We start from the raw sequence: 56,425 nt of genomic DNA, 5'->3' as shown, positions 1-56,425 counted from the left end.
CCTCCCGGCCGCCGCATGGGTCATGCCGGCGCGATCATCTCGGGCGGCAAGGGCGACGCCGCCTCGAAGACCGCGGCGATGGAAGCCGCCGGCATCGTGGTGTCACCGTCGCCGGCGCGGCTCGGCAAGACGCTTGCCGAAAAGTTGAAGTCGTAATTCAGTCCTAGCGTTTTTCGTCGCTTACATTTCCCTTTTTTGGGGGTAAAGGTGCACTATGTTGCTGATCCGGGCCCCCGGGTCAGCGTTCGCACTTTGATGTGCGACGAGAAATTCAGGACGGAATCATGTCTCGCCAGGACGCGAATGCTGCTTTTGCCCTTTCTTCATTTCTCGATGGCGCCAATGCCGGTTACATCGACGAGCTTTATGCCCGCTATCAGGCCGATCCGTCCTCGGTCGACGCCGAATGGCAGGAATTCTTCAAGAGCCTGAAAGACCGCCCGGCGGACATTCAGCGCAACGCCGAAGGCCCGTCCTGGGCCAGAACCGACTGGCCGATCAGCCCGCGTGACGACCTGACCTCGGCGCTCGACGGCAACTGGGTCGAAGTCGAGAAGGCGATCGGCACCAAGCTGCAGGCCAAGGAACAGGCGAAGGCGCAGAGCAAGGGCGCCCCGACGGTGCCGGCCGACGTCAACCAGGCCACCCGGGATTCGGTCCGCGCCTTGATGCTGATCCGCGCCTACCGGATGCGCGGGCATTTCCACGCCAAGCTCGACCCGCTGGGTCTCGAGCCCGCCAAGGACCACGAAGAACTCGACATCCGCACCTACGGCTTCACCGAGGCCGACGTCGATCGCAGGATCTTCCTCGATCACGTGCTCGGGCTGGAATACGGCACCCTGCGCGAGATCGTCGCGATCTGCGAGCGCACCTATTGCCAGACGCTCGGCGTCGAATTTCTGCACATCTCCAACGGCGCGCAGAAGGCCTGGATCCAGGAACGCATCGAAGGCCCGGACAAGGAAATCAGCTTCACCCGCGAAGGCCGCCGCGCCATCCTGATGAAGCTGGTCGAGTCCGAAGGCTTCGAAAAGTTCTGCGACCTGAAATTCACCGGCACCAAGCGGTTCGGTCTCGACGGCGGCGAGGCGCTGATCCCGGCGCTGGAGCAGATCATCAAGCGCGGCGGCAATCTCGGCGTCCGCGAGATCGTGCTCGGCATGCCGCATCGCGGCCGCCTCAACGTGCTGACCCAGGTGATGGGCAAGCCGCATCGCGCGCTGTTCCACGAATTCAAGGGCGGCTCCGCCAACCCCGACGAGGTCGAGGGCTCCGGCGACGTCAAATATCATCTCGGCGCCTCGTCGGACCGCGAGTTCGACCACAACAAGGTGCATCTGTCGCTGACCGCCAACCCGTCGCATCTGGAGATCGTCGATCCCGTCGTGCTCGGCAAGGTCCGCGCCAAGCAGGACCAGCATGGCGACGCCCCGGAAGAGCGCGTCTCGGTGCTGCCGCTGTTGATGCACGGCGACGCGGCGTTCGCCGGGCAAGGCGTGGTCGCCGAATGCTTCGGATTGAGCGACCTGAAGGGCTACCGCACCGGCGGTTCGATCCACTTCATCGTCAACAACCAGATCGGCTTCACCACCTATCCGCGCTATTCGCGCTCCTCGCCGTATCCGTCAGACGTCGCCAAGATGATCGATGCGCCGATCTTCCATGTGAACGGCGACGATCCGGAAGCGGTGGTGTTCGCCGCCAAGATCGCGGTCGAGTTCCGGCAGAAATTCCACAAGCCCGTGGTGATCGACATGTTCTGCTACCGCAGGCATGGCCACAACGAAGGCGACGAGCCGGCGTTCACCCAGCCGGCGATGTACCGCAAGATCGCCGCGCACCCGACCACGCTGGAGATCTATTCGAAGCGGCTGGTCGCCGACGGCGTGATCACCGAAGGCGAGATCGAAAAGGCCAAGGCGGACTGGCGCGCGAGGCTCGACGCCGAGCTCGAGGCCGGCACCGGCTATCGGCCGAACAAGGCCGACTGGCTCGACGGCAAATGGGCGGGCTTCAAGACCGCCGACCAGGAAGAGGATCCGCGCCGCGGCATCACCGGCGTCGACGTCGCTCTCCTCAAGGACATCGGCCGCAAGATCACCAAGGTGCCGGACGGCTTCCGGCTGCACCGCACCGTGCAGCGCTATCTGGAAAACCGCGCCCGCGCCATCGACACCGGCGTCGGCATCGATTGGGCGACCGGCGAAGCCTTGGCGTTCTGCACCCTGCTGCAGGAAGGCCACCGGGTCCGGCTGTCCGGGCAGGACAGCGAGCGCGGCACCTTCTCGCAGCGCCATTCGGTGCTGTTCGATCAGGAAGACGAGAACCGCTACACGCCGTTCAATCATCTCGGACCCGATCAGGGCCACTACGAGGTGATCAACTCGCTGCTGTCGGAAGAAGCCGTGCTCGGCTTCGAGTACGGCTATTCGCTGACCGAGCCGAACGCGCTGACGGTCTGGGAAGCCCAGTTCGGCGACTTCGCCAACGGCGCGCAGGTGTTGTTCGACCAGTTCATCTCCTCGGGCGAGCGCAAATGGCTGCGCATGTCGGGCCTGGTCTGCATGCTGCCGCACGGCTATGAGGGCCAGGGCCCGGAGCATTCCTCGGCCCGCCTCGAGCGCTTCCTGCAGATGTGCGCGGAAGACAACATGCAGGTGGTGCACGCCACCACACCGGCGAATTTCTTCCACGTGCTGCGCCGCCAGCTGAAGCGCGAGATCAGGAAGCCCTTGATCCTGATGACGCCGAAGTCGCTGCTGCGCCACAAGCGCGCGGTGTCGTCGCTCGACGAGCTCGGCGCCGATACCACGTTCCACCGCATCCTCTACGACAGCGCCGAAGTGCTGCCGGAGGAAAAGATCAAGCTGAAGCCGGACGGCAAGATCCGCCGCGTCGTGCTGTGCTCCGGCAAGGTCTATTACGACCTCTATGAGGAGCGCGAGAAGCGCGGCGTCGACGACGTCTATCTGATGCGCATCGAGCAGCTCTATCCGGTGCCGCTGAAGGCGCTGGTGCAGGAGCTGACCCGGTTCAAGGGCGCGGAGTTCGTCTGGTGCCAGGAAGAGCCGCGCAACATGGGCGCCTGGCACTTCATCGAGCCCTATATCGAATGGGTGCTGAACCAGATCGGCGCCGTGCATCGCCGGCCGCGTTACGCCGGCCGCGCCGCCTCCGCCGCGACCGCCACCGGGCTGATGTCGAAACATCTGGCCCAGCTCAAGGCTCTGTTGGACGAGGCGCTGCACTGACGTCCGCGTCGGTGCCGCCCCGTCCGCCAAGATTTTCATGACTCCAAGGGATTGGCGAGGCGCCGGAGCTGAACCGGCGATCTCGCAAGAGGAAAGAAGCAATGACTGAAATTCGCGTTCCCACGCTCGGCGAATCGGTGACCGAGGCCACCATCGGCCGCTGGTTCAAGAAGGCCGGCGACGCCGTTGCGGTCGATGAGCCGTTGGTCGAACTGGAAACCGACAAGGTCACCATCGAGGTGCCGGCGCCCTCCGCCGGAACGCTCGGCGAGATCGTCGCCAAGGATGGCGAGACCGTCGCGGTCGGCGCGCTGCTCGGCCAGATCACCGACGGCGCCGCGAAAGCCGCGCCGAAGGAAGCCGCCAAGGCTTCCGGCGTCGCGCCGGAAACCACCACCGGCCGCCCGGATCTGAAGACCGACGGCACCAAGCCGATCAATGCCGGCCCGGAAGAGGTCAAGCCGAAGCCGCAGACCGCCGAGGCCAAGCCGCTGCCGGCCGACACCCCGCAGGCGCCGTCGGTGCGCCGGCTCTCGGCCGAGAACGGCATCGACGCCGCCACCGTGCCGGGCTCCGGCAAGGACGGCCGCGTCACCAAGGGCGACATGCTGGCGGCGATCGAGAAGGCGGCCTCGGCGCCGACCCCGGTCGATCAGCCGGCCGCAGCCGTGCAGGTCCGCAGCCCCTCGCCGGCCGACGACGCCGCCCGCGAAGAGCGCGTCAAGATGACCAGGCTGCGCCAGACCATCGCGCGACGGCTGAAGGACGTGCAGAACACCGCGGCGATGCTGACGACCTTCAACGAGGTCGACATGAGCCACATCATGGCGCTGCGCGCGCAGTACAAGGAGGTGTTCGAGAAGCGCCATCACTCCAAGCTGGGCTTCATGGGCTTCTTCGTCCGCGCCTGCGTGCAGGCGCTGAAGGACATTCCGGCGGCCAATGCCGAGATCGACGGCACCGACCTGATCTACAAGAATTACTACCACATCGGCGTCGCGGTCGGCACCGACAAGGGCCTGGTGGTGCCGGTGGTGCGCGACTGCGACCACAAGTCGATCGCGCAGATCGAAAAGAGCATCGCCGATTTCGGCAAGCGCGCCCGCGACGGCCAGCTCAAGATCGACGAGATGCAGGGCGGCACCTTCACCATCACCAATGGCGGCATCTACGGCTCGTTGATGTCGACGCCGATCCTGAACGCGCCGCAGTCCGGCATCCTCGGCATGCACAAGATCCAGGAACGCCCGGTGGCGATCGGCGGCAAGGTCGAGATCCGCCCGATGATGTATCTGGCGCTCAGCTACGACCACCGCGTGATCGACGGCAAGGACGCCGTGACCTTCCTGGTGCGGGTCAAGGAAAGCCTGGAGGATCCGACAAGGCTGGTGCTGGATCTGTAAGGATTCGCAAGCGATGCCGACGATTGCTATTATCGCCGGCGTTCGCATTGTCATCTATCCGAAGGATCACCTGCCGCCGCATCTGCATGCCCGTTTCGCCGAGTTCGAGGTTCTGATCTCGATTCTGACGGGGGATGTCTTGGAAGGGTCGCTTCCAGCGGCGAAATTACGGGAGGTGCAGTCCTGGCTCGCGGCGAACCGCGAGCAGGTCGCCTATGTTTGGCAGGAAGTCCGCGCGCTGCGCTACAGCGGGGGGAGGATCGATCAGTGAATTACCGCATCGCCGACGTCTCCGTCGTGCGCTACCCCGTTCTGCGGATCACTTTCACCGACGGTCTTTCCGGCGAATACGACCTCTCGGACATGATCGCGAATGGCCCTGCCTTCGCAGCTTTGCGCGATGAAGCGTTGTTCGCCCGCGTCGCAGTCGATCCGCATGGCCGCACGTTCGGATGGAATCTGGACGATCCCGGCCACGAGATCGACTTCTGTCCGGATGCGACGCGCATCCATATCGAAGAGCAAAAAGTCGCCGAACTCGCGGATCGCTATCGCGTGAGTCGTTCTGCCGCCGAGTAAACGGCCGTAAGGAATCCCAATGCCGCCTCTGCCGACTGAAATCTTCGTGCTCGGCCTGAGCGTCGTGTTGCTGATCGTGCAGCTGTTTCTGGCTTCGGTGCCGACCACGCTGGAACTCGGCGGCGCCTATCAGGCCGGGCCGCGCGACCAGCCGCGCGCTGCCAAAGGCGTGTTCGCCGGTCGCGCCGCGCGCGCCTTCCGCAACCTGCTGGAGACCTACCCCGTCTTCGTGGCGCTGGCGCTCGCGCTCGTCGTCACCGGCCGCAGCGGCGGCTGGGGCGCGCTCGGCGCCGAGATCTGGCTGGTGATGCGCATTCTCTACGTGCCCGCCTATCTGATCCATTTTCCGTTCGCCCGCAGCGTGCTGTGGTTTGCGTCGCTGTTGGCCCTGCTGGCGATGCTGGCGCGGCTGTTGTTGTCTTGAGATTTGCCGCACCTACCACCTGATCACGTTGATCAGGCTTCAACCCGTCGATCGGAGCCCACCGTGCAGGATCGCGTCGTCATCGTCACCGGAGGCAGCCGCGGCATCGGCCGCGCCACCGCGCTTGCCGCCGCGGCGCGCGGCTACCGGGTGTGCATCGGCTACGCCAGCAACCAGGCCGCGGCCGACGAGGTGGTGGCGAAAATCGCGGACAGCGGCGGCCGAGCGATGGCGGTGCAATGCGACGTCGGCTTCGAAACCGACATCGTCGGTCTGTTCGAAGCCGCCGACGGCTTCGGCCGGCTCGGCGCGCTGGTCAACAATGCCGGCATCGTCGGGCCGACCGCGCGGGTCGATGAGATGTCGGCGGAGCGGATCCAGCGGATGATGGCGGTCAACGTCACCGGCAGCATGCTGTGCGCCCGCGAGGCGGTGAAGCGGATGTCGACCCGCCATGGCGGCGAGGGCGGGGTGATCGTCAATCTGTCGTCGGTGGCGGCCAAGCTCGGCTCGCCCAATACCTATGTGGACTATGCGGCGTCGAAGGGCGCGATCGATTCCTTCACCATCGGGCTCGGCCACGAGGTCGCCGGCGAAGGCATCCGGGTGGCGGCGATCCGGCCCGGGCTGATCGATACCGAGATCCACGCCTCCGGCGGCGAGCCCGACCGCGCCCACCGGCTCGCCCACAACGTGCCGATGCAACGGGTCGGCACCGCGGAGGAAATCGCCAACGCCGTGGTCTGGCTGATCTCCGACGAGGCGTCCTACGTCACCTCGGCGATTCTCGACGTGTCAGGCGGACGGTAGGGTTATAGACTGCGGCAACAGATGACCGGAGGGGCGCATGGCCGACGAGATCGACTTGAGGTTTCTGGGCGAACAGATCAAACGGCTGCAGGGCGATGTCCGGCAGGTCAAGTCCGGGATGGCCGAGGTGCGGGCCGATAGCGTTGCGGTCAAGAGCGACGTCGGGGCGCTGGGCACAGCGCTGAGCCGCATGGAGCGACAGCTCGAAGCCTTCCGCGAATCGGTCGATGATCGGTTCGATCAGCAGATTGAACTCTTGAAATCCAGCTTCCGCTCCCTTTCCGAAGAAATCCAAACCATGAAGAAGTCCTGATATGGCGTCTTACGATCTCGTTGTTATCGGCACCGGTCCCGGCGGATATGTCTGCGCGATTCGCGCCGCCCAACTCGGCCTCAAGGTCGCGGTGGTGGAGAAGCGCGACACTTTCGGCGGCACCTGCCTCAACATCGGCTGCATGCCGTCGAAGGCGCTGCTGTACGCCTCGGAGATGTTCGAGGAGGCCGGGCATTCCTTCGCCAAGATGGGCGTCGTGGTGCCGAAGCCGTCGCTCGATCTGCCGGCGATGATGACCTTCAAGCAGCAGGGCATCGACGGCAACGTCAAGGGCGTCGAGTTCCTGCTCAAGAAGAATAAGATCGACGCGCTGCGCGGCTCCGGCCGCGTGCTCGGCACCGGCAAGGTCGAGGTGACAAGTGCGGACGGCAAGACGCAGACCGTCGAGGCGAAATCGATCGTGATCGCCTCGGGCTCGACCTACACGCCGCTGAAGGGCGTGGCGGTTGACGAGAAACGCATCGTGTCGTCGACCGGCGCGCTGTCGCTGGGCAAAGTGCCGGGCAAGCTGCTGGTGATCGGCGCCGGGGTGATCGGGCTCGAGCTCGGCTCGGTGTGGCGGCGGCTCGGCGCCGAAGTCACCGTGGTGGAATTCCTCGATCGCATCCTGCCCGGCATGGACGGCGAGGTGGTGAAGCAATTCCAGCGCATCCTCGAAAAGCAGGGCTTCAACTTCAAGCTCGGCAGCAAGGTGACGGCGGTGGATTCGTCGGGGGCAATGCTGAAGGCGACCATCGAGCCGGCCGCCGGCGGCAAGCCGGAAACGCTGGAAGCCGACGTGGTGCTGGTGGCGATCGGACGGATTCCCTACACCAAGGGGCTCGGCCTCGAGGACGCGGGAATCAAGCTCGACGAGCGCGGCCGGATCGCGATCGACGCGCATTTCCTCACCAGCGTGAAGGGCGTCTATGCGATCGGCGACGTCGTCGCGGGTCCGATGCTGGCGCACAAGGCCGAGGACGAGGGCGTCGCGGTTGCCGAAATCATCGCCGGCAAGGCCGGCCATGTGAACTACGACGTGATCCCGGGCGTGGTCTACACCACGCCGGAAGTGTCCTCGGTCGGCAAGACCGAGGAAGAGCTGAAGCAGGCCGGCGTGGCCTACACGGCGGGCAAGTTTCCGTTCACCGCCAACGGCCGCTCCAAGGTCAACCAGACCACCGACGGCTTCGTGAAGATTCTCGCCGACGCCAAGACCGACCGCGTGCTCGGCGTGCATATCGTCGGCCGCGAGGCCGGCGAGATCATCCACGAGGCCGCGGTGCTGATGGAGTTCGGCGGCTCGGCGGAAGATCTGGCGCGCACCTGCCACGCCCATCCGACGCGCTCGGAGGCGGTCAAGGAAGCCGCGCTTGCGGTCGGCAAACGCGCCATCCATATGTGAACGATATGCGCGCCACCGGCCGTCTCGATGTATTCTACCGACTCATCTGCTGATTTGAGCGGAGAGGACATGACAGCGACCATTCAACTTCGTGAGGGCAACATGTTTGCCCAACCGAGCGATCTGATTATAATTCCATGCTCAACGGGAGGGAGTATCACCAGCCATGTGGCCCAAGAGCTGGAAAATTTCGATATTAGCCCCCCGCCGGAGGCCATGCAGCTTGGAGAGGTGAAATTCGAGATATTTAGGGGCGCCGCTAACATAGCTACCTATGTTGGGTACGCTGCCTCAGTACTCGGTATGAGAAGTAATAAAGCGGCCATCTCGTCAATCTCCGAGAAAACCGCGCTCTTCGCTCAAAACAAGCCAGAAATTCGCAATATAACCCTTCCGCTGTTAGGTAGCGGAGCAGGAGGTTTGAGTCAGACGGAGTCTGCAGAAGCGCTTATCCAAGGAATTGAACGGGTCGATGCTGCTGATAAAGTGTACAATATATTCGTGTACAGAAAAGATGATTTCGAGGCCCTAAGCCGACATCTATCAAGAGAGACGAGTTCCCTACCGAGAACAGGTCGTCATCGATCAGGCGATCACGTTAGCCGGACGAAGCGGCGCGAGGCGGTTCGAGTATTCATAAGCTATACCAAGACCGACGTTGAACACGAGGCACGCGTCCGGGATCTAGCAACTTTTCTTCGCGCGAACGGCGTGGATGCGCGATTAGATATTTGGCTTCTCAGGCCAGGCATGGATCTCCCTCAATGGATGTCGAATGAGTTGGATCTTGCCGATCGAGTTCTCATCATATGCAACGAAGATTACGCAAAACGCGCCGACGGTAGAGTCGGCGGCGTTGGTTGGGAAATTCGGATAGTGCAAGGCGATCTGCTGCAATCTCAGCAATCCAATCCAAAGAAATATATACCTATTGTGTTTGACACAGTTCGGCCTGCCGATCTGCCGCGCTTTCTTCAGGGTGTATATGCCGTGACGTGGAAGACGGATGGAGCGAATAATGAAAGTCAGGGGCGGCTGTTAAGAGAATTGTACAGTGCTTATGAAGAGGCGCCGCCGTTGGGAGAGCCGCCTCGGTTTGTGCTTCGGTAACTCGGCAATCCCGCGCGCACCTGCCACGCCCATCCGACGCGCTCGGAGGCGGTCAAGGAAGCCGCGCTTGCGGTCGGCAAACGCGCCATCCATATGTGAACGAGTTCCGGCGCGGTCCGGATTGGACCAGCCATGATGCGCCGGATTTCTCAGTCGCTGTGGTTTCTGCTCGCGGTCGCGTTCCTGATCGAGGCGTGGTGCTGGGATCACCTCGAGCCGATCGTGGCGCGGATCGTCGCGCTGATTCCACTGCGCCAGTTCAAGGCGTGGTTGGCGCAGCGCATCAGCACGCTGTCGCCGGCGATGACGCTGCCGGTGTTCCTGGTGCCGGTGGCGCCGCTCTATCCGCTGAAGCTGTTGGCGCTGGCGCTGATCGCGCAGGGCCAGATCGTCGCCGGCGTTGCGATGTTCGCATTCCTGCAGGTGGTCGGGCTCGGCGTGGTCGCCTTCATCTTCGACGTCACCAAACCGAAGCTGTTGCAGATGCGCTGGTTCGCCGCGGCGTATCGCTGGCTGATCGAGCTGCGCGACAAGGCCCGCGCGCTGGTCGCCCCGACCATCGCGGCGATCAAGGCGAAGATTGCCGCCGCACTCGGCGGCGAGGGCCGCGGCTTCGGCGCGCGAACGCTGCGGATGATCGGGCGGTTGCGGCGTCGGGTGCGCGCGACGCGATAGAAGACTGTCATTCCGGGGCTGGAGAGACTCTTCGAGTTGGATTGGCGCGTTTCAAGACTCACCACCTGTCATTCCGGGGCGCGAGCAGCGTGAGCTGCGAGCGAGCCCGGAATCTCGCGGCGGGGTGATGAGTCAGTGCGCGCTGCGAGATTCCGGGCTCGCTCGAGCTTCGCTCTCGCGCTCCGGAATGACGCCATCTCTGTTGTCAGCGACCGCGCTACATCAAATGCACGGCGTGCGGGGCGAACAGGCCGATCGCCGTGAAGGCGAGGCCGGTCAGCGCCAGCGCGCCGGACAGCCAGGCCAGGATGATCATCCCGGTGATGATGGTCGCCGACGCCAGCACGATGCCGATCTGGAACGCAGCCGAAGCGACTTCGTAGTGGTGATAGCGCGCCATCGCCAGGTCGCGGTCGTGCTCGGCGTGTTTGGCGCGTTCGGCGAGCTGTTCGCTTCCCTCGCCGGTCTCCGGCTCGGAGCGGTAGCGCTGCGCGGTCTTCTGCCATTCGTCGATCTGCTTCTGCAGCGCCGCCTTGGCGGTCTCGTCGGCGATCGGGCCGAGCCCGAGCTTGGCGTTTTCAGAGACCGCCTGCACCACGGTGCGGCGGATGCTCTTGGCCTGGAAGAACGCCCACAGGTTGGAGGCCTCGACGTTTTTCGAAATCGATTCGGTCTGCGCGCCCTTGCCGAGCGTTTCCGACAGCGCCAGAAACAGCGCGATCACCGAGATCAGCAAGGCGATTTTCTTGTTCGAGCCCGACGCATGCTCGGCATGCTCGGCGTGCTCCATGCTCTCGTGCGCGCCCATTGATTCGTCTCCATGCTAACGGGCGTCGACGATTGACCGATCAGCCCAAAGCGCGCAAGGGCGCAGATCGCTGTGACGAGGATGTGTCGGCGAGTAATCTTTTGGATAGTCCATTCGTCATTCCGGGGCGCGAGGCCGTAGGCCGAGCGAACCCGGAATCTCGCAGCGGGCGAAGCAGCGCATGCAAGTGGCAAGATTCCGGGTTCGCTCACAGCTGACGCTGTTCGCGCCCCGGAATGACGGCTTATTGGTTGCCGCGAATTGGCCGCGCGGGCCTACGCCCTCGGATGCGCGGTCTTGTAGACCTCGAACAGGCGCTCGGAATCGATCCCGGTATAGATCTGCGTGGTGGAGAGCGAGGCGTGGCCGAGCAATTCCTGGATCGCGCGCAATTCGCCGCCGCGGCTCAAGAGATGCGTCGCAAAGGAATGCCGCAGCGCGTGCGGCGTGGCGCTGTCGGGCAAGCCCAGCGCGCCGCGCAGCCGCTCCATGGTGAGTTGGATGATTCGCGGGCTGAGCGGGCCGCCGCGGGCGCCGACGAAGATCGGGCCTTGTGGCGGCAAGGGATGCGGGCAGACCGCGACGTAATCCTGAATGAGACTAAGAACGTTTTGCAGCACCGGCACCATCCGGGTCTTGTTGCCTTTGCCGGTGACGATCAAGGTGTCGCCCTTGCCCGGCAACGGCACATCGCGGCGCTTGAGCCCGAGCGCTTCGGAGATACGCAGGCCCGAGCCATAAAGAAGTGCCATCACCGCGGCGTCGCGCGCCCAGATCCACGGCTCGCGGTTTTCCCCGGCGCGTTCGCTGGCATCCGCAAGCCGCTTGGCGCCGGCGATCTGGATCGGCTTCGGCAGGCTCTTGCCGACCTTCGGCGCGCGGATCGCGGATAGCGCGCCGACCTTGCCCTTGCCCTCGCGCTCCAGAAACCGGCCGAACGAGCGCAGCCCCGCCAACGCCCGCATCAAAGAGCGGCCGCCGATCTCGTCGGCGCGACGGCACGCCATGAAGGCGCGGATGTCGCCGGCTTCGAGCGCTGCGAAGCGCTTGATCGACACTTGCGCATCCCAATGCTCGTTGAGGAACGCCAGGCACTGCCGCAGGTCGCGGGTGTAGGCCTCCAGCGTCTTCGGCGACAACCGCCGCTCGCTGCGCAGGTAGGCGAGCCAGCGCGTCGCCTCCGCCACCAGATCGGCAGCGGCGCCGGGCAATTCCAGCGGCGCGGGGGCGGAGATGGGAGTTTTGGCCATGAGGGTGCTCGACAAGGCGCGATGCGCCGTTGCGTGAGATTATCACATCCGCAGGGTTACCCGGAGGTGAAGCACGGGCCCCGGTTGCCGCTGGTGACACCGCCGGCAAGTCCTTAAGTTGGAGCGACATTGCTCCCGCTAGAGTCTCCGATGGACCATTCCACGCGCTCCTCCAGTTCCTCGGCGACCCGCGTGGTCGACGTGCTGCTGCCGGTTGCGCTCGATCAGGCTTATTCCTACCGGGTGCCGCGCGGGGTGGAGCTCGCGCCCGGCGACGTGGTCTGCGTGCCGCTCGGTGCCCGCGAGGTGATCGGCGTGGTCTGGGCCGACAACCCCAACCCCGATCCCCGGCTGCATAACCGGCTGAAGGACGTCGACTCCAAGCTCGAGGTGCCGCGGTTTCGCGAGGAATTGCGCCGGCTGGTCGACTGGGTCGCCAATTACACGCTGTCGCCGCGCGGCCAGGTGCTGCGGATGACGCTGCGGATGGGCGAGCATCTCGGCCCGGAACGAGTCCGTCTCGGCGTGCGGCTGGTCGGGCCAAAGCCGCAACGGATGACGCCGGCGCGGGCGCGGCTGATCGAGATTCTCTCCGACGGGCTGCTGCACGGCAAATCCGACGCCATCAAAGAGGCCGGCTGCTCGGCCGGCGTGGTCGACGGGCTGGTCGACGAGGGCACCTTGGCGGTCGAGCCGATGGCCCGCGCGCTGGCTGCGCCGGAGCCTGATCCCGATTTCGCGCAGCCGGATTTTTCGCCGGAGCAAACCACGGCGGCCGACAGCCTGCGGGCGCTCGCCGCCGGCGGCGCGTTCAAGGTCGCGCTGCTCGACGGCGTCACCGGCTCCGGCAAGACCGAGGTGTATTTCGAGGCGGTCGCCGAGATCGTCCGCCGCGGCGAACAGACCCTCATCCTGATGCCGGAAATCGCGCTGACCGGGCAGTTTCTCGACCGTTTCGCGCAACGCTTCGGGGTGCGGCCTTTGGAATGGCATTCCGAACTGACGCCGCGCACGCGTGCCCGCAACTGGGCGGCGATCGCCGCGGGCGAAGCGCAAGTCGTGGTCGGCGCCCGCTCGGCGCTGTTTCTGCCTTACGCCAAGCTCGGGCTGATCATCGTCGATGAGGAGCACGACCAGGCCTATAAGCAGGACGAGGGCGCGCATTACCACGCCCGCGACATGGCGGTGGTGCGGGCGAGTATCGCGAAAATCCCGATCATTCTCGCCTCGGCGACGCCGTCGGTGGAGAGCGAGGTCAACGCCCGCAAAGGCCGCTACCAGCGCGTCGCGCTGCCGTCGCGGTTCGGCGGCCAGCACATGCCGCAGATCGAGGCCATCGATCTGCGCCGCGAAGGGCCAATGCGCGGCCGTTACATAGCGCCGCGGCTGGCCGAGCAGATCGGCATCGCGATCGAGCGCCGCGAACAGGCGCTGCTGTTTCTCAACCGCCGCGGCTATGCGCCGCTGACGCTGTGCCGGGCCTGCGGCCATCGCTTCGCCTGCACGATCTGCGACGCTTGGCTGGTCGACCACCGCTTCCGGCAGCGGCTGGTGTGCCACCATTGCGGCTTCTCGATGCCGCGGCCAAGACTCTGCCCGCATTGCAACGCCGAGGAATCGCTGGTCGCGGTCGGCCCCGGCGTGGAGCGGCTGCAGGAAGAGGCGCAGGCGCTGTTTCCCGACGCCCGGACGATGGTGCTGTCGAGCGACCTCGTCACCTCGATCGAATCGATGCGCTCGGAATTGACCGAGATCGCCGAGGGGCGCGTCGACATTATTATCGGCACCCAGCTGGTGGCGAAGGGGCACAATTTTCCGCGGCTCAATCTGGTCGGCGTGGTCGACGCCGATCTCGGGCTCGGCAACGGCGATCCGCGCGCCGCCGAGCGCACCTATCAATTGCTCAACCAGGTCATCGGCCGCGCCGGCCGCGACCAGGGCTATGGCATAGGCTATCTGCAGACCCATCAGCCGGAGCACCCGGTGATGAAGGCGCTGGTCGCCTGCGACCGCGAGGCGTTTTATGAAAGCGAAATCGACGCCCGTGAGCGCACCGGCTATCCGCCGTTCGGCCGGCTCGCCAGCCTGATCGTCTCGGCCGGAGACCGCCCGACCGCCGAAGGCTTTGCGCGCAAATTGGTGGCGATGTCGCCGCCCGACGAGCGGATCAAGGTGCTGGGACCGGCGGAGGCGCCGCTGGCGGTGATCAAGGGGCGCTATCGATTCCGCATCCTGGTGAAGTCGGCGCGGGGCGTCGATCTGTCGACGTATTTGCGGCAGTGGCTGGCGTCGGGGCCGAAGACCACCGGCAATCTCAACCTCGAGGTCGACGTCGATCCGCAGAGTTTTTTGTAGCTCTTTGTAGGGTGGGCAAAGCGAAGCGTGCCCACCGCAATTCGTCGAACGGGATGGTGGTGGGCACGGCGCAAGAGCGCCTTTGCCCACCCTACCGGCTCGGTGTCCCGGACGCCGAGCAGCGCGCTTGCGCTGTGCGGCGAGCCGGGACCGTTTCAAGCACCGCGTTCCGTAACGGCCCCGGATCTGCAGCGCAGCACGCCGCAAGTGCGGCGCGCTGCACTGCGTCCGGGGCACGTGCGTCGGGGCAAGAAAACCCCGTCATTCCGGGGCGCGAGAGCGACTGCTCGAGCGAACCCGGAATCTTGCCGCGCGGTAGGACTCTTGCCTGCAGCAAGATTCCGGGTTCGCTCGCCGCTGAGGCGGCTCGCGCCTCGGAATGACACCGTTGCAAAGAAAAAGCCTGCCGTCATTGGCGACGGCAGGCTTGTTTTCGGCGACGAAACGTCCTCGCCGTACGCAACGTAACGCAACGCTTACGCAAACTATTGAGAGGCGCGACCGCCTCTGGTCGAGCGGGGCCGCGCCTTGGGAAGTTACATGACTTCCGCGACCACCCGGCCGACGCCGCGGCTTGTCAGTCCGATCGCGCGGGCCGCGCCCGTCGACAGATCGAGCACCCGGCCGCGGATGAACGGGCCGCGGTCGTTGATGGTGACGACGACGCTGCGCTCGCCATGGGTGACGCGCAGCTTGGTGCCGAACGGCAGCGAGCGGTGCGCCGCGGTCATTGCGCTGGCATTCATGCGCTGGCCGGAGGCGGTGCGGCTGCCGGATTCGTTGCCGTAGTACGACGCCATGCCGGCGAAGCTGCGGCCGCCGGAGCCCTCGACAAACGACGCATTGGCGGCGCGCCAGGAATTCTGGCCGGCATGATGGCTGTGGCTGTGGTGGTGTCGATGGTGCCTGGACTTAGCCGAGGCTTCGGTGATCGCCCCTCCCAGAAAGACAGAGGCGACGATCATGGCCATGGCCGTCTTGGGCCGGGTCGTGATCCGCAGCGCCGGTGTTTTCAATGCAACCATATTAATTCCTCAGTAGTTGAGTATTGCCACATTTATGGCAAGTGGAACCCCCGTCCCGGTTTCGTTGGCGAACGGGTGGCGTTGTAATGAGGCCGAAGATTGGCGGTCAATCCCCCCTTCGGGGCGACGCAACGCGCGGTTGATCTGGATCAAATAATACGAAATCTATTTGTTCACAGATAATTTACTTACGAATTACTTTAGGATGCACGCCAATACTGATGTTTGAAGTTTTCATGACGCCGTCAGCGGGCACGGCAAGTAATCGGGTGATTCGCCAAAACCGACCCTGTGAGGCCGTCAAGCCGGGTAAACCGCAAGGGAGACATGCGCCAGGCGCAGGAACCAACTGGGTCGGGGTTTGCTGGGCGCGTCGCCTTGCGCCCGCCCGTGCCGGTGCGCGGACCGCGCCGCGGTCAAATCGCGTGCGACGAGAAGGCCGCGGCCAAGACGTCGCAAGCCGGCGGCGTCGTGTTGCACCTGCGCGCGCGCTATGTTAGCAAAGCCGCGATTTTTACGCAGCCGGTTCACTCGTATCGGCTTGAAATCGAAGTCCCGCTTGAATTTCAAGGGCTTGAATCGCTCGGCGCCGCATGTGGCGACGGTTTTTCCCTTGCGAATTTGACAGCAAAAAAGAGCGTGCCGTGGCAGCCGAAAATCCATCCGTTTCAGGAGTCTCAGGGCGTTACGCGACGGCTCTGTTTGAGCTCGCGCGTGACGAAAAAGCCGTCGATGCGGTGAAGGCCGATCTCGACCGCTTCAAGGTCATGCTGGCGGGCAGCGCCGATCTGACCCGGCTGGTGCGCAGCCCGGTGTTCTCGTCTGAGACGCAGTCGAGGGCGCTGGCCGCGGTGCTCGACAAGGCCGGCTTCACCGGCATTACCGCCAATTTCCTGAAAGTGCTCACCGCCAACCGCCGGCTGTTCGCCGTCACCGACGTGATTCGCGGATTCGGCGCGCTGGTGGCCAAGTTCAAGGGCGAGGCCACGGCGGACGTCACCGTCGCCGAGCCGCTCAGCGAAAGAAATCTCGACGCCCTCAAGACCGCGCTGAAATCAGTGACGGGCAAGGATGTCGCGCTCAACGTGAATGTCGATCCGGCGATTATCGGCGGGCTTGTGGTCAAGCTCGGCAGCCGCATGGTGGACAGTTCGCTCCGCACCAAACTCAACTCGATCAAGCACGCGATGAAAGAGGCAGGCTGATGGACATCCGCGCCGCGGAAATTTCCGCGATCCTCAAGGACCAGATCAAGAACTTCGGCCAGGAAGCTGAAGTCACCGAAGTCGGACAGGTGTTGTCCGTCGGCGACGGCATCGCCCGCGTCTTCGGTCTCGACAACGTCCAGGCCGGTGAAATGGTCGAGTTCGAGAACGGCACCCGCGGCATGGCGCTGAACCTCGAGACCGACAACGTCGGCATCGTGATCTTCGGCGCCGACCGCGAGATCAAGGAAGGCCAGACCGTCAAGCGCACCCGCGCCATCGTCGACACCCCGGTCGGCAAGGGCCTGCTCGGCCGCGTCGTCGACGCGCTCGGCAATCCGATCGACGGCAAGGGTCCGATCGTCGCCGCCGAACGCAAGCGGGTCGACGTTAAGGCGCCCGGCATCATTCCGCGCAAGTCGGTCAACGAGCCGATGGCCACCGGCCTCAAGGCGATCGACGCGCTGATCCCGGTCGGCCGCGGCCAGCGCGAATTGATCATCGGCGACCGTCAGACCGGCAAGACCGCGATCGCTCTCGACACCATTCTGAACCAGAAGCCGCTCAACGTCGAAGGCGCTCCGGAAGGCCAGAAGCTGTATTGCGTCTATGTCGCGATCGGCCAGAAGCGCTCCACCGTGGCGCAGTTCGTCAAGGTCTTGGAAGAGCAGGGCGCGCTGGAATATTCCATCGTCGTCGCCGCCACCGCCTCCGACCCGGCGCCGATGCAGTACATCGCGCCGTTCACCGGCTGCACCATGGGCGAGTACTTCCGCGACAACGGCATGCACGCCGTCATCATCTATGACGACTTGTCCAAGCAGGCCGTCGCCTACCGCCAGATGTCGCTGTTGCTGCGCCGCCCGCCGGGCCGCGAGGCCTATCCGGGCGACGTGTTCTATCTGCATTCCCGCTTGCTGGAACGCGCGGCCAAGCTCAACGAAGATCACGGCTCGGGCTCTTTGACCGCGCTGCCGATCATCGAGACCCAGGCCAACGACGTCTCGGCCTACATCCCCACCAACGTGATCTCGATTACCGACGGCCAGATCTTCCTGGAAACCGACCTGTTCTTCCAGGGCATCCGTCCGGCCGTGAACGTCGGTCTGTCGGTGTCGCGCGTCGGCTCCTCGGCGCAGACCAAGGCGATGAAGAAGGTCGCCGGCAAGATCAAGGGCGAGCTCGCGCAGTACCGCGAAATGGCGGCGTTCGCGCAGTTCGGCTCCGATCTCGACGCCTCGACCCAGCGTCTGTTGAACCGCGGTTCGCGCCTCACCGAACTCCTGAAGCAGCCGCAGTTCTCGCCGCTGAAGATGGAAGAGCAGGTCGTGGTGATCTACGCCGGCGTCAACGGCTATCTCGATCCGCTGCCGGTCTCCAAGGTTCGCGCCTTCGAGGACGGTCTCTTGTCGCTGCTGCGCGGCAAGAACGTCGAGATCCTCAACACCATCCGTGACAGCCGCGACCTCTCCAACGAGACCGCCGCCCAGCTGAAGTCGGTGGTCGAAAGCTACGCCAAGACCTTCGCCTAAATGCCGCGATGGCCGGGTTCGCCCGGCCATCCGCATTTTCGCGCGTGTAAGCAATGCGAGACGGATGCCCGGCGCAAGGTCGGGCATGACCAACGAGGGATTTGCGGTCGGGCCAAGGGTCGGATCGTCGGGGTGAACTGAGAATGGCGTCACTGAAAGACATGCGCGTCCGCATCGCCTCGACCAAGGCGACGCAGAAGATCACCAAGGCCATGCAGATGGTGGCGGCTTCCAAGCTGCGCCGCGCGCAATTGGCCGCCGAAGCCGCCAGGCCCTATGCCGAGCGGATGGATGCGGTGATTTCCAACATCGCAAGCGCCGCGGCCGGCTCGCCCGGCGCCCCGGTGCTGCTCGCCGGCACCGGCAAGGACCAGGTGCATCTGCTCTTGGTCTGCACCGGCGAACGCGGCCTGTCCGGCGCGTTCAACTCGTCGATCGTGCGCTTGGCGCGCGAGCGCGCGCTCAGCCTGATGAACCAGGGCAAGGAAGTGAAGTTCTTCTGCGTCGGCCGCAAAGGCTACGAGCAGCTGCGCCGCACCTTCGACCGCCAGATCGTCGAGAACATCGAGCTGCGCTCGGTGCGCCAGCTCGGCTTCGTCAACGCCGAAGACATCGCCAACAAGGTGGTGGCGCGCTTCAACAACGGCGAATTCGACGTCTGCACGCTGTTCTATTCTCGCTTCAAGTCGGTGATCTCGCAGATCCCGACCGCGCAGCAGATCATCCCGCTGGTGGTGGAGGCCCCGGCCGCCAACGCCGCGCCGGCGCCGTCTTACGAATACGAGCCGGAAGAGGACGAGATCCTCGCCAGCCTGCTGCCGCGCAACCTCGCGGTGCAGATCTTCCGCGCGCTGCTCGAGAACAATGCATCCTTCTACGGCGCGCAGATGAGCGCGATGGACAACGCCACGCGCAACGCCGGCGACATGATCCGCAAGCAGACACTGATCTACAACCGCACCCGCCAGGCCATGATCACCAAGGAACTGATCGAGATCATTTCCGGCGCCGAGGCGATCTGACCCCACACATTTCGGTCATGCTGACCGTCGTTTAAGTTTCGGACTTCAGGGAGATAGTTTTCATGGCCACACCCGCCAACCAGACCGGACGGATCACGCAGGTCATCGGCGCCGTCGTCGACGTGCAGTTCGAGGGACACCTGCCGGCGATTCTCAACGCGGTCGAGACCAAGAACGGCAACAACCGTCTGGTGCTCGAAGTCGCGCAGCATCTCGGCGAATCCACGGTGCGGACCATCGCGATGGACACCACCGAGGGTCTGGTGCGCGGCCAGGAAGTCACCGACACCGGCAACCCGATCATGGTGCCGGTCGGCGTCGGCACGCTCGGCCGCATCATGAACGTGATCGGCGAGCCGGTCGACGAGCAGGGCCCGGTGGCCAACGAAGGCCTCCGCCCGATCCACGCCGAAGCGCCGACCTACACCGACCAGTCCACCGAAGCTGAAATTCTCGTCACCGGCATCAAGGTCGTCGACCTCTTGGCGCCCTACGCCAAGGGCGGCAAGATCGGCCTGTTCGGCGGCGCCGGCGTCGGCAAGACCGTGCTGATTCAGGAACTGATCAACAACGTCGCCAAGGCCCACGGCGGCTACTCGGTGTTCGCCGGCGTCGGCGAGCGCACCCGCGAAGGCAACGACCTCTATCACGAGTTCATCGAATCCGGCGTCAACAAGAAGGGCGGCGGTGAAGGTTCGAAGTGCGCGCTGGTGTACGGCCAGATGAACGAGCCTCCGGGCGCCCGCGCCCGCGTCGCGCTGTCGGGTCTGACCGTCGCCGAGCATTTCCGCGACCAGGGCCAGGACGTGCTGTTCTTCGTCGACAACATCTTCCGTTTCACTCAGGCCGGTTCGGAAGTCTCGGCGCTGCTCGGCCGCATCCCCTCGGCGGTGGGCTATCAGCCGACGCTGGCCACCGACATGGGCGCGCTGCAGGAACGCATCACCACCACCCATAAGGGCTCGATCACCTCGGTGCAGGCGATCTACGTGCCGGCCGACGACTTGACCGACCCGGCGCCCGCCACCTCCTTCGCGCATTTGGATGCGACCACGGTGCTGAACCGCGCGATCTCGGAAAAGGGCATCTATCCGGCGGTCGACCCGCTCGACTCCACCTCGCGCATGCTGTCGCCGCTGATCGTCGGCGAGGAGCACTACCAGACCGCGCGTATGGTTCAGCAGGTGCTGCAGAAGTACAAGTCGCTGCAGGACATCATCGCCATCCTGGGCATGGACGAGCTTTCCGAAGAGGACAAGATCGCCGTGGCCCGCGCGCGAAAAATCGAGCGCTTCCTGTCGCAGCCGTTCTTCGTCGCCGAAATCTTCACCGGCTCGCCGGGCAAGTTCGTCGAGCTCGCCGACACCATCAAGGGCTTCCGCGCGATCTGCGAAGGCAAGTACGATCACCTGCCGGAGGCCGCCTTCTACATGGTCGGCACCATCGAAGAGGCGGTCGAAAAGGGCAAGAAGCTGGCCGCCGAAGCGGCGTAAGGATCGCGAGCGAATAGCGAATAGGGAGTAGCGAATAGGGAAGATCGGCGAGCCATTGTTCTATTCGCCATTCGCTATTCGCTATTCGCCACTCACCGTTTCCAATCGATAGGCTTCCCCGATGTCCACCTTCCAATTCGATCTTGTTTCGCCGGAAAAGCTGGCCTTCTCCGGCCAGGTCGACCAGGTCGATGTGCCCGGCGTCGAGGGCGATTTCGGCGTGCTCGCCGGCCATGCGCCGGTGGTCGCGGTGATCCGCCCCGGCCTGCTCACGATTACCGCGGGCGGCAATCAGCAGAAGATCGTGGTGCTCGGCGGCTTGGCCGAAGTCTCCGACAAGGGCCTCACCGTGCTCGCCGACGTCGCCACCTCGGTCGCCGAGCTCGACACCGCGCAATTCGCGCAGACCGTCTCCTCGATGGAAGCTGGTCTCGCCGGCAAGCAGGGCTCCGAGCTCGACCGCGCCATCGAGCGGCTCGACCACTACAAGAGCATCCAGCATCAGCTCAACGCCACCGCGATGCACTGACGAGAACGGCGCCTCGGCGCCGTTCACCCGATGGCCGCCGGTCTCGCGGTCGCGTTGCGCCTCCGGGCGTTTGATCGTCCCGCCGGCGCCTTCGTGAGTGGCACGATGCCGCCCCAGGCCGCTTCGCTCGGCAAGAGCACCAATCCGAGTGCGCGAGACGCTGGGCGCGATCAAACGCGCCGGCGCCGATCTGATCATCAGCTATTTTGCCCGCGACATCGCCAAGCAAGGCTGGTGAGGATCATGGCCGATCGGCGAACCGCGAAAAACTCCGCGCCACTTCCAGATAGACCGCGCGGCGGAACGGCACCACCAGGTCGGCGACGCGGTCGAGCCGCTCCCAGCGCCAGGCGTCGAATTCGGGCGGCTGGCCGTTGCGGGTGGCGAGCGGATCGATCTCGGCGTCGCTGCCGGTGAAGCGCAGCGCGAACCATTTCTGCCGCTGGCCGCGAAAATGCCCGAGCCGGTGATGCGGCCCGAGATAGGGCGGAAAATCGTAGCTCAGCCAATCGGTCTGGCCGAGGAATTCGGCGTGGTTGACGCCGGTCTCTTCCCAGAGCTCGCGCTTGACCGCGACTTGCGGCTCCTCGTCGGCGTCGATGCCGCCCTGCGGCATCTGCCAGTCGAGCCCCGGCAGCACGATCTCCGGGCCGTCGTCGCGGTAGCGATGACCGATCAGCACGCGGCCCTGCGCGTTGAACAGCGCGATGCCGACATTGCGGCGATACGCTGCCGTTTCGTTCAACACCGCCGAATCGGCATCGAGACTTGCGTTCATGGGATCCTGGTTCTCCAGCGGAGGCTGGCAATCGCGACACCGACACGCTGTCGCAAACGCCAGCGACGATCAAGTGCGCCCGGATAATGTGATCGCGACGGCGGCCCGTGGCATTGCGCTAACGCAAGATCCGCCCAGCCGTGGCGGGACCGGCCGTTTCATTGAACGCCGCCAAGCCGCGTGCTACCGAAGCCGCGTGCCGCCGGGCCACGGCTCGGCGAAGGCCGGCGGCGCCGGCGCAGTGTTGGGATGTGATGGTGGTGTCAGGCAATCCAGAGCGCGCGGCCCCGCAGTTCGATGTCTCGCGGCTCCGGATCCTGGAAATCGGCAGCGGCTATTTCAAGAAACAGTATCCCGCGCAGACCACGCTATTGTGGACCGCGACCAAGCGCTCCGAGGATTTTCCCGACATCGACGGCTTCTCGACGCCGGACCGCGTGCTGCAAGAACTGCGCGCCGCGGCCGAGGGCCGCTACGACGTGGTGATTGCCAATACGGTGCGCTACTCGCCGTGGCATCCGCGCTATTGGGCGCGCGCGCCGTTCAACACGCCGCGGCATCCGTGGGCGTCGCTGACGCGGCAATTCGGCGTCGAGGTGCTGCGCTGGGCCAAGGTCCCGGTGCCGCTGGTCGCCATCGACATGGACGATTCGTTCGGCATCGGCACCGATTCGGTGTTCCTGCTCGACAGGGCCAAGGTGTTCTTCAAGCGCGAATTGCCGGTCGACAAGTGGCAGGTGCTGTACGGCACCATCCATCCGCATCTGCCGACGCTGCGCTATCGTAACAGCGACAAATGGCGGGCGCGGATGGACAAGCTGCAGCCGATCTCGCTGCCGCAGTTCAAATATGACGAGCGCTGGCGCGACGCGGCGTTTCCGGAGAAGACCCACGACATCTTCTTCTCGGGTTCGGTCAAAGGCAATTCGACGGTGCGCAGCGCCGGCGTGCCGGAGCTGGAGCGGCTGAGAGCTTTGGGCTACCGGATCGATCAGCCGACCGAGCGGCTGCCCTACGAGGCTTTTCTCGAGCGGATGTCGCATTCCTGGCTGGCGTGGTCGCCGGAAGGCATGGGCTGGGACTGCTACCGGCATTACGAAGCGGCGATCGTGCAGGCGGTGCCGGTGATCAATCATCCGACCATCCTGCGTCACGCCCCGATGCTGGGCGGCGTGCACGCGGTCTACTACGACGTCGAGCCGGGCGGCCTGGAGCGCGCGGTGGTGGCGGCGCTCGCCGACAAGGATCGGCTGCTCAGCATGGCGAAGGCGGCGCGCGACAACGCGTTTACGCATCACGTGCTGAAGGCGTATTGCGATCACATTTTGCGCGCGGCACTGGCGCCGGAGCGGGATGGTGCGGCGGCGGTGATTTAGACCGGAGTGTTGTGAGTGGCTGGTCGATTTGATTGATGGCGTTCGACCGAAAATGAGGCCGTCATTCCGGGGCGCGAGGCCGTTAGGCCGAGCGAACCCGGAATCCAGTAATCACCGCCCTGGAATACTGGATTCCGGGCTCACTCGCAGCTTCGCTGCTCGTGCCCCGGAATGACAGTTTCCACTTTTGCGCTCAGCTGCCGCCGCCGGAGACCTTCGCCTTGCCGCCCTGCGCCAGCGCGGCAAATTCCTTGACCACGCGCTCATAGACCGGGCGCTTGAACGGCACGATCAGCTCGGGCAGATTCTGCATCGGCTCCCAGCGCCAGCTGATGAACTCGGCCTTGTGGCCGCCGCCCGGCGACACCACGTCGATCTCGGAATCGTCGCCGGTGAAGCGCACCGCGTACCACTTCTGCCGCTGCCCGCGATAACGGCCCTTCCAGCTGCGCCCCGCCACGGTGCGGGGGATGTCGTAGATCAGCCAGTCGGCGATCTCGCCGAGCTTCTCGACCGATTTGACGCTGGTTTCCTCGTACAGCTCGCGCTTGGCCGCAGACCAGGGGTCTTCGCCGGGATCGACGCCGCCCTGCGGCATCTGCCAGACGTGCGATTCGTCGACGTGCTCGATGCCGCCGAGACGGCGCCCGATAAACACCAGCCCCTCCGCGTTGAGCAGCATCATGCCGACACAGGTCCGGTAGGGCAGGTCATCGTAACGGGTCATGCGATCAGAGCCTTTGCAGTGAGACGTTCGGGTCAGATCTCGTCGGCCGCGCCTGACCTCACGACATCTTATGCGCAAAGCGCAGCGAAACAGACAGCAATCAATCTCCGGATCTGTCGGAGCTAATGTGATTTGGCCGCATGTCCCGCCGGCTCGGCGGCGGCGGCCGGAACCTGCGCAGCCCCGCCCTGGCCGGATTTTGATTTCAGCATCGCGGTTGTCAATGGCACCAAAAGCAGGCCGCGGCTTTCCAGCGATCGGCTCCAGGCGGCGATTCGCTCGATCGAGATCGGCAACGCCGAGGCGACGCCGACGGCGTTGCCGTTGTCCCGCGCCAGGCTTTCCAGCCGATACAGCGCCTTGTCGATTTCCAGCGCAGTCGGCACCGCATCGATGCTGAGATCGGCCTTGGCGAACGGCAGCGGCTGCCCGGCCGCGATCGTGGTCGCAAGACTGCGCGGCGAGGCGCCGTCGTCGAGATAGCCGAGCCCGCGCTTGGCGGCCTCGCGGACGATCGGTTGCAGCGACGCATCGACGGTGACGAAGCGGCCGCCCATGAAATTGGTGAGGCCGATGTAGCCCTGGAACCGGCTGAGGTGCCAATGCAGCCGGTCGATGTTCTGCTCCGGCGGCAGCGAGGTCAGCAGCGTCTGCGGCCCCGGATCGTTGTCCGGATAGTCGAACGGCTCCATCGGGATCTGCAGCAGTATTTCGTGGCGCTGGGCGCGGGCGCGTTCCACCAGCTTGGCCGGATCGGAGCCGTAGGGCGTGAACGCCAGCGTCACCGCGGCGGGCAGTTTCATGATGGCGTCGGTGGTCTTGGCGGCGCCGACGCCGAGCCCGCCGACCACGATGGCGATGCTCGGCAGCCGCGCGGCCTTGGCGCGATCGGCGTCGCTGGCGCTGGCATAGGCGTTGAACGGCTTCACCCCGTCGGCGATCACCGGGATCATGCCGTAGCGGCTCTTTTCCAACAGCTTCGGATCGATATTGGCCGCGGGCGCGGCGGCAGCCTCGCTGCCGTCGCCGGGAATCACCACCTGCTGGCGCGCGCCGCTGGAGCCGTCGATGATGGTGACGGTCTTCTGGCCGGGCAGTTCGGCGGGCGGGGCCTTGTCGTGTCTCTCGGCCTTGGCGGCGGTGTCGTGGGTTTCGGTCTTGCCGGCCTTGGCGGCATCGGCAGCCGGCGGCTTGTCGGCGGCGGGCTCGGGGCGGATCGCCATCCGCACCATCGGTTCGCCGCCCTGCGGATTGCTGTTGAAAATCGCAAAGCCGAAAAACGCCAGCAGCACCAGGCCGAGCAGCGCGGCGATCGCCTGAGTTCCGGAGAACGGCAGCCGAAACTCCCGCTTCGCCGGCCGCTTTTGTCCCAGCGGCGCGCTCAGTTCGTCCGTTGTCACGGCAAGGGACCTCCCGAATCAGCCGCGGCGACAATACCATGGGTCGGCGAATCGGCTGACGCCTGCGGACAGCAAAAAGGGCGGCCCGGAAGCCGCCCTCTTGGATCATGCCAGTCTCGGTCGGGCGCGGCGAGCGCGGCTTAGTTCTCGACCTTGCCGGCCGGCTTGTCGATCGCCGCCTTGTCGCCGGTGGCGGGCGCGGCCGCCGGCGCGGTGGCGTTGACCTTGACGCCGTGCAACAGGTCGGCCGCCATCTTCAGCGCCTTGTCGTCCTTGGCTTCCGGCGGGACGTAGGACTGCGAGCCGGTCTTCTCGTCGCCTTCGGCCTTGAGATGGCCGCGCAGCGAGGCTTCGCCCTTGGTGTCGGTGCGCGACTTGATCTCGTCGGGCACGTCCTGCAGCACTTCGATGTCCGGGGTGATGCCCTTGGCCTGGATCGACTTGCCGGACGGCGTGAAGTATCGCGCCGTGGTCAGCCGCAGCGCGCCGTTGCCGGAACCTAGCGGAATGATGGTCTGCACCGAACCCTTGCCGAACGAACGGGTGCCGACCAGCGTGGCGCGCTTGTGATCCTGCAGCGCGCCGGCGACGATTTCCGACGCCGAGGCCGAGCCGCCGTTGATCAGCACGATGATCTGCTTGCCCTTGGCGAGGTCGCCCGAATGGGCGGCGCGGCGCTGGGTTTCCTCGGCGTTGCGGCCGCGGGTGGAGACGATTTCGCCGCGATCGAGGAACGCATCCGACACCGTCACGGCTTCTTCCAAAAGGCCGCCCGGGTTGTTGCGCAGGTCGAGAATCCAGCCCTTCAGCTTGTCGCTGCCGATCTGGGTGGTGAGCGCTGCGAGTTCGCGCTTCAGGCCTTCGGTGGTCTGCTCGTTGAAGGTGGTGATGCGGATGTAGCCGATGTCGTCGCCTTCGACGCGGGCGCGCACCGAGCGGACGCGAATGTTGTCGCGCACCAGCGTGACGTCGATCGGATTGTCCTGGCCCTTGCGGACGATCTTCAGCCGGATCTTGGTGTTGACCGGGCCGCGCATCTTCTCGACCGCCTGGTTGAGGGTCAGGCCCTGCACCGCTTCGTCGTCGAGATTGGTGATGATGTCGTTGGCCATGATGCCGGCCTTCGAGGCCGGGGTATCGTCGATCGGCGACACCACCTTGATCAGGCCGTCTTCCATGGTGACTTCGATGCCGAGACCGCCGAACTCACCGCGGGTCTGCACCTGCATGTCGCGGAAGCTCTTGGCATCCATGTAGCTGGAATGCGGATCGAGCCCGGTCAGCATGCCGCTGATCGCGGATTCGACCAATTTGGAGTCGTCGGGCTTTTCGACGTAGTCGCTGCGCACCCGTTCGAATACGTCGCCGAACAGATTGAGCTGGCGATAGGTGTCGGAGGTCGCGGCCCGCGCGGAGGATCCCATCAGGATCGATCGCGGTTGGGTCACGAACAATGTGAGCGCCGCGCCGGTGGCAACGCTCAGCAGAATTACCGAAGTCTTGCGCATCATCCGCGAACCTTTTCGCCTTCATTTGCGGCCCACCATGGGCCTGAATCGATCGGAGTGCCGTCTTTACGGAACTCGATATAGAGCACGGGCTGGCTCGCATTCGCCGCGAGGATGGAAGCAACGCGGGAGCTCGATCCCATAGTTGCGACAGGCTCTCCCGTGAGCACAAACTGGCCGATGTTAACCGAAATGCGCTCCATCCCGGCGATCAACACATGATACCCGCCACCGGCATTCAGGATCAAGAGTTGTCCATAGCTGCGAAACGGTCCCGAATACACAACCCAGCCATCGCACGGAGTTGTGACCTGGGCGCCGGGGCGCGTTGCCACCGAAATACCCTTCTCGACGCCGCCGACGCCGTCGGGACGGCCGAAGTCGCGAATCTTGCTGCCGTTAACCGGAAGCGCAAAAAGTCCCTTGGCGGAGGCGAATGAGATCGCCGGGCTGAGCCGGCCGGGATCGCGCAGCGCCGCCAGATTCGGCTTGCCGTTCGCCGCGGTCGGCGCGCCCTGCAGATTGGCGGTGGCCGCCGCCTTGGCGGCGCTCTTGAGATCCTGTTCCATCTTGCCGATCAGGTCCTGTAGGCTGTCGACCTGGCGCGACAGCGTCACGGCGCGGGCGCGTTCGGCTTCCATGTCCTTTTCGGCGGCGCTCTGTTTCTTCTGCCGTTCCTCGACCAGCGAGGCGAGCCGCAATTGATCTTCGTTCAGCTTGGCACGGTCAGCGGCGAGCTGATCGCGTTCGGCCGCGATGGTCTTGCGCAGACTGATCAGTTCGCCGAGGTCGGCGACCAGTTGATCGGCGCGCACCCGCATCTCCGGCACCACGGCGCCGAGCAGCATCGCGGTGCGCAGCGATTGCAGCGCGTCTTCCGGCCGCACCAACAGCGCCGGCGGGGCGCGGCGACCGGCGCGCTGCAGCGCCGCCAGCACTTCGCCGATCTCGGCGCGACGGGATTCCAGCGAGCCGCGGACCTGCTGCTCGCGAACGTCGAGCGGCCGCAGCCGCGCCTCGGCCTCGCCGATGCTGGTCTCGATGCCGCGCACGCGTGCGGCGATATCGATCAGTTGCTCGTTGAGCTTGGTGCGATCCTCGCCGATCGCGGTGATCTCGGCCTTGAGCTTGTCGCGCAATTCCGCGGCGCTCTTCTGCTGGGCGCGGGCGGCTTCGAGCTCCTGCTCGCGCTGCCGGATCAGATCGACCGGCGGCGCGGCGCTTTGCGCCTGGGCCTGCGACAGCATCGCGCCGGCGGCGATCACGCCCGCCATCAGCGCAGCCGCGCCCGGACGGAGCAAAGCCGCCGTGTGACCCAGTGTCATGGGGGGCCGCGGTGTCTGCATCAAGGGGTCGGCGCTCTCGTCAGACTCGATGATAGGGGTGCCCCGACAGGATTGTCGCGGCCCGATACAGTTGCTCCAGGAGCATGACGCGAACCATCTGATGCGGCCAGGTCGCGGCTCCGAACGAAACGCTCAGCTTGGCCTTGCGCCGCAATTCGGGCGAAAGTCCGTCCGCCCCGCCGATCACGAAAATCGCCTGCGCGGTGGATTGGTCGCGCCAGCCGCCGAGCTTCTTGGCAAAAGCGGCGCTGTCGAGGCTGTCGCCGCGCTCGTCCAGCGTCACCAGCACGGCTCTGTCAGGGATCAGCGCCGCGATCGCGGCAGCCTCCTGAGCGATCCGGCTCGGCGCGTCGCCGGCGCGGCTTTCGGCGATTTCATGAATCTCCGGGCCGCGAAAGCCGAGCTTGCGGCCGAGATCGTCGAACCGCTCGCGGTAACGCTCGGCCAATTCCCGTTCCGGACCCTGCTTCAGACGGCCGATCGCAATCACAACAACGCGCATCGGCGCAAACTAGCACCGCGCGTCGCTTCGCACCAAGCTCGCATGGCGCGCGAGCGAGCCGGGCAGGCGAGGGAGACGATCCTACAGCGTCTTCGCCGCGGCCGGGACCTGGGTCCACAATCGCTCGAGATTGTAGAACTCCCGGACCTCGGGGCGGAACACGTGCACGATCACGTCGCCGGAATCGATCAGCACCCAGTCGCAATTGGTCAGGCCTTCGACGTGCGGACTGACGACGCCGGCCTCTTTGAGGCCCTTGACGACGTTTTCCGCGACCGAACCGACGTGGCGGTTGGAGCGCCCGCTGGTGACGACCAGGTAATCGGAAAAGGCGGATTTGCCGCGAAGGTCGATGGTGACCGTTTCTTCCGCCTTCATGTCGTCGAGGCGGGAGAGGATCAGTTGCAAGGTCTGGTCGGCGTCTGGCCGCGCCGACAGCACCGCGACAGGAGTCGATGCCTCAAGAGCAGTCGATGTTTTACGCGGCTTCGGTAAAACCGACTTCGACGAAGACTTCGACGCTAAAGTCTTGGACAATACAGATGCGGTCAGGGACCATTCCTTTCACTGTATCGCGAACGCCGAATCCCGGCGGCTCGCGGTGATCTTACGCAAATGGGGTGACTGGTTCAATATTCCAATCGTGGCGGCGGTCATTTCTTCCAGCTGCCGTCCGGGTTCCGCAACCCGGTGGACGCCAGCGGGGATTTCATGCCGGTGAGAAACACCCAGGCCGGCGGCTTGCGATCGGCCAATCGCGCGGCGTCGGGGGTGGCGATGCGTGACGAAGCCAGCGCCCGCGCGGCGGGGGCGGCGAGCGCACGCAGGCTCTGCGGCGGCCGGTCGATCACCGCGAAGGGCACCTGCGCGGCGATCCGCCGCCAGCCCTGCCAGCGGTGGAATTGCCCGAGATTGTCGGCCCCCATGATCCAAACGAAGTGCACCTTGCTGCAGCGGCGGCGCAGATAATCGATGGTGTCGACAGTATAGCGGGTGCCGATGAAGCTCTCGAGACAGCTGACGACGATGCGCGGATCATTGGCCATCGCCTGCGCGGCAGCGGCGCGGACGGCGAGATCCTGCAGCCCGCTGACGTCCTTCAAGGGATTGCCCGGCGTCACCAGCCACCACACCCGATCGAGCTCGAGCCGTTTCAGCGCCAGCAGGCTGATGTCGCGATGCGCCTGATGCGGCGGGTTGAACGAGCCGCCGAGCAGGCCGATGCGCATGCCGTCGCTGTGCGGCGGAATCCGCGAGGACGGCGCAACTGAGCGTGGCGGCACTTCAGGCTCCGCGCGCGCGCGAGGGGCGGTTCACGGGCGGATCTGTCCGGTGCCGTGCACCCGGTATTTGAAGCTGGTGAGTTGCTCGGCGCCGACCGGGCCGCGGGCGTGGAATTTGCCGGTGGCGATGCCGATCTCGGCGCCGAAGCCGAATTCGCCGCCATCGGCGAATTGCGTCGAGGCGTTATGCAGCACGATCGCGGCGTCGACCTCGTTGAGGAATTTCGCCGCGGTTGTTTCATCGGCGGTGACGATCGCTTCGGTGTGGTGCGAGCCGTGCTGCGCGATATGGGCAAGCGCGTCGTCGACGCCGTCGACCAGCTTCACCGAAATGATGGGGGCTTCGTATTCGGTGTCCCAATCGGCGTCGACCACCGGCTTGACCCTAGGGTCGACGCGCTGCACGGCTTCGTCGCCGCGCACCTCGCAGCCGGCCGCGAGCAACATCGTCACCAGCGGCGCGAGATTTGACTCCGCGGCGCGGTCGACCAGCAGCGTCTCGGCGGCGCCGCACACCCCGGGCCGGCGCATTTTGGCGTTCAGCACGATGGATTTCGCCATATCGAGATCAGCGGCGCGATCGACATAGACGTGATTGACGCCTTCCAGATGCGCGAACACCGGGACGCGCGCTTCGGCTTCGACCCGCGCCACCAGGCTCTTGCCGCCGCGCGGCACGATGACGTCGACATTGCCGTCGAGGCCACTGAGCAACAGCCCGACCGCGGCGCGGTCGCGCACCGGCACCAGCGTGATCGCGGCCTCCGGCAGCCCGGCCTCGCGCAGCCCCTCGACCAGCGCATCATGGATGGCGCGGCAGGAGCGGAAACTGTCGGAGCCGCCGCGCAGGATCACCGCGTTGCCGGACTTCAGCGCCAGCACGCCGGCGTCGGCGGCGACGTTGGGCCGGCTCTCGAAGATCACCGCGATGACGCCGAGCGGCACCCGGACCCGTTCGATGGTCATGCCGTTCGGCCGCTGCCAGCGCTCGGTGACGGCGCCGACCGGATCGGCGATGTCGTGGATGATGCCGATGCCGTCGGCCATGGCGTCGACCCGGGCCTGCGTCAGGGTGAGACGATCGACGAAGGCGTCGGTGGTGCCGCCGGCCTTGGCCTCGGCGACGTCCTCGGCATTGGCTCGCAGAATCTCCGCCGCATGAGCCCGGATCGCCCGTTCCATCGCCGCCAGCGCCCGGTTCTTCTGCGCGGTCGAGGCGATCGCCAGCACCCGCGCCGCGGCACGCGCCTCGGCACCCAGCGCGGTCATCATCGCGGGAAGATCGGCGGCGCCGTCGATGGCTTTCAGGGAGGCGGTCATGTCGGGCTCAAATCGTCAGTTTTGTGACTGCCGTCAAAATAGGGTGTCCCGCGCCGCAGGTCAAAGCGGCTCAGTGAAAGCGGGCCGGCGGTGGCGGCGCGGCGGTCTTCCCATCGGCCGGATTCGTATCTATTTTTGCGGTGACCGGAGGCGCGCATGGCAACGAGCTATCACATCGGCAAGCATTTCGAAGACCTGATCGACGAATTGGTCAAAAGCGGTCGCTACTCCACCCCGAGCGAGGTGATGTGCGACGGGCTGGCCTTGCTCGAAGACCGCGAGTTTCTTCGCGCCGCCAAGCTGGAAGCGTTGCGCGCGGAGATCCAAAAGGGGATCGATAGCGGGCCGGCGGAAGCGATCGATCCCAGAGAATTCGTCGAGCGGATCAAGGCCCGGGGTCGGCAGGAACTTGCCGCGAAAAATGGCAAGTGAATTCCGTAAACGGCCGCGAGCCGAAGCGGACCTCGATGCGATCTGGAAATTTGTCGCCACCAACAACGGCTACGCTGCCGACCGACTGCTGGACCAGATTGGAGAGGCCTTCAAACTGCTCGTAGAAAATCCATTGGTCGGCCGCGCGCGACCGGAGTTTGACGGCGCGTTAAGAAGCTTTGTTGTCGGCAACTATGTGATTTTCTACGGCATCGTGGCCAACGCCATTGAAATCACGCGAGTTATGCATTGCCGACAGGATATCTCACCTGAAGACCTGCAGTAACCTCAGCCCGGCACCGCGCCCATCACCAGATCGTCGCGGTGGATCATTTCGGCGCGGCCGGTGATGCCCAAGATGCTCATCACGTCGGGCGAGGAGTGGCCCTTGATGCGGTCGGCATCGTCGGCGTCGTAGGCGACGAGACCACGGCCGATTTCGTCGGTGTCGGGGCCGCGCACCACCACGGCGTCGCCGCGGGCGAAATGGCCGTCGACCCGGATCACCCCGGCCGGCAGCAAGCTCTTGCCGGCGCGCAAGGCGAGGACCGCGCCGGCGTCGATGGTCAGCGTGCCCTTCGGCTCCAGCGAGCCCGCAATCCAGCGTTTTCGCGCGGTGACCGGATTGGCAGGGGTGAGAAACCAGGTGCAGGCGCCGCCCTTGGCGATGGCGCGCAGCGGGTGATCGATCTTGCCGGACGCGATCAGCATGTGGGTGCCGGCGGTGGTGGCGATCTTGGCGGCTTCGATCTTGGTGCGCATGCCGCCGCGCGACAATTCGGATTCGGCGCCGCCGGCCATCGCCTCGATCTCGGCGGTGACCTGCTCGACCACCGGAATCAGCTTGGCGTCGGGATTGGCGCCGGGCGGCGCGTCATACAGCCCGTCGATGTCGGACAACAGGATCAAGAGATCGGCGCTGCTCATGGTGGCGACGCGGGCGGCGAGGCGGTCATTGTCGCCGTAGCGGATTTCCGCGGTGGCGACGGTGTCGTTCTCGTTGATCACCGGCACCGCGCGCCATTCTAAGAGCTTGGCGATGGTGGAGCGGGCGTTGAGATAGCGCCGGCGCTCCTCGGTATCCTGCAGCGTCACCAAAATCTGGCCGGCGCCGATGCCGTGATCGCCGAGCACCTCGGACCAGATCCGCGCCAGCGCGATCTGTCCGACGGCGGCGGCGGCCTGGCTTTCCTCAAGCTTCAGCGGCCCGCGCGCCAGCTTCAGCCGGCTGCGGCCGAGCGCGATCGAGCCGGAGGACACGATCAGCACGTCACGGCCGTGCAGATGCAGTTCGGCGATGTCGGCGGCCAGCGCTGCGAGCCAGCCGGCCTTGACCTCGCCGGCCTCGGAATCGATCAGCAGCGAGGAGCCGACCTTGACGACGATGCGGCGGAAATTCTTCAGTTCGGGACGGTGCATGGGGACTTCTGGATCAGCTAACAACAAGCAATTCAACGTCGCCAAGGCGGCAGCAGGCTCCCTCGCCCCGCTCTTGCGGGGAGAGGGGTGGGGTGAGGGGCTCTTGCCGACCTGCGGAAGCCGAGCTCGATCGCGCGTGGTGCCTCGCCCCTCACCCGGATCGCAAGAGCGATCCGACCTTTCCCCGCGAAGAGCGGGGCGAGGTGAGGCCGTGCGTGCGGCGCGTTCGACTGCAGATCCATCGATCGACGCTACACGTTCTGCGGCGCCCAGGGTTCGGCCTGCGCCGCGCCCTTGGCCTTCTCCGACACCGGGGCCTCGCCGATCACTTCGACCAGCGCGCGCAGCGCTTCCTTGACGCCGGTGCCGGCGACGCCGGAGATCAACAGCGGCGTCTTCTTGGCGGCGCGCTTCAGCCGGTCCTTCTGTTTCTTCAGTTCGTCGGCATCGACCGCGTCGATCTTGTTCAGCGCCACGATCTCGACCTTCTCGGTGAGCTCGCCCGCATAGGCCATCAGCTCGTTGCGCACGGTCTTGTAGGCCTTGCCGGCGTGCTCGCAGGTGGCGTCGACCAGATGCAAGAGCACGCGACAGCGCTCGACATGGCCGAGGAAACGATCGCCAAGCCCGGCGCCTTCATGGGCGCCTTCGATCAAGCCCGGAATATCCGCCAGCACGAATTCGCGGCCGTCGACGTCGACCACGCCGAGCTGCGGATGCAGCGTGGTGAACGGATAGTCGGCGATCTTCGGCTTCGCGGCGCTCACCACCGAGAGGAAGGTGGACTTGCCGGCGTTGGGCAGTCCGACCAGCCCGGCGTCGGCGATCAGCTTCAGCCGCAGCCAGATCCAGCGCTCCTCGCCTTCCTGGCCCGGATTGGCGTTGCGCGGGGCGCGGTTGGTCGAGGATTTGAAATGCGCGTTGCCGAAGCCGCCATTGCCGCCCTCGGCCAGCACGAAACGTTCACCAAGCTTGGTGAAATCGTGGATCAGCGTCTCGCGGTCCTCGTCGAGGATCTGGGTTCCGACCGGAACCTTCAGCACGATATCCTTGCCGTTGGCGCCGTGGCGGTCCTTGCCCATGCCATTGGTGCCCTTCTGGGCCTTGAAGTGCTGCTGATAGCGATAGTCGATCAGGGTGTTGAGGCCGTCGGCGACCTCGATGATGACGTCGCCGCCGCGGCCGCCATTGCCGCCGCTCGGGCCGCCGAACTCGATATACTTCTCGCGGCGGAACGCCACGCAGCCGTTACCGCCGTCGCCGGAGCGAATATAAACCTTGGCTTCGTCAAGAAATTTCATGTCTATCCCTATCGCAGGGGGGCTGAACCGGCAACCGATTCAATGCCGAAAGGCCTGTAAATGCCGCGCTTTCCGCGCTTGCCGGCGGCCCGGATTTTGAAAAGGATGGGGTGGGCCGCGGCCGACCCGCGCCGCGCGCGGCCTGACCTCGTTGCATAAGGTTTCCTGACATATGGGGTTGTTTGCCAGAATTTCGAGCGCTACCGCGCCGGGCAATGCGCACTTGGCCGGCATCGGGCTGATGCTGGCGGCGATGGCGCTGTTTTCGTTTGGCGACGCGCTCGGCAAGCTGGTGGTGGCGAGCTATTCGATCGGGCAATTGCTGTTGCTGCGCGCCTGCGCCGGGCTGATCGTGCTGTCGCCGCTGATCTGGCGGCAGCGCGCGGAATTCCTCCGCTTGCCGCGGCCCTGGCTGCAATTGGCGCGCACGATCATCGCCACGCTGGAGGTGGCGACATTCTTCCTCGCCACCGCCTATCTGCCGCTCGCCGACGTCATCACCTTTTACCTGGCGTCCTCGCTGTTCGTGACCGTCGGCTCCGCGCTGTTCCTGCGTGAACAGGTCGATGCGCCGCGCTGGATCGCGATCGTGGTCGGCTTCGTCGGCGTGCTGGTGGCGCTGCAGCCGTCGGCGCAGACCATGACCTGGCCGGCGCTGATCGCGCTTTGCGCCAGCGTGTTCTTCGCGGGTCTGTTACTGATCACCCGCTCGCTGCGCGGCACGCCGGACATGGTGCTGGCGTCGCAGCAATTCATCGGCACCCTGGCGCTCGGTGCGGTGCTGATCCCCTCGGCGCCCGCCGGCTGGATCACGCCCGACCTATTTGATTCTGCGCTGTTCGCGATCGCCGGCGCGGTGTCGGCGCTGGGGCTACTCTGCGTCAACCGTTCGCTGCGGCTGGCGCCGGCGAGCGTGGTGGTGCCGTATCAATATACGATGATCGTGTGGGGCGTGGTGTTCGGCTATCTGGTGTTCGGCGACTGGCCGTCGCCCGCCATGCTGATCGGCGCCGCTATCATCATCGGCGCAGGATTTTATATCCTGCTCCGCGAACGCCGCGGTGCGGCGCCGGGCGAACGAGCACCCGGCGCCTGAGACGCTTACTTGGCGCGCGACGCCTCGAAGCCGGGCAGCACCAGCTGCAGCGGCTGAATGCCCGAGGTGTTCTGCTGTGCGACGAACTGCGCGTGGCGCCGATCGGCAGCCTCCACTTCGTGCTGGAATTCGTCGAGCATGTCGCGCTTGAGCAGGGCGTTCAGATATCGATCCATGTGCATTCTCCTATTGCACGATCTTGCTAGCGTGCGCGGAGGGAACCGCGTACTCGGAGCGCTACGGGCGCAGCTCGGCGTGATTAAACGTCTGCTAAGCGGCCGACCGAAATGCCCGGCAAATGCGGCGGCGCAAAACCAAAATGCCCGGCACAGGGCCGGGCATCGCACGCAACAGAAGATGTTTTGGCTAGCGCTACACCAGCCGCTTCTTCGAATTGCTCCAGCTCTTCAGCGACGACCACACGCCGCGGGTCAGCCGGAAGCAGTCCACCGGGGTGGAGCCGCCGAGCGCCTCGAAGCGATGCAGTTCGACGCCGCTCCACTGGAAGCCGCACTTTTCCAGCACGTTGCGCGACGCCGGATTGGCGACGCGGGCGCCGGAGATCAGTTGCTCGACGTCCTCGAACTCCTCGAAGGTGAAGTCGATCACCGCGCGCGCGGCCTCGGTGGCGTAGCCCTGGCCCCAGTAATCGACGCCGAGCCAGTAGCCGAGCTCCGGCGCGTCCTGGTCGCGCCAGTCGATGCCGACGATGCCGATCGGACGGAAATCCAGCTCGATCAGAAACACGGTCTCGTTGCCGGCCTCGGCCAGCGCCTTGATGAAGCGGGTGGCGTCGTCCGGCCGATAGGGATGCGGCAGCCGGCGGGTGTTTTCCGCGACCCGGCGATCCTTGGCGAGGTTGGCGATGGTTTTTACGTCCGCGAGCGTCGGCTTGCGCAAAGCGAGCCGTTCGGTCTCGAGGACGCAGCTACTGGTCTCGCGCAACCTGGATGTCGGGATATCCTGCAACATGTCGGGCTCCTGTGCGTGGAAGCAAACGCAACAAACGAAAAGGGGAGGCCGGTTTCCCGCCTCCCCTTTGGAGCCTGATCTGCTCCGCCGGTTCAACAGGACCCGGCGGACGATTTTATGTCCACCGTTATTCGGCCGCGGCTACTGCGATCGGAAGGACCGATACGAAGGTGCGGCCGTTGGCTTTGGCGCGGAATTCGACGTGACCTTCGATCTTGGCGAACAACGTATGATCGGTGCCCATGCCGACATTGAGGCCGGGATGCCAGGTGGTGCCGCGCTGACGCGCAATGATGTTGCCGGGAATCACGCGTTCGCCGCCATAGGCCTTGATTCCGAGCCGCTTGCCCGCCGAATCACGCCCGTTGCGCGAGGAACCGCCTGCTTTTTTGTGAGCCATGGCTCGTCTCCAAACTGCAAAGGTATGTGTAAATCAATTCCTTGACGGAATCATTGCAAATCTTACGCGGCTTCGTCGTCGGCCTCGGTGGAGGCTTCGACCACCGGCTTCTTCTCGCGCGGCGGACGCGGCCCGATGGTGGGCGACTTGCCGTCGGCGAGGATCTCGGTGATCCGCAGCACGGTGATTTCGTCGCGATAGCCGCGCTTGCGCTTGGAGTTCTTGCGGCGGCGCTTCTTGAACGAGATCACCTTCGGGCCGCGCTTGTGCTGCAGCACTTCGGCGGCCACGGTGGCGCCCGCCACGGTGGGCAGGCCGAGCACCGGGGTTTCGCCGCCCAGCACCAGAACTTCACCCAATTGGATGATGGTGCCGACATCGCCGGCGATCTTGCCAATCTCTAAGACATCATCCGGAACGACGCGGTATTGCCGCCCGCCGGTTTTGATGACTGCGAACATCGTTGAATTCCTTCGTGTTCGATTCCAGCCTCGGATCGAGCCGGGCTGGCTTCTTGTTCAGTCGTTAAAGTGCAGCGTCCTGGGGTGGCAAGCTGACGTCGCCTGGCCGGGATGCCATGGATGTGCCGGCGGTCAAAAACCGTCCGATCTTGGCGTAAGCCGGATTGCTTCGGCCACGCAAAAACGACGGCGCGAGAGACACCCCGCGCCGGACGCTGGCTTTATAGCCCGCGTCGGCGGCGAGTCAAGTTGCGTCCGGCCAGAGCGCGCCTCGTCCGATCACAAAAGCCAGGGAATCCGGGCCGGGCTTCCGCGGCTGCGAAACCAACAGGTTCCCAAGATGTTGTCTGCGGTCCGCAACGGATCCACAGGGGGCATTTCAGAATGGCTGACGACACACTGACGGCAACCGGCATCGGCAATCACGGCGCGACGCGCCTGCCATCGGTGGAGGTCGACAGTTACAACATCGAGCTCAAGGACGACGAGGGCTTTCTCGGCGACCGCGCCAGCAGAGGCGCCTTCCAGAAGATTCTCGACAGCTGGCGCAAGCCGCTGCGCAAGAACGGCGACGATCCGTTCGGCAAGAAATCCACCGAGGACATCACCAAGCACGAGCTCGACGCCATTCTGACCGGCGACGACGTCGCCGCCGTGGCGGTGGTGCACAGCGCGATCGAGGAATTCGCCCAGGAACTGGCCTATGTCACCCGCCGCTTCATGAAGACCAAGGCCTGGGCCGGCACCGAATGCATCGTGGTCGGCGGCGGCTTCCGGCAGAGCCGGCTCGGCGAATTGGCGATCGCGCGCACCGACATCATCCTGAAATCCGAGGGCATCGACGTCGATCTGGTGCCGATCCGCTATCATCCCGACGAGGCCGGGCTGATCGGCTGCCTGCATCTGGCGCCGTCGTGGATCTTCGAGGCCCATGACAGCATCTTGGCGGTCGACATCGGCGGCTCCAACATCCGCTGCGGCGTGGTCGAGACGCGCTGGAAGAAGGCGCCGGACCTGTCGAAGGCTGTGGTCTGGAAATCCGAGCTGTGGCGGCACGCCGACGAGGAACCGACCCGCGAAGGCGCGGTGAAGCGGCTGACCAAGATGCTGAAGGACCTGATCAGCGCCGCCGAGGCTGAAGGCTTCAAGCTGGCGCCGTTCATCGGGATCTCCTGCCCGGGGGTGATCAATTCCGATGGCTCGATCGAAAAGGGCGCGCAGAACCTGCCCGGCAATTGGGAAAGCAGCCGTTTCCACCTGCCGACCAGCCTGATCGAGGGCATTCCGGTCATTGGCGACCATGATACCGCGGTGCTGATGCACAATGACGGCGTCGCCCAAGGGCTCAGCGAAGTGCCGTTCATGCAGGAATTCGAGCGCTGGGGGGTGTTGACCATCGGCACCGGGCTCGGCAACGCCCGTTTCACCAACCGCAAGTCCAAGGGCAAGAAGGACAAGGACGCCGAAAAGCCGAAGGCCAAGGAGAAAGACAGCGAGAAAGACAACGGCAAGGACAAAAAAGACAAGAAAGACAAGGACTGAGCCGGGGCGGCGCAGCGGTCTCTTGGGGCGGTGGGCCGACGCCGGCGCGGCGGTCGACCGGGGCGGCGCTCTCGTCAATCCGACGGGGAAGCTCACGCAGCGCAGAGAATATGGCGGTCCCCGTCAGTGGCCCGTCGGCGGATCAAACGCGGGATATGAAAAATATCCGGCGTCCCCCGCCTTGTCTGATCGGCTCGGCTCGCCTAGAACTCCGCGCGACTGCAGGCGTTCGCGCCTGCCCCTGCACCGCGGAGAGGTGGCAGAGTGGTCGAATGCACCGCACTCGAAATGCGGCATAGGTGCAAGCCTATCGGGGGTTCGAATCCCTCCCTCTCCGCCAAAATGCTGTTCCAGGAAATTCCATTAAATCCAATTTCCGACATAAATCGCTGTAATAACAGGCTCATACAAATAGATTGGCGTGCCACTCCGCTCCACCGTGTCTCGCCAGATCTCACGCCTAAGTGTATGTAAGGGTGTATGTAGCTCCAGGGTGCCAGATTATGGCGCGGGGATTCGGAAAACTAACGGTCAAGACGATCGAGCATTTGTCTCGGCGAGGTATGCACGCTGACGGCGGCGGGCTTTATCTGCAGATCGCCGAGGGCGGCTCAAAGAGCTGGCTGTTTCGATACAAGCTCCACGGCCGCACACATTGGCATGGCCTGGGTTCGCTGCGTGACGTGGGCCTTGAAGAGGCGCGGGAGAAGGCGACCGGAGCGCGCAAGGTCCGCCTCAATGGCGGCGACCCCATCCAGGCAAAGCGCCAAGCGGAAGCCGCCGCCCGCATCGAAGCGGCCAAGGCGATCACGTTCGGAGAGGCGGCCAAGCGGTTCATCAAAGCCAATCGGGCCGGCTGGAAGAATGCCAAGCACGCCGACCAATGGGTGATGACGTTGCTAGGCGTCGACCAGAAGGGCAAGCCAAGCAAGAACGACTACTGCAAGACGATCCGTGATCTTCCCATCGGCGCGATTGATACGACGCTGGTCCTGCGGATCATCGAGCCGATCTGGGCAAGCAAGACCGAAACGGCCACCCGCATTCGCAGTCGCATCGAGCAGGTGATCGATGCCGCCAAGGCGAAGGGCGAGTTCAACGGCGAAAACCCGGCACGCTGGAAGGGGCATCTCGATAACCTGCTCCCGGCCACGTCGAAGGTTCGCAAGGTCCGCAATCATCCGGCGCTGCCTTACAGGCAATTGCCCGACTTCATGCGCAAGCTGCGCGAGCGTGATGGTGCCGCTGCGGCGGCTCTTGAGTTTCAAATCTTGACGGCCGTCAGGCCGGGCAACGCAGTGGCGGCAAAATGGGACCAGATCGATCGGCAGACATCAGTCTGGACCATTCCAGCCGCACTCATGAAGAGCGACGCTGAACATCGAGTGCCATTGAGCAAGGCGGCGCTCGCTGTGCTTGATCGGATGGAAGCCACGAAGGATGACAGCGAGTACATCTTCCCCAACACCAAGGGCAAGCCTCTGAGTGACGCTTCGATGGCCGCGGTGATCGACAGGATGAATGAGCTGGAGCGGCGCTGGATCGATCCCAAGCTCGACCGCGATATCGTTCCGCACGGCTTCAGGTCGTCGTTCCGCGACTGGGCTGCAGAGCACGGCTATGACGATGCCGTTGCCGAAGCTGCGCTCGCGCACAAGGTCGGCGACGAAGTGGTCGCGGCCTATCGGCGCACGACCTTCCTCGACCTACGCAACCGGATGATGGAAGACTGGGCCGACTATTGCGCCCGACCTTCCAGCAGCGGTGACACCGTCGTGGCGTTCCGGGCGTAGTCACGAAACCGGGGAAGCAGGCGTCAGATAAAACGCGGCGATCTGGTTTGGTTGCGGAGACTGAAGGGCCTGCGAGAACATGGTACAACCACCGAACTCACCGGGCATCATCGAACTCGTGTTTCGGCCGCCACGCCGCGGGATCGGCGATCCAGCGGTTGATTTCGGATTCATGCCAGCCTGCGCCGTTAACGCTGATCCTGATCTGCGCCGGGAATGTCCCCTCAGTAATCTTGCGGTAGATGGTAGATCGGGACAGTCCGGTTCGGGACAGAACGGTTTTCAGGCGGATGATCCGGTCTGGTTCGGGCATCGTCGCGCCGCCTCCTTGTGACTGCTCCTGATCCAGTCAGAGCAAGCAGTGACGCGCACGCAAGACTATTTTTCGCGTCGTCGAAGCCCGGCGTAAAATCGGCGGCAAATACTTCTGATCGGCGGAATCGAAGCATGCCAGCCAAAAGGCTTGGCGAGGTTTGGGGACAACGACATGCATCAGATCAGATCCCGATGCCCCGGCCTCTGCCGAGGTCGATGCCGTGGGTGAAGGCCAATTCCTGACCGAGCCGGCGGCCTGTTTCGAACGCGATGCCGAGTTGTTGCTTGCGGCCAGCGAGAATGGATTCAAGCTGCGGATCGCGCTCTAAGTTCTTGGCCATGTTACCCATCGCCGCCCGCGTGGATTTGTAGCCCGACATGTCGCCCGCCTGATACTGGTGCTGGCTGGTCTGATCGAGCTTTTGCCAGCGCTCCACGAAGCGGTCGGCGCGCCGGGCCGGGTCGGTGCGCAGCTCGGTTTCGAGCTGGAGAGCGCAAATCGCGCGGGCGGGATTGCCCGAAGCGGCTAGCTCTGCGAGTTCCGGGTTCGTCTTGTAGGCGGCTTCGGCGTCGTGCGAGCCATAGGGCCGTACCGCCTCAAACTCCTTGCGGGCCTCCTGCAATTCCTTCACCTGCTCCGAGCTGGCCTTGCCGCCCTGCTGCTGCATCTCGAAGATCGCATTCACGGCGCGGGCGTGGCGGATGAGCGCCTTGGTAGGAGCTTGACGCAGTGCCACGTCCGTGTCCGCTGCCACGGTCCTTTCCGGCGTATCCGTCGTTCGCCGGACTGCCGCCGCGGCGCTTTCCCTTTCCGGCGCTTCCCGCTCTGGCCTCCGTTCGCCATCCGTGCCGGGTACATCTCCCGGAAAGCGCAGGCCCTCAAACATACCGCGCAGCTTCTCCGGCACGAGTCTCTGGACGATTTCGGCGACACGCTCGCGGAAGGTGATGCCGCGACGCTCGGCGTAGCCCTGAATCGGATCGGCGCGATCGTAATCAGACGCCATGTCCTTGGCCCGATCGCGCGACAGGGTACGGGTGAGCCGCTCCTGGCTGGTGAAGTCGTCATGGCCATAATGCAGGTCCGTGCCGTCGCGGTGGCGCGAAAGGGCGACATAGCTGCCGTGGGCGTCCATGCCCGGCGTCGCCAACACATGGGTCCGGTCCACGGTCATGCCCTGTGCCTTGTGAATGGTCGCGGCATAGCCATGGTCGATGCGGTTGTAATCCTTGAGGTCGAACGAGACGTTGCGCCCGTCATCGGTACGCACCGACATGGATTTCTGACTGACATGCTCGATGGCGCCGAGCGTGCCGTTCTTCACGCCAAGCCCGCGTTCGTTTTGCAGGAACATGACGCGATCCCCACTGGCGAAGCTGCGCGCGCCGCGTTCGACCGTGACACGCACATCCCCGCCGAGATCGCCGGCGGCCCGCATCCGTTCCCGCGCCCCCGCGTTGAGTTCGCGAACCTCGTCGTTGGTATGGGTGAGGATGATGCGGCTGCGGTCCGGCGATGTCTGCCGGTCGCGGTCCCAGCGGTCGATCAGTTCGCTGCGCGCCTGCTCGCGGGACGCCGCCGCATGCACCATGCCGCCTCTCGCATAGGCATGGATCGCTGCGCCAGTCTTGCCGGTCGCCAGGTCGCGGGTGGCGTCGCGCTGCCAATCCTCGCGTTGGCGGCGCACCTCGCCGATCTCGACGCCGCCGTGGCGCTCATGAATCGAGCGGAAGGCCGCGCCCGCTTCTATTGCTTGCAGCTGTTGCGGATCGCCGACCAGCACCACCTTGGCGCCGGCGTCGGCGGCATGGGACAGCACGCGCTCCAATTGCCGCGTGCCGACCATGCCCGCCTCGTCGATCACCAACACGTCGCGCGCGCTGAGCAGGTCGCGGCCCTGGCCCCAGCCATGTTCCATGCTGGCGATGGTGCGTGACGCAATGCCCGATCCGCTTTCGAGGTTTTCCGCCGCGATGCCGGACAGCGCCACGCCCCGGACCTCGTAACCCGCCGCCTCCCATGCCTCCCGCGCCACGCCCAGCATCGCGCTCTTGCCCGTCCCGGCATGGCCGACCATGATCCCGAGATCGCGCCCGTCCGTGACATGCGCCAACGCATCGGCCTGCTCGCCGGACAGGACAAGGCCGCGCGCTTCCGCACGCGCCAGAGCCGCTTGCCTGTCAGCGTCCTCCACGGCATGGCGTTCCCGCTCGGCCATCAGTTCGGCAGCGTGGTGCAGGCGCTGTTCGGACTCGATCATGTCGCGGGTGGTGAAGCGGTCCTCGCCGCGTCCGTCCTGTCCGAGTTCCACCAGATCCGGCGCGCCGCGCATCGCGCCCATCACTGCGTTGAACTGATCGACCCCGTCGCTGTGCCGATGCGCAAACTTTGCCATGTCGCGCAGCGTGAAGGTCGATTGCTGATGCGTGATCGCGTCCAGTGCGATGGAAGGATCGGCAATAATGCGCTCGCCGTTGCCGCGCGCGATTTCGCGGTGCATCTCCGCGCGGTCGGCGGCCTCGCCCCCTTCGCGTTCGATCCGCTGCGCGGATGCGCCGATCTGGCTTTGCGGCTCCAGCCCGATGCCCTGCGCCTCAAAACTGCGGTGGTCGATGCGTGCGTCGATATCGAGTTCGGCCAGCCGCTCGTTGGCGAGCTCGGCCCAACGTTCGCGCCAGCGTTCGACCATCTGCGTGCGGTTCCAATCCCGCACCTTCGGGCCGAAGCCATTGTCGTCCCCGTTGATGTTGATTTGCCGCATCGTCAGCATGACGTGGGCATGAGGTTTGGGCATGCCGTCCTCGCCGATATCCCAATGCACATTGAGATCGGCGATCATGCCGCGGTCCACGAACTCCGACTGCGCGAAGTCGCGGGCGAGTTCGATGCCTTGCACCTGTGTCATCTCGCGCGGAATGGCGAACTCGACCTCGCGGGCAAGCTGCGCATCCTTGCGGATCTCGAACGCCTCGACATCGTTCCAGAGCCGTTCGCGGTCGCTCCACGCCTCGGGCGCGTTGTCCGGTAGCATGACCTCGGAATGGACCACGCCGCGCTTCGCGGAAAAGTCATGGCTGCGGTCCAGGCGCTTGTCGCGCAACCGCGAGCCCGAGCGGTAGGCGGCCGACGCCACCGCGCTTGAGCCAGACTTGCGGCCAATGACCTTGACGTGAAGATGATAGATCGCCATCGCGATCGGATCATTGCCACGGCGAAGCGAACGTCGGAACGACGTATAAGCGCGCCCTCCCTCGAAAAATTCTCGTACGGGACTACGCCGTCTCAAACCGTCCCGGCAACCTTACAGCTTTGTGCCCAGGGCTCAACTATCATCGCTGCATCGACATTGCTGGAGGACGTGATGCGCAAGCCACGGGATTTCGACGGGGAACTGAAAGCACTTCAGGACAAGGCGCGAGAACTGAAAATTCGCAAGGTACAGCAACTCGGTGAGCTGGTGATTGCAACCGGGGCGGACGCACTCAGCGCCGACGAACTGGCCGGCGGGCTGATCGTGTTGGCCGAAACCAAGGATGCCGGAAAGAGGGAGGCATGGGCCAAGCGCGGGGCTGCGTTCTTTCAAAGCCGGGCGCGGCGAAGTGCGCCATCAACTGACCGCGACACTAACGGCACTCCTGCACAACCGAGCGGCGCGCAACCGACACCAAGCCGCAATGGCGCGGCATGATATGCGCGCTTGGCAGGTCGAGCGCCGCAAGCGTACGCGGCATCTGATCGAACTCGGCGGTCTCGTCGTCACGGCCGGTATCGTGGAGCTGACCGGCGACGACCGCGCCACCATCCTCGGCGCGCTCCTCTGGATGGCCGACAAGCTCCAGAGTGAGGATGGCGAACACGCGCGCGGTGTCTGGACCACGAAGGGGAAGAACGCGTTCGAGGCGGCTTCGGCCACTCACAGCAAGACGGATCCAACTGGTCCGGCGGTTCGTCGCTAACATGCTACAATAGCCCGATTTAAGAATGAGCGACTGAGGCCAGTGCCTCGCGACGAGGGTGTGATTTCCACCTCTTGCGCTGAGAACTAACGGCAATTGGGGCCGCTATACTTGACAGGCGCCGGGAATCACAGCCAGCCTCGCATTTTCAGATCTGCAGCTCCCGGCATGACCCGAATCGTTCGTCAGACAAACGCCGCCCCTGGCAAGGAGGAAGAAGCAAAGCCTCGTACCTTCTCGGACTTCGCGGGTGAGCCGAACCTTGTGCTTTTGGGCGACCCGGGCTCGGGCAAGACCCATCTGTTCAAGGAAGCCGCAGCCACCGAAGGTGCACGCTTTCTCAAGGCGCGCGCCTTCCTTAACATGCCGGCGCATGCGCTTGCGGGGCAGGCGCTGTTTATCGACGGTCTCGATGAAAAGCGCGGTGGGCGGAGCGACCAAGGCATCATCGATGCGCTGGTCTCGAAGCTGTGGGACGTAAAGCCGGCCAGGGTCCGCATCTCGTGCCGGGTGGCGGATTGGCTGGGGGAAAGCGACTTCGCCGCGCTTCGCCCCTATTTCGACCAGCACGGAGATGCGCCCGTGCTCCAGCTCGACATGCTCTCCGCGGCAGAGCAGCGAGAGGTTCTCGCCGGGCAGGGCGTTGAGGACGCCGTCGCTGATGGCTTCCTGGTTGAAGCCGAAGAACGTGGCCTCGCGGATTTCCTTGAGAACCCGCAAAACCTCATCATGCTGTGGCGCGCAGTCCAGACGGGCTCATGGCCGGCGACGCGCACGCAGCTATTCGAGATGTCGACCGGCCTCATGCTCCAGGAATGCAATCAGGAGCACGCGCGCTCGGGCGGCGGGTCACTGTCGGTGGCGGAGCTTCGGCCCGTCGCCGGCGCCATTTGCGCGGCGCGCCTTATCAGCGACGTCGATGCGGTCAGCCTGACCGACCAGGAGGGCACGGCGGACATACCGGGGTATCGCTCCGTTTCATTCTTCGCGCCCGAGATGGTGCAGGCTGCGCTGGGCCGCCGGGTATTCGATGCGGGCGCTGAAGCCGAGACAGTCGATTATGCGCACCGCACCACGGCAGAATTCCTCGCGGCCGAGTTCCTAGCCCGGCTGGTTCGCGAAGGGTTGCCGTTCGGGCGGGTTCTCGCCCTCATGGGCGTCGATGGGCATCCCGCGGCGGAATTGCGTGGCCTGCACGCCTGGCTTGCGGTTCACCTGCCGGAACATGCAGACGAACTTATCGAAGCTGACCCTTATGGGGTTCTGACCTACGGCGATGCGGCGTCGCTTGCGCCGTCATCATGTGCCTGTCTTGTGCAGGCGCTCGACCGGCTTTCGAAGGAGAATCCCTGGTTTCGTTCCGGCAACTGGCAGTCGCGCTCCATCGGCGCGCTGGCACGGCCCGACATGATAGGTGAATTTCGGGCCATCCTGAACAACCCCGCATCGGCTTCCGGCATCCGGTCAGTGGTGGTGGACGCGCTAATGCTGGGCACGCCCCTTTCCGAGATGCTCCCCGATCTGGTGGCGGTTCTGGTGCGGCAGAATTCACCATTCGCCGAGCGTGCCCACGCGCTTGCCGCGCTTCTTCGCCTTGACGATCCGGGCAAGGCCGCCTTGCGCGATGCATGCCAAACCCAGCTTGGCAACACGTCCAACGAGGTCCGTCTGCGTGCCGAAATCATCACGCAGCTCTACGGGCATCCGTTCGGCGTTGCTGACGTCGTGACCCTAATCGGCGATTGCCTTGACGTTGACGACATGGCCGGCTCGGGACTGCTCTGGACGCTCGCCGACAAATTGCCGGAGAGCGACGTGCCGGAAATACTCGACGGCATCGCGGTCCCGATGAACAGTGGGCGCGGTTTCGACCGCCGTGTCTGGGAAGTGGCTGCGTTTTACGCCCGTATTCTGGTTCGGGCGTGGCGCTCGCCGGTTCCGTTCGACCCCGGCCGCGCGCTGGAGTGGCTGCGCAAGCGCGCCGCGTTGAAGGGCGGCACAAGCGAGAGCCGGGCTCGGGGCCTTCGCGATGCCTCACGAGACGCGCCGGAACGTATGACCGCAATCGCGCGCCATTTTCTCCGTACCGTCATTATCGATGAAGATCGCTGGCTCTCCTATAACCGATTTCGCGAAGCGTTACTTCTTGAGCCAAATGTCGACACGCTGCTTGATATCTCGGCCGAGGAAATGGCCGCGGCTGAACCGGGTGAACGGCAGGTCTTTCTGTATGAGATCGCGCTCTCGCTTTCATACCACGCCGGCCACCCTCATGCCGCCACGGTATTCGAGACGCTTTGGTCAAGGGGGACCGGTGAGGCTGCACTGGCGACAGCGCTGGCGCGGGCGATTGTCACTAATCTTCCGCCCGATTACTTCGCGGGCCGTTCCAGCCGTGAGGAGGTTGACGTCGAGGAAAGCCGCGAGCAGCAGCGGCAGGATTTCGATCGCGATTTCGAACAAATCCGCAGCGGCGTCCATATGGGCTGGCTCAAGCATCTCGGCATGATTTATTTCGCGCACTATGGCGATGTCGAACGGGCGGCGACACCGCGGGAGCGGCTGGCAGCGTGGCTGGGTGAAGAGCGAACCGGCGCCGCGCTCGATGCGCTGATGGCGTCGCTGTCGCGGAATGACCTGCCATCCTACGCCGACGTCATGGCGCTAGCCGCCCAGCATCAGCACTACGACTGGTGGAGCGCCATGGTAGCAGGGATGAATGAGCGCTGGGCCTCCGGGCAGGACCTTTCGGGTCTCTCCGATGATTTCCTGCGGGGCATGCTCGCCTTCGATATCACATGCCCTGTCTCCCAGCTGCAGGATGGGACCGAGCATTGGATTGTCCATCCATGGCGGAAGTCCCTGACGGAACGCCGTCCCGAGTTTGTGCGGGATGTATATCTCGCGGTCTTACGCTTGCGGCTTTCGCGGAACGAGCAATTTTCCGACGGGTTGAGCGAGCTTTTGACCGAGGCTGCGTTCGAGCCGTACCGGGCGGACATCGTGCTTGGCCTCTTGCGTGAATTCCCAAATGCGAGCCCGTACCGCCTTGATGATTTGCTTGCCGCCGCGCTGAAGCTTCCTGCGGCGCACCAGGAATTTCTGGTGCTGGCGCAGCAGGTGCGTTCCGGCGCGATACCCGTCGAGCACCGCCAGCGAGATCTCTGGCTTGCCTCAGCATATGTTCTCGCACCCGCTTCGTTCGAGCAGGACGTGGGCCAGCGCGCCCGGGCACATCCGGATTTTATTTTTGACCTTCGCGACAAGGGTGGCTTCGGCGACGACCGCCAGCCTTCCCGGGCTTTAGCTGTGCCGGTTGCTGAGTTCATTGCGCGTCTCGCGGGAAGTTTATTTCCCGAGACGCCGCATCCGTCGGACGGTTGGAGCGGCAACACCAACGCGTGGGATGCGGCCGACTATATTCGGAGCTTGATTAATGTCATTTCAGCATCACCAAGCGAAGTCGCAACCGATGCCCTGAGTCGCCTTAACGCGGACCCTGGGCTAACCTCGTACCGGCCGCATATCCTTCATGCGCTGGCGAACCAACGGCAAAGGCGGCGTGACGCCGAATACGATCGGCCCGACTGGCCGCAAGCCATAGCGGCCTTGCGCAATGCGGCGCCCTCGACGGTGGCTGACCTTTACGCCCTGTTGGTTGCGCATCTCCGCGGCCTCGCACACAGCATCGCGCGGGCGAACACGGACATCTTCAAGCAATTCTGGAATCTCGATTCCTATGCGCGCACGGCGGAGCCGCGGCCGGAGGAAGCGTGCCGCGACAACCTCGTGACGCTCTTGCGCCCATCACTGTTGCCGCTCGGAATCACGGCTGAGCCGGAAGGCCACATGGTCGCGGACAAGCGCGCCGATATCTCGGTGTCGATGCCCTCGCGAAAAATCCTGTGCGAGCTGAAACGCGACTATCATGCTGAGGTGTGGACGGCCATCGAGGGGCAGCTTGAGCGGTTCTATGCCCATGACCCGGATGCCAGGGGCTTTGGCATCTATTGCGTTTTTTGGTTCGGCAGAAAAAAACCGCACGGTATTCCGCCCCATCCGAAAGGCTTGGCGGCGCCGCAAAGCCCAGGCGAAATGGAACAGATGCTAAGAGACCTGATGCCGGAAAGGATGCGCAGCCGTCTCACCGTCATCGTCATCGACGTTTCGGGGGAGGTTTGACCACGGTCCGGAGTTGAAGAGCACTTTGAAGTGGTGAGCCTTCCCGCCCATGTGTTGTGTTTCGGCGTGGAATAAGATCCGATGTCAGATTGACAGCCGGGGTCTTCAGGATCACTGGCATAGCCTTGGGGCGAACGACGCTTGACCTCGGCGTTCGGCTCCGTCGCCAGGAAGGCGAATAGGTTTCGCCTTCCTTGACCTTCCGCACTGACGTCCAGTTCGCCAGATGCCAGCGAAGCAGGCGAGGGGGCGGCTCTCTTTCAGGGAGAACCAAATGTCTCCGCCCTCGGCCTTATTGAACTAGCTGAACTTTTGAACGGGACCACGCAGCGGTGCTCCGGGCCCAACCACCTCGTCCATTGTTTGCGTTACGGATGCGGTGGAGTGGGCGGAAACGGCAGCCAGCGTTCCTCTTTTGGTTGTAAAGCCTCGCGCATCGTTTAGAGATGCACGACTTGGTCGATTTTTGGGGGCGAACATGTCGGAAGCTGATTTTGCACAACAGCCGTTCAATGCCGTGGAATTCGTAGAGAATCCCGAGAATCGATGCCCGGTTATCCTTGTGCTCGACAATTCTGGCTCAATGAGCGGTGCCCCTATACAACAGCTCAACGACGGTCTTCAGGCATTTCGGGATGAGCTATCGGCGGACAGCCTGGCGGCCAAGCGAGTCGAGGTCGCCATCGTCACCTTCGGGCCCGTTAAGGTCGAATCCGACTTTGCGACGATCCATAATTTCTATCCGCCCAAAATCGAAAGCGCGGGTGCCACCCCGATGGGCGAGGCCGTCGAGAGAGCGCTCGATATGCTGAGGGAGAGGAAGGCGACCTACCGGTCCGCTGGCGTAAAGCACTATCGCCCTTGGGTCTTTTTGATCACAGACGGATCGCCGACAGACTCGGTGAGTCGTGCCACGCATCTCGTTCACGAGGGCGAGGCCGCGAAATCCTTCATGTTTTATGCCGTGGGCGTCGAAGGTGCTGATATCGGCATTTTACGTACGATTGCGGTTCGCGAGCCTCTGAAGCTGAAGGGCCTCCAGTTCAAAGAGTTCTTCCAGTGGCTCTCGGCCTCGCTTTCATCTGTCTCAAAGTCAAATCCAGGCGATCAGGTGCCGTTGCAAAATCCCACGGCTCCTGACGGGTGGGCTACAGCGGGATGACCGGACCCGATTGGGAATGGGTTACGGCGAGTGCAATCGGTACGTCGCACCTTCGCGTAAACCGAGGTTGTGACGACTCTGGCGCATGCATCTTTGTGCCAGGCAGAGACGAATCCGCGCTGGTTGCGGTCTGTTCTGATGGAGCAGGATCCGCGCAACGATCCTCTATCGGCTCTCGCATTATTGTCCGCGCCTTTTGTCGAAACGTTAGGACCTATCTGCAGGGCGGGGGAACCTTAGCAGACCTTTCTCGCGACATTGTGAGCGATTGGCTCGACGACATGCGCGGACGGATTGAGGTAATTTCAAGATCTGCTGGGCTTACTCCCCGCGACTATGCCGCGACGCTAGTCGGCTGCATAGTCGGCGAGGGGAAAGCTAAAGTTCTGCATGTTGGAGACGGGGCCGCCGTCTATCGTACAACAAATTCAGACGAATGGGCCGTAGCCAGTTGGCCCTCAAACGGGGAATATGCATCAACGACTTACTTTGTAACTGACGATCCCGAGCCATCATTTCAGTTAAGTGAGATTGAAGGTTATGTGTCTGAACTAGCCGTCTTTACAGACGGTATCGAGCATCTTGTTCTGAATTATTCCACCCGCAGTGCGTTTCCTCCCTTCTTCAACCGGATGTTTTCCGACTTCAGGTCCGGTGGGATTCGGAAGAATCGCAAGTTGTCGCGACAACTGTGCAACTATTTGAACGGTCCGTCCGTGTGCGACAGGACGGATGACGACAAAACGCTATTGCTCGCACGCCGAATTCTCAATGTCGCGCCTCAAAAGCATCTTTGATCAGCAGAGGAGAGCGGTCCCGCTCGGCAAGCTGTTGGGGCGCGGTGGCGAAGGGGCTGTCTTCGAGATCGTCGGCGAACCAGAACTCGCAGCTAAAATCTATCACCCCGACAAAGCACGAGAGCGGCAGCAAAAGATCTCTGCCATGGTCGCTACCGGAATGCAGGCGAAGGTGATTAACGCGGCGTTCCCGATTTCTCTGCTATTTGAGGGCGGTGGCACGTTCGCAGGTTTCACGATGCGGCGCGTCGGGAAGCAGAAGCCGGTTCACCAATTGTATTCTCCAGCAAGTCGGCGGAATGAATTCCCGAGCGCAGACTATAGATTGTTGCTCCGGACAGCATTGAACATTGCGAAAGCGGTAGCCGCCGTACATTCGGCGGGTTGTGTTATTGGCGATTTGAATCACTCGGGTATCTTAGTTGGCGCCGACGCCACCGCCACTCTTATCGACTGCGATTCCTTTCAGTTTTCAAAGGAAGGCAAAACATTCTACTGCGCGGTAGGAGTGCCCGATTACACGCCGCCAGAACTGCAAGGCAAGTCACTGGAAAATATCAACCGAACGCCAAACCACGACGCATTTGGATTGGGCGTCGCCATCTTCAGTTTGCTGTTTTTAGGTCGGCATCCCTTTTCTGGTCGATACCTTGGTCGCGGCGACATGCCCGAAGAGCGGGCGATCGCTGAGTATCGCTTTGCGTATTCAGCAGACAAGTCGCGCACCCAAACTGAGCCTCCACCTTTTGCACCGACGCTCTCCTATGTTCCAAAGGAGCTGGCGACCGCATTCGAGACCTGCTTTGGCCCCGGCGGAGCAAATAGCGGGCGACCTAAATCGGCCGACTGGATTTCGCTGTTGCAGCAAGCCGAGACGCAGCTAGTCAAGTGCGGCGCGACGGCGACTCATTTTTATTTCTCGTCAGCACCAAACTGCCCTTGGTGCGGGCTCGAAAAGGCCATCCCGGGCTTCGTCACATTTCCATCTCCGCTCAACATTAATACGATTACTCCGCCAGACCTCGGCCAACTCATCGCTGCGATTCGTGGGGTGACTGATCCGGGAAGCGCGCCGTCGTTGTATTCGGCAATGCCGACCGTCCAGGCCGCGCCAAACACTCAGAATAAAGGCTCCCTTGATAGTTCTGCTGGACAGTTCGTGATGTCGACCCTTGGCGGGGTTGCGGCGGCAATTCTTTTGAGATCGGGATATGTTCCGCCCTGGATTGGACTGGGAGCTCTCGGCGCGTCCGCATACTTCGCGTTTAGAAATCCGGTGCAGTCCCGCGCCAACAGCCCTCGTTCACATCAGCTCAAGCAAGCTTGGGATCAGATGGATCAGCGCTACAGGACCGAGGGAGACGCTTCGCGCTTTAACGAAGCGAGGCGGCAATCCGAGCTAAGAATTCGTGAACACAACGATCTCCCGGCCGAAGAATCGCTGCGCCTGGCGGATCTTTCGCACAGGCAGCGGGAGATGCAACTCAAGTATTTTCTCGAACGGTTTAGCCTCGTAAACGCGAAAATAAAGAGCGTCGGTAGCGCAAGGAAAGCGACGTTGCGGTCGCACGGTATCTATACCGCGGCAGACATCTCGAGACAACGAATCGAGCAGATCCCTGGTTTCGGGCCCGCGACTGCAGGATTGCTGCTGTCATGGCGTTCTGATCACGAGCGGCGTTTTGTCTTCAATCCCAGTCAACCGATCAATCCCAGCGATACTGCACAAGTAAGATCCGACATCGCTCAAAGGCGTGTTGCACTTGAGTCGGCATTGAAGGCCGACTTGATCACTATTAGGACAGCCGCGGCTGAAATACAACGTGCACGGACAGATCTTGCCAATCGCGCGCGGGCAATCTGGGTTGAGTTTAAGCAGGCCGAAGCTGACGAGAAAGCGCGAGTGTTCGGCGACGTTGCCGCCCGACGCTGGGTATTCGGGGTAGCGTGCTTCGCCGCTTTCATCGTCGCGGGCGCAAATAGTAATGGCCCGAGTGCGGCAACGGCACCCTCAGCGCCTCCTCCGACGCGATCGACGACAATCGTGCCTTCCGCGGCTCCGAAGATCTCAACCGCACCGAACAACGCTCAGCCTAATGTCAGTTTGCCTGGATGGGTGCCCTTACAACCCACGGGGTCGCTGCAGGTTGGAGATTCGATGAAACAGGTTCCACGGCGGATCGAACGACCCGCTCAGGAGCCAAACAATGGCGCCGTCGAGACGGCAGTAGCTCCGCCGGTGGTGCCGCCGCTCGATCCGCCTCGTGAGGTCAAGCCTCTGCCGCAGCCGCCAGTTGATCCTAGCCTAAGCATTGCCCAAACTACACAGACCGTTGCGGCGCCAGATCCAGCGTTTGGCCGACTAAAAGACCTTGGTTTTACCGTGTCTATTGAGCCTTTTTGGAGTGCCGCCGCGCTAAGCGGACTGCGAGAATTTAAGATCGTCAATCACTTGCCGACCGACAGCCGTTTGGATGCGGTGACAACCCAGGTATTACAATCGCCTCAGGCAATCGCTCGCAATCACTCATTTCTTGGCGGATGGGCCATCGATCCAACGTGTACGCACGGTTCGCAACTCACGATCTCGGCTCAGGAAGCTCGGACGGAGGGAGGAATATGTATATTCGACGCCTTTCTTCCCAACCGATCCGGCTGGACGGTGCGGGGCCATTGCCAGGTTGGAGCAGATAGGTGGCCAGCTACGATCAATTTTGCTGTTGCTGGGATCGCGCTGTCCTGGTCGAGCGCTAAGGGCAATACGACATACTATCGATGTAGGTAGTTTGATTAAGGCATGTTGGGCTGGAACAGTTGAGTGCACGCGTCTGGCCTAGATTCTGGACAACAGCCGTTCGAAGGTGCACGCGTTTCGCCGCTCACCCGGGGCTAGTCCTACAGGAACCTGACCGTCACGAGGCTGAAGCCGACCACCCGCTCGACTGTCTCCCAGATGTCGTGAGAGGAACTGTTGCAATAGGTGACCGACACTTCGTCTATGTAGATGAGACCTGTAAGGGCCTCCATCGCATCGCCGCGCAGCACCTCAACGAGGGCGTCCCGTGCGGCTTCCCGCTCCGGTTCGTCATGCTCGGTGGAACCAGGCCCAGCTTGCTCTGTAGCACAGTGATCTTCTCGCGCCTGGCGTCGATGACCACAAAGTCGACGCCACTCAGCGCCTTGCGCGCAATCTGGATCTCCAGCCAGGCGAATCCGCCGTTGACGACTTGGTCGATGGTCGGCGACGGATCAGCGTTTTCAGCCGCGGCGATTATCATTGGAAGGACGAGCCGTGCTGGTACGTGGTCTGGAAAGGCGGGGCCCCCACTGGGCCAGCGACCACAAGCAGAGCACGATCTGGGACATTCCAAGCAATAACCCGCTGGTTGGAGGCGGCGAGGAGAAGGTCGGCCACTCAACGCAAAAGCCCGCCGAGTGCATGAAGCGCCCGATCGAGAATAATTCGAACCCGGAGCCGTTCAGCGGCTCGGGGACGACCATCATCGCGGCGGAGATGACCGGCGGCGGTGCCTCGCAGTCGAGCTTAACCCCACCTTGTCGATATGGAGGTAGCCCTTTGGTAGGGATTCGCGGGGAAGGTCGCACCCCCGGACGGTATTCCGTTCTCGGACGTTGCAGCGGGGGCTGTCGAAAGCCCCCTAGTGGCTCAAACGCGTGGTACCCGCGATCGGCGTAAGAACTAGGCGATGACTTGTTCCGAGCTACCCTATCTCGTCCGTTGTCGGAAAGCCTAGGCACCTCGGTCCAACCGCTTTTTACTATGGCAAAACTCCAACAGTCTGGCCTTGAAGTTGCAATTGCGGCGGGAGATTGCCAATCTAACGGCAAAGTCGATTCGACTTGGGTGGCAGCTAGCGATTGTCTGGGATGGAGAGTTTTTCTGCTGCAGATTCTTTGGTGGGATATGTCTACCAATGTGAGTATGCGCTATTCCGAGCCTTGGACACGGATGATCCGGCAGAGGGCTTCATAGTGGAAACCTTCGACGACGTGGTCGTCGAAGGGAGGGACGACGCTTTTGAGCTCTTGCAGCTGAAACACCACGATCCCGCCAAGGCAAAGGCCTTCACCGACAGAAGCGTTGATTTGTGGAAAACGATTCGCATCTGGTCCTCTCTCGTGAGGGACGACGCTGTCGATCCAAGCAAAACCTCGTTCTTTTTGCTTACCACTGCCCAAGCGTCGCCCTCCGCGAAGCTGGTCGAATTTCTAGCACCGACGGAGAGAGGAACGAGGGACATAAAGGCGGCGAAAGGCTTGCTCACGCAGATAGCGGCCGGAGCGACGGGTAGCATGAAGAAGAACGTTGAGCCATTCTTGGCATTGCCAGAGGCTACCCGCGACGTGCTGATTGGGAACATGACCATAGTGCCCGGCGTGGCGGTGATTGAAAGCCTTCGCAAGAAGATCGTTAAGCGATTAAGCCTCACCGGCGCCACGACCGGAAATCTGGAGTGCTTGGCTCAGTCGCTAGTTGGCTGGTGGTACTGGGTTTTGATCGAGCGCCTCAGATCGAAGGAGAAATTAGCGATCGGTAAGGAGCTGCTCCAAGAGAGAATCACGGATCTAGTTTCCCAGTATGTCGTGTCGAGCCTGCCTATATTCGAGGACATCACAAACCCGGACGCCGACCAAAAGGCCCGCCTGTTGCAGAGGCTGTTCGTTCAGCAATTGATGGCTATAGGGCATGCTCCGGACAAATTCGCGGTCGCCGGGGCGCTGGTCGATGTCTACAAGGCTGATGGGCACATAAAGCGTTGGCTCGAGGGTCTGCGGCTGCAGCCTAAGGAATTGCAAGAGTTCAAGGATCAGCTTTACGGTCACTGGGCAGCGAAATTCGGTGCGATCGAACCTGACGCAGAAGCTTGCCTTGGCCGGGACGACGAAGAATCCGAATTGGCAAAGCTCGGCCGAACCGCTCTAAGCGGCTCACTCTCGGGAAGTCAGGCAAAGCTCAAGGACGTCGAGCTCGATTATCTGCGGCGCGGCGTCTTACACATCATGGCGAACGAAACAATGATCGGTTGGCACCCTCACTGGATCGCGAAATTCAAGCCGAGCGAATGATATGACGTTTGCTCCCTGGAACAATCGGCAGACAGATTTTGCCAACTATTTTAATCCGGCCTATCTCGGTGTCCTC

54 protein-coding genes, 1 tRNA gene and 1 pseudogene (2 of these 56 only partly in view) are annotated in these 56,425 nt (G+C 63.7%); 35 read left to right on the top strand and 21 right to left on the bottom strand.

All coding sequences use genetic code 11. The annotated features are described in order from the left end of the window. The 11 genes from sucD to HNR60_RS01270 all read left to right on the top strand — a co-directional run. Positions 1-156, top strand: the end of a protein-coding gene (sucD, locus tag HNR60_RS01320) for a succinate--CoA ligase subunit alpha (protein WP_184253417.1). 729 nt of this gene lie to the left of the window's left edge; the window shows 156 of its 885 coding nt (coding positions 730-885); the start codon falls outside the window, past its left edge; it ends in the stop codon at positions 154-156. 128 nt (positions 157-284) lie between these two features. Then, positions 285-3,254, top strand: coding sequence for a 2-oxoglutarate dehydrogenase E1 component (locus HNR60_RS01315; protein WP_184253415.1), 2,970 nt, complete (start codon positions 285-287; stop codon positions 3,252-3,254). 101 nt (positions 3,255-3,355) lie between these two features. Next, entirely contained in the window at positions 3,356-4,657 is a 1,302-nt protein-coding gene (odhB, locus tag HNR60_RS01310; protein ID WP_184253413.1) for a 2-oxoglutarate dehydrogenase complex dihydrolipoyllysine-residue succinyltransferase, read from the top strand. Between the two features lie 13 nt (positions 4,658-4,670). Further along, on the top strand, positions 4,671-4,928 hold the full coding sequence (locus HNR60_RS01305; protein ID WP_184253411.1) for a DUF4160 domain-containing protein: 258 nt from the start codon (positions 4,671-4,673) through the stop codon (positions 4,926-4,928). Further along, positions 4,925-5,236: a DUF2442 domain-containing protein gene (locus HNR60_RS01300; RefSeq protein ID WP_184253409.1), complete on the top strand. Its 312-nt coding sequence runs from the start codon at positions 4,925-4,927 to the stop codon at positions 5,234-5,236. Before HNR60_RS01305 ends, HNR60_RS01300 begins: the two co-directional genes overlap by 4 nt. A gap of 19 nt (positions 5,237-5,255) precedes the next feature. Further along, positions 5,256-5,660: an MAPEG family protein gene (locus HNR60_RS01295; protein ID WP_184253407.1), complete on the top strand. Its 405-nt coding sequence runs from the start codon at positions 5,256-5,258 to the stop codon at positions 5,658-5,660. Positions 5,661-5,723: 63 nt separating this feature from the next. Then, positions 5,724-6,470: an SDR family oxidoreductase gene (locus HNR60_RS01290; protein ID WP_184253405.1), complete on the top strand. Its 747-nt coding sequence runs from the start codon at positions 5,724-5,726 to the stop codon at positions 6,468-6,470. A 37-nt stretch (positions 6,471-6,507) separates the two neighbouring features. Further along, on the top strand, positions 6,508-6,783 hold the full coding sequence (locus tag HNR60_RS01285) for a hypothetical protein (RefSeq protein WP_184253403.1): 276 nt from the start codon (positions 6,508-6,510) through the stop codon (positions 6,781-6,783). 1 nt (position 6,784) lies between these two features. Further along, on the top strand, positions 6,785-8,188 hold the full coding sequence (lpdA, locus tag HNR60_RS01280; RefSeq protein WP_184253401.1) for a dihydrolipoyl dehydrogenase: 1,404 nt from the start codon (positions 6,785-6,787) through the stop codon (positions 8,186-8,188). Between the two features lie 69 nt (positions 8,189-8,257). Continuing rightward, on the top strand, positions 8,258-9,298 hold the full coding sequence (locus HNR60_RS01275) for an SEFIR domain-containing protein (protein WP_184253398.1): 1,041 nt from the start codon (positions 8,258-8,260) through the stop codon (positions 9,296-9,298). A gap of 132 nt (positions 9,299-9,430) precedes the next feature. Beyond that, positions 9,431-9,973: a hypothetical protein gene (locus HNR60_RS01270; RefSeq protein ID WP_184253396.1), complete on the top strand. Its 543-nt coding sequence runs from the start codon at positions 9,431-9,433 to the stop codon at positions 9,971-9,973. Between the two features lie 217 nt (positions 9,974-10,190). Here the strand turns inward: HNR60_RS01270 and HNR60_RS01265 are convergent, their stop codons facing one another. Beyond that, complete coding sequence (locus HNR60_RS01265) at positions 10,191-10,781, bottom strand: DUF4337 domain-containing protein (protein ID WP_184253394.1); 591 nt, start codon at positions 10,779-10,781, stop codon at positions 10,191-10,193. Between the two features lie 275 nt (positions 10,782-11,056). After that, the gene (locus tag HNR60_RS01260; RefSeq protein WP_184253392.1) at positions 11,057-12,031 is read right to left on the bottom strand and encodes a tyrosine recombinase XerC; all 975 of its coding nucleotides are present in this window, start codon (positions 12,029-12,031) and stop codon (positions 11,057-11,059) included. 150 nt (positions 12,032-12,181) lie between these two features. Here HNR60_RS01260 and HNR60_RS01255 point away from each other — a divergent pair, with 150 nt between their 5' ends. Beyond that, entirely contained in the window at positions 12,182-14,386 is a 2,205-nt protein-coding gene (locus tag HNR60_RS01255) for a primosomal protein N' (RefSeq protein WP_184253390.1), read from the top strand. Between the two features lie 536 nt (positions 14,387-14,922). On the opposite strand, the gene HNR60_RS01250 is transcribed toward HNR60_RS01255, so the two are convergent. Then, entirely contained in the window at positions 14,923-15,411 is a 489-nt protein-coding gene (locus HNR60_RS01250; protein ID WP_184253388.1) for a septal ring lytic transglycosylase RlpA family protein, read from the bottom strand. Positions 15,412-15,738: 327 nt separating this feature from the next. Here HNR60_RS01250 and HNR60_RS24010 point away from each other — a divergent pair, with 327 nt between their 5' ends. The 7 genes from HNR60_RS24010 (at position 15,739) to HNR60_RS01215 (ending at position 21,430) form a co-directional block, all read left to right on the top strand. After that, complete coding sequence (locus HNR60_RS24010) at positions 15,739-16,152, top strand: hypothetical protein (protein ID WP_184253386.1); 414 nt, start codon at positions 15,739-15,741, stop codon at positions 16,150-16,152. Beyond that, positions 16,056-16,616, top strand: coding sequence for a F0F1 ATP synthase subunit delta (locus HNR60_RS01240; protein ID WP_184253384.1), 561 nt, complete (start codon positions 16,056-16,058; stop codon positions 16,614-16,616). Before HNR60_RS24010 ends, HNR60_RS01240 begins: the two co-directional genes overlap by 97 nt. Beyond that, complete coding sequence (gene atpA / locus HNR60_RS01235; RefSeq protein WP_184253382.1) at positions 16,616-18,148, top strand: F0F1 ATP synthase subunit alpha; 1,533 nt, start codon at positions 16,616-16,618, stop codon at positions 18,146-18,148. The genes HNR60_RS01240 and atpA overlap by 1 nt, the downstream gene beginning before the upstream one ends. A gap of 143 nt (positions 18,149-18,291) precedes the next feature. Continuing rightward, on the top strand, positions 18,292-19,170 hold the full coding sequence (locus HNR60_RS01230) for a F0F1 ATP synthase subunit gamma (protein WP_184253380.1): 879 nt from the start codon (positions 18,292-18,294) through the stop codon (positions 19,168-19,170). A 62-nt stretch (positions 19,171-19,232) separates the two neighbouring features. Further along, on the top strand, positions 19,233-20,663 hold the full coding sequence (gene atpD, locus HNR60_RS01225) for a F0F1 ATP synthase subunit beta (protein ID WP_184253378.1): 1,431 nt from the start codon (positions 19,233-19,235) through the stop codon (positions 20,661-20,663). Positions 20,664-20,784: 121 nt separating this feature from the next. Further along, positions 20,785-21,192, top strand: coding sequence for a F0F1 ATP synthase subunit epsilon (locus tag HNR60_RS01220; RefSeq protein WP_184253376.1), 408 nt, complete (start codon positions 20,785-20,787; stop codon positions 21,190-21,192). Positions 21,193-21,340: 148 nt separating this feature from the next. Then, entirely contained in the window at positions 21,341-21,430 is a 90-nt protein-coding gene (locus HNR60_RS01215; protein ID WP_347339287.1) for a hypothetical protein, read from the top strand. A 3-nt stretch (positions 21,431-21,433) separates the two neighbouring features. Here HNR60_RS01215 and HNR60_RS01210 read toward each other — a convergent pair whose 3' ends face one another. Then, positions 21,434-21,970, bottom strand: a complete 537-nt coding sequence (locus HNR60_RS01210) for an RNA pyrophosphohydrolase (protein WP_184253373.1) — start codon at positions 21,968-21,970, stop codon at positions 21,434-21,436. A gap of 254 nt (positions 21,971-22,224) precedes the next feature. On the opposite strand from HNR60_RS01210, the gene HNR60_RS01205 reads away from it, so the two are divergent. Then, complete coding sequence (locus HNR60_RS01205; protein ID WP_184253371.1) at positions 22,225-23,346, top strand: glycosyltransferase family 1 protein; 1,122 nt, start codon at positions 22,225-22,227, stop codon at positions 23,344-23,346. Positions 23,347-23,539: 193 nt separating this feature from the next. On the opposite strand, the gene HNR60_RS01200 is transcribed toward HNR60_RS01205, so the two are convergent. The 8 genes from HNR60_RS01200 to HNR60_RS01165 form a co-directional block, all read right to left on the bottom strand. Beyond that, positions 23,540-24,073 (bottom strand): RNA pyrophosphohydrolase, encoded by a 534-nt coding sequence (locus tag HNR60_RS01200; protein ID WP_184253369.1) that lies wholly within the window; start codon positions 24,071-24,073, stop codon positions 23,540-23,542. 122 nt (positions 24,074-24,195) lie between these two features. Beyond that, positions 24,196-25,473: a divergent polysaccharide deacetylase family protein gene (locus HNR60_RS01195; protein ID WP_184253367.1), complete on the bottom strand. Its 1,278-nt coding sequence runs from the start codon at positions 25,471-25,473 to the stop codon at positions 24,196-24,198. 140 nt (positions 25,474-25,613) lie between these two features. Continuing rightward, positions 25,614-26,984, bottom strand: a complete 1,371-nt coding sequence (locus HNR60_RS01190) for a S41 family peptidase (protein WP_184253365.1) — start codon at positions 26,982-26,984, stop codon at positions 25,614-25,616. Beyond that, complete coding sequence (locus tag HNR60_RS01185) at positions 26,981-28,327, bottom strand: murein hydrolase activator EnvC family protein (protein WP_184253363.1); 1,347 nt, start codon at positions 28,325-28,327, stop codon at positions 26,981-26,983. Before HNR60_RS01185 ends, HNR60_RS01190 begins: the two co-directional genes overlap by 4 nt. Before the next feature lie 19 nt (positions 28,328-28,346). Next, positions 28,347-28,829 carry a 23S rRNA (pseudouridine(1915)-N(3))-methyltransferase RlmH gene (gene rlmH, locus HNR60_RS01180; RefSeq protein ID WP_184253362.1) on the bottom strand — a complete coding sequence of 161 codons (483 nt, stop codon included), beginning with the start codon at positions 28,827-28,829 and terminating at the stop codon, positions 28,347-28,349. A gap of 81 nt (positions 28,830-28,910) precedes the next feature. Beyond that, positions 28,911-29,267: a ribosome silencing factor gene (gene rsfS / locus HNR60_RS01175; RefSeq protein ID WP_184253674.1), complete on the bottom strand. Its 357-nt coding sequence runs from the start codon at positions 29,265-29,267 to the stop codon at positions 28,911-28,913. A 215-nt stretch (positions 29,268-29,482) separates the two neighbouring features. After that, positions 29,483-30,112: a nicotinate-nucleotide adenylyltransferase gene (locus tag HNR60_RS01170; protein WP_184253360.1), complete on the bottom strand. Its 630-nt coding sequence runs from the start codon at positions 30,110-30,112 to the stop codon at positions 29,483-29,485. A 30-nt stretch (positions 30,113-30,142) separates the two neighbouring features. Beyond that, a complete protein-coding gene (locus HNR60_RS01165; protein ID WP_184253358.1) occupies positions 30,143-31,432 on the bottom strand; it encodes a glutamate-5-semialdehyde dehydrogenase in 1,290 nt (429 codons plus the stop codon). A gap of 156 nt (positions 31,433-31,588) precedes the next feature. Between HNR60_RS01165 and HNR60_RS01160 the strand changes: the two genes are divergently transcribed. After that, positions 31,589-31,864 (top strand): type II toxin-antitoxin system ParD family antitoxin, encoded by a 276-nt coding sequence (locus HNR60_RS01160; protein WP_184253356.1) that lies wholly within the window; start codon positions 31,589-31,591, stop codon positions 31,862-31,864. Further along, complete coding sequence (locus tag HNR60_RS01155) at positions 31,854-32,150, top strand: type II toxin-antitoxin system RelE/ParE family toxin (RefSeq protein ID WP_184253354.1); 297 nt, start codon at positions 31,854-31,856, stop codon at positions 32,148-32,150. Before HNR60_RS01160 ends, HNR60_RS01155 begins: the two co-directional genes overlap by 11 nt. Positions 32,151-32,152: 2 nt before the next feature. Here the strand turns inward: HNR60_RS01155 and proB are convergent, their stop codons facing one another. Beyond that, the gene (gene proB, locus HNR60_RS01150) at positions 32,153-33,283 is read right to left on the bottom strand and encodes a glutamate 5-kinase (protein WP_184253352.1); all 1,131 of its coding nucleotides are present in this window, start codon (positions 33,281-33,283) and stop codon (positions 32,153-32,155) included. Between the two features lie 251 nt (positions 33,284-33,534). Continuing rightward, a complete protein-coding gene (gene obgE / locus HNR60_RS01145) occupies positions 33,535-34,584 on the bottom strand; it encodes a GTPase ObgE (RefSeq protein ID WP_184253350.1) in 1,050 nt (349 codons plus the stop codon). Positions 34,585-34,756: 172 nt separating this feature from the next. Here obgE and HNR60_RS01140 point away from each other — a divergent pair, with 172 nt between their 5' ends. Further along, positions 34,757-35,680, top strand: coding sequence for a DMT family transporter (locus tag HNR60_RS01140; RefSeq protein WP_184253348.1), 924 nt, complete (start codon positions 34,757-34,759; stop codon positions 35,678-35,680). A gap of 5 nt (positions 35,681-35,685) precedes the next feature. Here the strand turns inward: HNR60_RS01140 and HNR60_RS01135 are convergent, their stop codons facing one another. The 4 genes from HNR60_RS01135 to rplU form a co-directional block, all read right to left on the bottom strand. After that, a complete protein-coding gene (locus HNR60_RS01135; protein WP_184253346.1) occupies positions 35,686-35,856 on the bottom strand; it encodes a hypothetical protein in 171 nt (56 codons plus the stop codon). A gap of 196 nt (positions 35,857-36,052) precedes the next feature. Then, entirely contained in the window at positions 36,053-36,652 is a 600-nt protein-coding gene (locus tag HNR60_RS01130) for a GNAT family N-acetyltransferase (RefSeq protein ID WP_184253344.1), read from the bottom strand. Between the two features lie 127 nt (positions 36,653-36,779). Next, complete coding sequence (rpmA, locus tag HNR60_RS01125) at positions 36,780-37,052, bottom strand: 50S ribosomal protein L27 (RefSeq protein ID WP_184253342.1); 273 nt, start codon at positions 37,050-37,052, stop codon at positions 36,780-36,782. A 62-nt stretch (positions 37,053-37,114) separates the two neighbouring features. Then, positions 37,115-37,513: a 50S ribosomal protein L21 gene (rplU, locus tag HNR60_RS01120; RefSeq protein ID WP_184253340.1), complete on the bottom strand. Its 399-nt coding sequence runs from the start codon at positions 37,511-37,513 to the stop codon at positions 37,115-37,117. A gap of 384 nt (positions 37,514-37,897) precedes the next feature. Between rplU and HNR60_RS01115 the strand changes: the two genes are divergently transcribed. The 3 genes from HNR60_RS01115 (at position 37,898) to HNR60_RS01105 (ending at position 40,848) form a co-directional block, all read left to right on the top strand. Continuing rightward, positions 37,898-39,055 (top strand): ROK family protein, encoded by a 1,158-nt coding sequence (locus HNR60_RS01115; RefSeq protein WP_184253337.1) that lies wholly within the window; start codon positions 37,898-37,900, stop codon positions 39,053-39,055. Positions 39,056-39,305: 250 nt separating this feature from the next. Next, positions 39,306-39,395: transfer RNA gene (locus HNR60_RS01110), tRNA-Ser, on the top strand. Between the two features lie 163 nt (positions 39,396-39,558). Continuing rightward, positions 39,559-40,848 carry a tyrosine-type recombinase/integrase gene (locus HNR60_RS01105; RefSeq protein ID WP_184253335.1) on the top strand — a complete coding sequence of 430 codons (1,290 nt, stop codon included), beginning with the start codon at positions 39,559-39,561 and terminating at the stop codon, positions 40,846-40,848. A gap of 97 nt (positions 40,849-40,945) precedes the next feature. On the opposite strand, the gene HNR60_RS01100 is transcribed toward HNR60_RS01105, so the two are convergent. Both HNR60_RS01100 and traA read right to left on the bottom strand, forming a co-directional pair. Further along, positions 40,946-41,161, bottom strand: coding sequence for a helix-turn-helix transcriptional regulator (locus HNR60_RS01100; protein WP_184253333.1), 216 nt, complete (start codon positions 41,159-41,161; stop codon positions 40,946-40,948). Between the two features lie 184 nt (positions 41,162-41,345). After that, positions 41,346-44,354 carry a Ti-type conjugative transfer relaxase TraA gene (gene traA / locus HNR60_RS01095; RefSeq protein WP_184253331.1) on the bottom strand — a complete coding sequence of 1,003 codons (3,009 nt, stop codon included), beginning with the start codon at positions 44,352-44,354 and terminating at the stop codon, positions 41,346-41,348. A gap of 171 nt (positions 44,355-44,525) precedes the next feature. On the opposite strand from traA, the gene HNR60_RS01090 reads away from it, so the two are divergent. The 3 genes from HNR60_RS01090 to eruA all read left to right on the top strand — a co-directional run bounded on the left by HNR60_RS01090 (position 44,526) and on the right by eruA (position 49,302). Beyond that, positions 44,526-44,852: a conjugal transfer protein TraD gene (locus HNR60_RS01090; RefSeq protein ID WP_184253665.1), complete on the top strand. Its 327-nt coding sequence runs from the start codon at positions 44,526-44,528 to the stop codon at positions 44,850-44,852. Position 44,853: 1 nt separating this feature from the next. Continuing rightward, positions 44,854-45,120, top strand: coding sequence for a conjugal transfer protein TraD (locus HNR60_RS01085; protein ID WP_184253667.1), 267 nt, complete (start codon positions 44,854-44,856; stop codon positions 45,118-45,120). 168 nt (positions 45,121-45,288) lie between these two features. Further along, the gene (gene eruA / locus HNR60_RS01080; RefSeq protein WP_184253329.1) at positions 45,289-49,302 is read left to right on the top strand and encodes an NACHT domain-containing antiphage protein EruA; all 4,014 of its coding nucleotides are present in this window, start codon (positions 45,289-45,291) and stop codon (positions 49,300-49,302) included. 97 nt (positions 49,303-49,399) lie between these two features. On the opposite strand, the pseudogene HNR60_RS24005 reads toward eruA, so the two are convergent. Beyond that, positions 49,400-49,667: pseudogene (locus tag HNR60_RS24005) on the bottom strand (SOS response-associated peptidase); the annotation flags it as partial. Between the two features lie 113 nt (positions 49,668-49,780). Here HNR60_RS24005 and HNR60_RS01075 point away from each other — a divergent pair. The 6 genes from HNR60_RS01075 to HNR60_RS01050 form a co-directional block, all read left to right on the top strand. Continuing rightward, positions 49,781-50,464: a vWA domain-containing protein gene (locus tag HNR60_RS01075; protein WP_184253327.1), complete on the top strand. Its 684-nt coding sequence runs from the start codon at positions 49,781-49,783 to the stop codon at positions 50,462-50,464. Beyond that, positions 50,461-51,261 carry a PP2C family serine/threonine-protein phosphatase gene (locus HNR60_RS01070; protein WP_184253325.1) on the top strand — a complete coding sequence of 267 codons (801 nt, stop codon included), beginning with the start codon at positions 50,461-50,463 and terminating at the stop codon, positions 51,259-51,261. Before HNR60_RS01075 ends, HNR60_RS01070 begins: the two co-directional genes overlap by 4 nt. After that, positions 51,236-54,046 (top strand): helix-hairpin-helix domain-containing protein, encoded by a 2,811-nt coding sequence (locus HNR60_RS01065; protein WP_184253323.1) that lies wholly within the window; start codon positions 51,236-51,238, stop codon positions 54,044-54,046. Before HNR60_RS01070 ends, HNR60_RS01065 begins: the two co-directional genes overlap by 26 nt. 507 nt (positions 54,047-54,553) lie before the next feature. Further along, on the top strand, positions 54,554-54,958 hold the full coding sequence (locus HNR60_RS01060; RefSeq protein ID WP_347339285.1) for a DNA methyltransferase: 405 nt from the start codon (positions 54,554-54,556) through the stop codon (positions 54,956-54,958). 191 nt (positions 54,959-55,149) lie between these two features. Then, complete coding sequence (locus tag HNR60_RS01055; protein ID WP_184253321.1) at positions 55,150-56,349, top strand: ABC-three component system protein; 1,200 nt, start codon at positions 55,150-55,152, stop codon at positions 56,347-56,349. A gap of 1 nt (position 56,350) precedes the next feature. After that, positions 56,351-56,425: the 5' portion of a three component ABC system middle component gene (locus tag HNR60_RS01050; RefSeq protein WP_184253319.1), read on the top strand. It continues 411 nt past the right edge of the window; the window shows 75 of its 486 coding nt (coding positions 1-75); its start codon is at positions 56,351-56,353; its stop codon lies off the right edge, out of view.

Source organism: Rhodopseudomonas rhenobacensis, from assembly GCF_014203125.1.
GTDB lineage: Bacteria > Pseudomonadota > Alphaproteobacteria > Rhizobiales > Xanthobacteraceae > Rhodopseudomonas_A > Rhodopseudomonas_A rhenobacensis.
The sequence above is the reverse complement of the archived record's forward strand: the minus strand, read 5'-3'. Positions and strand labels throughout refer to the sequence as shown.

Excerpts from the sequence above, each read along its gene's own strand:
- HNR60_RS01315 (WP_184253415.1), top strand. The coding sequence starts at position 285 with ATGTCTCGCCAGGACGCGAATGCTGCTTTTGCCCTTTCTTCATTTCTC.
- odhB (WP_184253413.1), top strand. The coding sequence starts at position 3,356 with ATGACTGAAATTCGCGTTCCCACGCTCGGCGAATCGGTGACCGAGGCC.
- HNR60_RS01305 (WP_184253411.1), top strand. The coding sequence starts at position 4,671 with ATGCCGACGATTGCTATTATCGCCGGCGTTCGCATTGTCATCTATCCG.
- HNR60_RS01295 (WP_184253407.1), top strand. The coding sequence starts at position 5,256 with ATGCCGCCTCTGCCGACTGAAATCTTCGTGCTCGGCCTGAGCGTCGTG.
- HNR60_RS01285 (WP_184253403.1), top strand. The coding sequence starts at position 6,508 with ATGGCCGACGAGATCGACTTGAGGTTTCTGGGCGAACAGATCAAACGG.
- lpdA (WP_184253401.1), top strand. The coding sequence starts at position 6,785 with ATGGCGTCTTACGATCTCGTTGTTATCGGCACCGGTCCCGGCGGATAT.
- HNR60_RS01275 (WP_184253398.1), top strand. The coding sequence starts at position 8,258 with ATGACAGCGACCATTCAACTTCGTGAGGGCAACATGTTTGCCCAACCG.
- HNR60_RS01270 (WP_184253396.1), top strand. The coding sequence starts at position 9,431 with ATGATGCGCCGGATTTCTCAGTCGCTGTGGTTTCTGCTCGCGGTCGCG.
- HNR60_RS01265 (WP_184253394.1), bottom strand. The coding sequence starts at position 10,781 with ATGGGCGCGCACGAGAGCATGGAGCACGCCGAGCATGCCGAGCATGCG.
- HNR60_RS01260 (WP_184253392.1), bottom strand. The coding sequence starts at position 12,031 with ATGGCCAAAACTCCCATCTCCGCCCCCGCGCCGCTGGAATTGCCCGGC.
- HNR60_RS01255 (WP_184253390.1), top strand. The coding sequence starts at position 12,182 with ATGGACCATTCCACGCGCTCCTCCAGTTCCTCGGCGACCCGCGTGGTC.
- HNR60_RS01250 (WP_184253388.1), bottom strand. The coding sequence starts at position 15,411 with ATGGTTGCATTGAAAACACCGGCGCTGCGGATCACGACCCGGCCCAAG.
- HNR60_RS24010 (WP_184253386.1), top strand. The coding sequence starts at position 15,739 with ATGCGCCAGGCGCAGGAACCAACTGGGTCGGGGTTTGCTGGGCGCGTC.
- atpA (WP_184253382.1), top strand. The coding sequence starts at position 16,616 with ATGGACATCCGCGCCGCGGAAATTTCCGCGATCCTCAAGGACCAGATC.
- HNR60_RS01230 (WP_184253380.1), top strand. The coding sequence starts at position 18,292 with ATGGCGTCACTGAAAGACATGCGCGTCCGCATCGCCTCGACCAAGGCG.
- atpD (WP_184253378.1), top strand. The coding sequence starts at position 19,233 with ATGGCCACACCCGCCAACCAGACCGGACGGATCACGCAGGTCATCGGC.
- HNR60_RS01220 (WP_184253376.1), top strand. The coding sequence starts at position 20,785 with ATGTCCACCTTCCAATTCGATCTTGTTTCGCCGGAAAAGCTGGCCTTC.
- HNR60_RS01210 (WP_184253373.1), bottom strand. The coding sequence starts at position 21,970 with ATGAACGCAAGTCTCGATGCCGATTCGGCGGTGTTGAACGAAACGGCA.
- HNR60_RS01205 (WP_184253371.1), top strand. The coding sequence starts at position 22,225 with ATGGTGGTGTCAGGCAATCCAGAGCGCGCGGCCCCGCAGTTCGATGTC.
- HNR60_RS01200 (WP_184253369.1), bottom strand. The coding sequence starts at position 24,073 with ATGACCCGTTACGATGACCTGCCCTACCGGACCTGTGTCGGCATGATG.
- HNR60_RS01190 (WP_184253365.1), bottom strand. The coding sequence starts at position 26,984 with ATGATGCGCAAGACTTCGGTAATTCTGCTGAGCGTTGCCACCGGCGCG.
- HNR60_RS01185 (WP_184253363.1), bottom strand. The coding sequence starts at position 28,327 with ATGCAGACACCGCGGCCCCCCATGACACTGGGTCACACGGCGGCTTTG.
- rlmH (WP_184253362.1), bottom strand. The coding sequence starts at position 28,829 with ATGCGCGTTGTTGTGATTGCGATCGGCCGTCTGAAGCAGGGTCCGGAA.
- HNR60_RS01165 (WP_184253358.1), bottom strand. The coding sequence starts at position 31,432 with ATGACCGCCTCCCTGAAAGCCATCGACGGCGCCGCCGATCTTCCCGCG.
- HNR60_RS01160 (WP_184253356.1), top strand. The coding sequence starts at position 31,589 with ATGGCAACGAGCTATCACATCGGCAAGCATTTCGAAGACCTGATCGAC.
- HNR60_RS01155 (WP_184253354.1), top strand. The coding sequence starts at position 31,854 with ATGGCAAGTGAATTCCGTAAACGGCCGCGAGCCGAAGCGGACCTCGAT.
- proB (WP_184253352.1), bottom strand. The coding sequence starts at position 33,283 with ATGCACCGTCCCGAACTGAAGAATTTCCGCCGCATCGTCGTCAAGGTC.
- obgE (WP_184253350.1), bottom strand. The coding sequence starts at position 34,584 with ATGAAATTTCTTGACGAAGCCAAGGTTTATATTCGCTCCGGCGACGGC.
- HNR60_RS01140 (WP_184253348.1), top strand. The coding sequence starts at position 34,757 with ATGGGGTTGTTTGCCAGAATTTCGAGCGCTACCGCGCCGGGCAATGCG.
- HNR60_RS01135 (WP_184253346.1), bottom strand. The coding sequence starts at position 35,856 with ATGGATCGATATCTGAACGCCCTGCTCAAGCGCGACATGCTCGACGAA.
- HNR60_RS01130 (WP_184253344.1), bottom strand. The coding sequence starts at position 36,652 with ATGTTGCAGGATATCCCGACATCCAGGTTGCGCGAGACCAGTAGCTGC.
- rpmA (WP_184253342.1), bottom strand. The coding sequence starts at position 37,052 with ATGGCTCACAAAAAAGCAGGCGGTTCCTCGCGCAACGGGCGTGATTCG.
- rplU (WP_184253340.1), bottom strand. The coding sequence starts at position 37,513 with ATGTTCGCAGTCATCAAAACCGGCGGGCGGCAATACCGCGTCGTTCCG.
- HNR60_RS01115 (WP_184253337.1), top strand. The coding sequence starts at position 37,898 with ATGGCTGACGACACACTGACGGCAACCGGCATCGGCAATCACGGCGCG.
- HNR60_RS01105 (WP_184253335.1), top strand. The coding sequence starts at position 39,559 with ATGGCGCGGGGATTCGGAAAACTAACGGTCAAGACGATCGAGCATTTG.
- HNR60_RS01100 (WP_184253333.1), bottom strand. The coding sequence starts at position 41,161 with ATGCCCGAACCAGACCGGATCATCCGCCTGAAAACCGTTCTGTCCCGA.
- traA (WP_184253331.1), bottom strand. The coding sequence starts at position 44,354 with ATGGCGATCTATCATCTTCACGTCAAGGTCATTGGCCGCAAGTCTGGC.
- HNR60_RS01090 (WP_184253665.1), top strand. The coding sequence starts at position 44,526 with ATGCGCAAGCCACGGGATTTCGACGGGGAACTGAAAGCACTTCAGGAC.
- HNR60_RS01085 (WP_184253667.1), top strand. The coding sequence starts at position 44,854 with ATGCGCGCTTGGCAGGTCGAGCGCCGCAAGCGTACGCGGCATCTGATC.
- eruA (WP_184253329.1), top strand. The coding sequence starts at position 45,289 with ATGACCCGAATCGTTCGTCAGACAAACGCCGCCCCTGGCAAGGAGGAA.
- HNR60_RS01075 (WP_184253327.1), top strand. The coding sequence starts at position 49,781 with ATGTCGGAAGCTGATTTTGCACAACAGCCGTTCAATGCCGTGGAATTC.
- HNR60_RS01070 (WP_184253325.1), top strand. The coding sequence starts at position 50,461 with ATGACCGGACCCGATTGGGAATGGGTTACGGCGAGTGCAATCGGTACG.
- HNR60_RS01065 (WP_184253323.1), top strand. The coding sequence starts at position 51,236 with ATGTCGCGCCTCAAAAGCATCTTTGATCAGCAGAGGAGAGCGGTCCCG.
- HNR60_RS01055 (WP_184253321.1), top strand. The coding sequence starts at position 55,150 with ATGGAGAGTTTTTCTGCTGCAGATTCTTTGGTGGGATATGTCTACCAA.